The 57,671-nt window shown below is 52.7% G+C and carries 50 protein-coding genes, 1 tRNA gene and 1 other RNA gene (1 of these 52 running past the window's edge); 36 read left to right on the top strand and 16 right to left on the bottom strand.

Annotated features, from left to right (window positions below; translation table 11 throughout):
• Window positions 1–60: 60 nt before the first annotated feature.
• The 8 genes from CIK95_RS05120 (at window position 61) to CIK95_RS05155 (ending at window position 8,070) form a co-directional block, all read left to right on the top strand.
• Window positions 61–2,400: a BamA/TamA family outer membrane protein gene (locus tag CIK95_RS05120; RefSeq protein ID WP_094387779.1), complete on the top strand. Its 2,340-nt coding sequence runs from the start codon at window positions 61–63 to the stop codon at window positions 2,398–2,400.
• A 661-nt stretch (window positions 2,401–3,061) separates the two neighbouring features.
• The gene (locus tag CIK95_RS05125) at window positions 3,062–3,337 is read left to right on the top strand and encodes a hypothetical protein (RefSeq protein ID WP_371591379.1); all 276 of its coding nucleotides are present in this window, start codon (window positions 3,062–3,064) and stop codon (window positions 3,335–3,337) included.
• Between the two features lie 29 nt (window positions 3,338–3,366).
• The gene (locus CIK95_RS05130) at window positions 3,367–4,641 is read left to right on the top strand and encodes a serpin family protein (protein ID WP_094466452.1); all 1,275 of its coding nucleotides are present in this window, start codon (window positions 3,367–3,369) and stop codon (window positions 4,639–4,641) included.
• Between the two features lie 195 nt (window positions 4,642–4,836).
• The gene (locus tag CIK95_RS05135; protein ID WP_094423272.1) at window positions 4,837–6,042 is read left to right on the top strand and encodes a sigma-54-dependent Fis family transcriptional regulator; all 1,206 of its coding nucleotides are present in this window, start codon (window positions 4,837–4,839) and stop codon (window positions 6,040–6,042) included.
• A gap of 45 nt (window positions 6,043–6,087) precedes the next feature.
• Window positions 6,088–6,576 (top strand): LPS assembly lipoprotein LptE, encoded by a 489-nt coding sequence (gene lptE / locus CIK95_RS05140; protein ID WP_371327089.1) that lies wholly within the window; start codon window positions 6,088–6,090, stop codon window positions 6,574–6,576.
• A gap of 27 nt (window positions 6,577–6,603) precedes the next feature.
• The gene (locus CIK95_RS05145) at window positions 6,604–7,356 is read left to right on the top strand and encodes a hypothetical protein (protein WP_094466490.1); all 753 of its coding nucleotides are present in this window, start codon (window positions 6,604–6,606) and stop codon (window positions 7,354–7,356) included.
• 39 nt (window positions 7,357–7,395) lie between these two features.
• Window positions 7,396–7,770, top strand: coding sequence for a preprotein translocase subunit SecG (secG, locus tag CIK95_RS05150; protein WP_022310866.1), 375 nt, complete (start codon window positions 7,396–7,398; stop codon window positions 7,768–7,770).
• A gap of 226 nt (window positions 7,771–7,996) precedes the next feature.
• Window positions 7,997–8,070, top strand: a tRNA-His gene (locus tag CIK95_RS05155).
• A gap of 657 nt (window positions 8,071–8,727) precedes the next feature.
• On the opposite strand, the gene CIK95_RS05165 is transcribed toward CIK95_RS05155, so the two are convergent.
• From CIK95_RS05165 to CIK95_RS05185, 5 genes are all read right to left on the bottom strand, one after another.
• Window positions 8,728–9,075, bottom strand: coding sequence for a hypothetical protein (locus tag CIK95_RS05165; protein WP_094466454.1), 348 nt, complete (start codon window positions 9,073–9,075; stop codon window positions 8,728–8,730).
• 33 nt (window positions 9,076–9,108) lie between these two features.
• Window positions 9,109–10,464, bottom strand: a complete 1,356-nt coding sequence (locus CIK95_RS05170; protein ID WP_094466455.1) for a hypothetical protein — start codon at window positions 10,462–10,464, stop codon at window positions 9,109–9,111.
• Window positions 10,461–11,588, bottom strand: coding sequence for a hypothetical protein (locus tag CIK95_RS05175; protein WP_144007740.1), 1,128 nt, complete (start codon window positions 11,586–11,588; stop codon window positions 10,461–10,463). The genes CIK95_RS05170 and CIK95_RS05175 overlap by 4 nt, the downstream gene beginning before the upstream one ends.
• A gap of 154 nt (window positions 11,589–11,742) precedes the next feature.
• Window positions 11,743–12,143: a transfer-messenger RNA gene (ssrA, locus tag CIK95_RS05180) on the bottom strand.
• 397 nt (window positions 12,144–12,540) lie between these two features.
• The gene (locus CIK95_RS05185; RefSeq protein WP_094466457.1) at window positions 12,541–13,932 is read right to left on the bottom strand and encodes a hypothetical protein; all 1,392 of its coding nucleotides are present in this window, start codon (window positions 13,930–13,932) and stop codon (window positions 12,541–12,543) included.
• 134 nt (window positions 13,933–14,066) lie between these two features.
• On the opposite strand from CIK95_RS05185, the gene CIK95_RS13440 reads away from it, so the two are divergent.
• The 10 genes from CIK95_RS13440 to CIK95_RS05235 all read left to right on the top strand — a co-directional run bounded on the left by CIK95_RS13440 (window position 14,067) and on the right by CIK95_RS05235 (window position 26,252).
• A complete protein-coding gene (locus CIK95_RS13440; protein ID WP_158214752.1) occupies window positions 14,067–15,344 on the top strand; it encodes a leucine-rich repeat domain-containing protein in 1,278 nt (425 codons plus the stop codon).
• 194 nt (window positions 15,345–15,538) lie between these two features.
• Window positions 15,539–16,159 carry a sugar transferase gene (locus tag CIK95_RS05195; RefSeq protein WP_094466458.1) on the top strand — a complete coding sequence of 207 codons (621 nt, stop codon included), beginning with the start codon at window positions 15,539–15,541 and terminating at the stop codon, window positions 16,157–16,159.
• A 7-nt stretch (window positions 16,160–16,166) separates the two neighbouring features.
• Entirely contained in the window at window positions 16,167–18,674 is a 2,508-nt protein-coding gene (locus CIK95_RS05200) for a polysaccharide biosynthesis/export family protein (RefSeq protein ID WP_094466459.1), read from the top strand.
• A 13-nt stretch (window positions 18,675–18,687) separates the two neighbouring features.
• A complete protein-coding gene (locus tag CIK95_RS05205; protein WP_094388616.1) occupies window positions 18,688–19,743 on the top strand; it encodes a GNVR domain-containing protein in 1,056 nt (351 codons plus the stop codon).
• A 12-nt stretch (window positions 19,744–19,755) separates the two neighbouring features.
• Complete coding sequence (locus CIK95_RS05210; RefSeq protein WP_094388617.1) at window positions 19,756–21,075, top strand: oligosaccharide flippase family protein; 1,320 nt, start codon at window positions 19,756–19,758, stop codon at window positions 21,073–21,075.
• On the top strand, window positions 21,068–22,234 hold the full coding sequence (locus tag CIK95_RS05215; RefSeq protein ID WP_144007741.1) for an O-antigen ligase: 1,167 nt from the start codon (window positions 21,068–21,070) through the stop codon (window positions 22,232–22,234). The genes CIK95_RS05210 and CIK95_RS05215 overlap by 8 nt, the downstream gene beginning before the upstream one ends.
• A 7-nt stretch (window positions 22,235–22,241) precedes the next feature.
• The gene (locus CIK95_RS05220) at window positions 22,242–23,351 is read left to right on the top strand and encodes a glycosyltransferase family 4 protein (protein WP_094388619.1); all 1,110 of its coding nucleotides are present in this window, start codon (window positions 22,242–22,244) and stop codon (window positions 23,349–23,351) included.
• A gap of 7 nt (window positions 23,352–23,358) precedes the next feature.
• Window positions 23,359–24,141, top strand: coding sequence for a polysaccharide deacetylase family protein (locus CIK95_RS05225; RefSeq protein WP_094388663.1), 783 nt, complete (start codon window positions 23,359–23,361; stop codon window positions 24,139–24,141).
• Between the two features lie 4 nt (window positions 24,142–24,145).
• On the top strand, window positions 24,146–25,033 hold the full coding sequence (locus tag CIK95_RS05230; protein ID WP_158215096.1) for an ATP-grasp fold amidoligase family protein: 888 nt from the start codon (window positions 24,146–24,148) through the stop codon (window positions 25,031–25,033).
• Between the two features lies 1 nt (window position 25,034).
• Complete coding sequence (locus CIK95_RS05235; RefSeq protein WP_094423257.1) at window positions 25,035–26,252, top strand: glycosyltransferase; 1,218 nt, start codon at window positions 25,035–25,037, stop codon at window positions 26,250–26,252.
• A gap of 8 nt (window positions 26,253–26,260) precedes the next feature.
• Here the strand turns inward: CIK95_RS05235 and CIK95_RS05240 are convergent, their stop codons facing one another.
• A complete protein-coding gene (locus CIK95_RS05240) occupies window positions 26,261–27,019 on the bottom strand; it encodes a glycosyltransferase family 2 protein (protein WP_094388622.1) in 759 nt (252 codons plus the stop codon).
• 119 nt (window positions 27,020–27,138) lie between these two features.
• Here CIK95_RS05240 and CIK95_RS05245 point away from each other — a divergent pair, with 119 nt between their 5' ends.
• Window positions 27,139–28,227, top strand: a complete 1,089-nt coding sequence (locus tag CIK95_RS05245) for a glycosyltransferase family 4 protein (protein WP_094466462.1) — start codon at window positions 27,139–27,141, stop codon at window positions 28,225–28,227.
• Between the two features lie 135 nt (window positions 28,228–28,362).
• Here CIK95_RS05245 and CIK95_RS05250 read toward each other — a convergent pair whose 3' ends face one another.
• Both CIK95_RS05250 and CIK95_RS05255 read right to left on the bottom strand, forming a co-directional pair.
• Complete coding sequence (locus CIK95_RS05250) at window positions 28,363–28,824, bottom strand: lipocalin-like domain-containing protein (protein WP_094466463.1); 462 nt, start codon at window positions 28,822–28,824, stop codon at window positions 28,363–28,365.
• Window positions 28,821–30,401, bottom strand: a complete 1,581-nt coding sequence (locus CIK95_RS05255) for a capsule assembly Wzi family protein (protein WP_094466464.1) — start codon at window positions 30,399–30,401, stop codon at window positions 28,821–28,823. Before CIK95_RS05255 ends, CIK95_RS05250 begins: the two co-directional genes overlap by 4 nt.
• Before the next feature lie 251 nt (window positions 30,402–30,652).
• Between CIK95_RS05255 and CIK95_RS05260 the strand changes: the two genes are divergently transcribed.
• Complete coding sequence (locus tag CIK95_RS05260; RefSeq protein ID WP_022310885.1) at window positions 30,653–31,747, top strand: hypothetical protein; 1,095 nt, start codon at window positions 30,653–30,655, stop codon at window positions 31,745–31,747.
• Here the strand turns inward: CIK95_RS05260 and CIK95_RS12795 are convergent.
• Window positions 31,724–32,164, bottom strand: a complete 441-nt coding sequence (locus CIK95_RS12795; RefSeq protein ID WP_144007743.1) for a hypothetical protein — start codon at window positions 32,162–32,164, stop codon at window positions 31,724–31,726. The two genes, CIK95_RS05260 and CIK95_RS12795, sit on opposite strands and share 24 nt — an antisense overlap.
• A 139-nt stretch (window positions 32,165–32,303) precedes the next feature.
• Between CIK95_RS12795 and CIK95_RS05270 the strand changes: the two genes are divergently transcribed.
• The 3 genes from CIK95_RS05270 (at window position 32,304) to CIK95_RS05280 (ending at window position 39,347) form a co-directional block, all read left to right on the top strand.
• A complete protein-coding gene (locus CIK95_RS05270; RefSeq protein ID WP_094466466.1) occupies window positions 32,304–34,130 on the top strand; it encodes an SLC13 family permease in 1,827 nt (608 codons plus the stop codon).
• Window positions 34,131–34,249: 119 nt separating this feature from the next.
• Window positions 34,250–38,020 (top strand): DUF4922 domain-containing protein, encoded by a 3,771-nt coding sequence (locus tag CIK95_RS05275; RefSeq protein WP_094466491.1) that lies wholly within the window; start codon window positions 34,250–34,252, stop codon window positions 38,018–38,020.
• 10 nt (window positions 38,021–38,030) lie between these two features.
• Entirely contained in the window at window positions 38,031–39,347 is a 1,317-nt protein-coding gene (locus tag CIK95_RS05280) for an MFS transporter (protein WP_094466467.1), read from the top strand.
• A gap of 76 nt (window positions 39,348–39,423) precedes the next feature.
• On the opposite strand, the gene CIK95_RS05285 is transcribed toward CIK95_RS05280, so the two are convergent.
• Together CIK95_RS05285 and CIK95_RS05290 are read right to left on the bottom strand one after the other, a co-directional pair.
• Window positions 39,424–40,311 (bottom strand): carbon-nitrogen hydrolase, encoded by an 888-nt coding sequence (locus tag CIK95_RS05285; RefSeq protein WP_022309896.1) that lies wholly within the window; start codon window positions 40,309–40,311, stop codon window positions 39,424–39,426.
• A gap of 44 nt (window positions 40,312–40,355) precedes the next feature.
• Complete coding sequence (locus CIK95_RS05290; protein WP_094466468.1) at window positions 40,356–41,399, bottom strand: agmatine deiminase family protein; 1,044 nt, start codon at window positions 41,397–41,399, stop codon at window positions 40,356–40,358.
• Window positions 41,400–41,680: 281 nt separating this feature from the next.
• Between CIK95_RS05290 and CIK95_RS05295 the strand changes: the two genes are divergently transcribed.
• The 6 genes from CIK95_RS05295 to CIK95_RS05320 all read left to right on the top strand — a co-directional run bounded on the left by CIK95_RS05295 (window position 41,681) and on the right by CIK95_RS05320 (window position 45,808).
• The gene (locus CIK95_RS05295; protein WP_022309898.1) at window positions 41,681–42,262 is read left to right on the top strand and encodes an NUDIX hydrolase; all 582 of its coding nucleotides are present in this window, start codon (window positions 41,681–41,683) and stop codon (window positions 42,260–42,262) included.
• 42 nt (window positions 42,263–42,304) lie between these two features.
• Window positions 42,305–42,847, top strand: a complete 543-nt coding sequence (locus CIK95_RS05300) for a carbonic anhydrase (protein ID WP_094388665.1) — start codon at window positions 42,305–42,307, stop codon at window positions 42,845–42,847.
• A 19-nt stretch (window positions 42,848–42,866) separates the two neighbouring features.
• A complete protein-coding gene (locus CIK95_RS05305; protein WP_094466469.1) occupies window positions 42,867–43,478 on the top strand; it encodes an ABC transporter ATP-binding protein in 612 nt (203 codons plus the stop codon).
• Complete coding sequence (locus CIK95_RS05310) at window positions 43,475–44,254, top strand: ABC transporter permease (protein WP_094466470.1); 780 nt, start codon at window positions 43,475–43,477, stop codon at window positions 44,252–44,254. The genes CIK95_RS05305 and CIK95_RS05310 overlap by 4 nt, the downstream gene beginning before the upstream one ends.
• Window positions 44,251–45,075 carry a DNA/RNA non-specific endonuclease gene (locus CIK95_RS05315; RefSeq protein ID WP_094466471.1) on the top strand — a complete coding sequence of 275 codons (825 nt, stop codon included), beginning with the start codon at window positions 44,251–44,253 and terminating at the stop codon, window positions 45,073–45,075. Before CIK95_RS05310 ends, CIK95_RS05315 begins: the two co-directional genes overlap by 4 nt.
• A gap of 358 nt (window positions 45,076–45,433) precedes the next feature.
• A complete protein-coding gene (locus CIK95_RS05320) occupies window positions 45,434–45,808 on the top strand; it encodes a hypothetical protein (RefSeq protein ID WP_022309903.1) in 375 nt (124 codons plus the stop codon).
• Between the two features lie 246 nt (window positions 45,809–46,054).
• Here CIK95_RS05320 and CIK95_RS05325 read toward each other — a convergent pair whose 3' ends face one another.
• The gene (locus CIK95_RS05325; RefSeq protein ID WP_094388634.1) at window positions 46,055–46,561 is read right to left on the bottom strand and encodes a histidine phosphatase family protein; all 507 of its coding nucleotides are present in this window, start codon (window positions 46,559–46,561) and stop codon (window positions 46,055–46,057) included.
• 89 nt (window positions 46,562–46,650) lie between these two features.
• On the opposite strand from CIK95_RS05325, the gene CIK95_RS05330 reads away from it, so the two are divergent.
• Entirely contained in the window at window positions 46,651–47,280 is a 630-nt protein-coding gene (locus CIK95_RS05330) for an HdeD family acid-resistance protein (protein ID WP_254046426.1), read from the top strand.
• A gap of 48 nt (window positions 47,281–47,328) precedes the next feature.
• On the opposite strand, the gene udk is transcribed toward CIK95_RS05330, so the two are convergent.
• From udk to CIK95_RS05345, 3 genes are all read right to left on the bottom strand, one after another.
• Window positions 47,329–47,952 carry a uridine kinase gene (gene udk / locus CIK95_RS05335; RefSeq protein WP_094423245.1) on the bottom strand — a complete coding sequence of 208 codons (624 nt, stop codon included), beginning with the start codon at window positions 47,950–47,952 and terminating at the stop codon, window positions 47,329–47,331.
• Window positions 47,953–48,025: 73 nt separating this feature from the next.
• A complete protein-coding gene (locus CIK95_RS05340) occupies window positions 48,026–48,634 on the bottom strand; it encodes a uracil-DNA glycosylase family protein (RefSeq protein WP_094388635.1) in 609 nt (202 codons plus the stop codon).
• A 3-nt stretch (window positions 48,635–48,637) separates the two neighbouring features.
• Entirely contained in the window at window positions 48,638–49,684 is a 1,047-nt protein-coding gene (locus CIK95_RS05345) for an endonuclease/exonuclease/phosphatase family protein (protein WP_094466472.1), read from the bottom strand.
• Between the two features lie 147 nt (window positions 49,685–49,831).
• Between CIK95_RS05345 and CIK95_RS05350 the strand changes: the two genes are divergently transcribed.
• The 6 genes from CIK95_RS05350 to CIK95_RS05370 all read left to right on the top strand — a co-directional run bounded on the left by CIK95_RS05350 (window position 49,832) and on the right by CIK95_RS05370 (window position 57,003).
• The gene (locus CIK95_RS05350) at window positions 49,832–52,399 is read left to right on the top strand and encodes a TonB-dependent receptor (RefSeq protein ID WP_094387375.1); all 2,568 of its coding nucleotides are present in this window, start codon (window positions 49,832–49,834) and stop codon (window positions 52,397–52,399) included.
• A 23-nt stretch (window positions 52,400–52,422) separates the two neighbouring features.
• Window positions 52,423–53,637, top strand: coding sequence for a DUF5689 domain-containing protein (locus CIK95_RS05355; protein WP_254046224.1), 1,215 nt, complete (start codon window positions 52,423–52,425; stop codon window positions 53,635–53,637).
• A 31-nt stretch (window positions 53,638–53,668) separates the two neighbouring features.
• On the top strand, window positions 53,669–55,402 hold the full coding sequence (locus CIK95_RS05360; protein WP_144007744.1) for a hypothetical protein: 1,734 nt from the start codon (window positions 53,669–53,671) through the stop codon (window positions 55,400–55,402).
• Between the two features lie 46 nt (window positions 55,403–55,448).
• The gene (locus tag CIK95_RS12800) at window positions 55,449–55,670 is read left to right on the top strand and encodes a hypothetical protein (RefSeq protein ID WP_144007745.1); all 222 of its coding nucleotides are present in this window, start codon (window positions 55,449–55,451) and stop codon (window positions 55,668–55,670) included.
• A gap of 69 nt (window positions 55,671–55,739) precedes the next feature.
• Window positions 55,740–55,991: a type B 50S ribosomal protein L31 gene (locus tag CIK95_RS05365; RefSeq protein WP_022309912.1), complete on the top strand. Its 252-nt coding sequence runs from the start codon at window positions 55,740–55,742 to the stop codon at window positions 55,989–55,991.
• 109 nt (window positions 55,992–56,100) lie between these two features.
• Entirely contained in the window at window positions 56,101–57,003 is a 903-nt protein-coding gene (locus CIK95_RS05370; RefSeq protein ID WP_158215097.1) for a DNA/RNA non-specific endonuclease, read from the top strand.
• Between the two features lie 444 nt (window positions 57,004–57,447).
• Here CIK95_RS05370 and CIK95_RS05380 read toward each other — a convergent pair whose 3' ends face one another.
• Window positions 57,448–57,671, bottom strand: partial view of a hypothetical protein gene (locus CIK95_RS05380; protein ID WP_144007746.1) — the end only. It continues 541 nt past the right edge of the window; only the last 224 of its 765 coding nucleotides appear in the window; its start codon lies beyond the right edge, outside the window; it ends in the stop codon at window positions 57,448–57,450.

The following is a 57,671-nucleotide window of genomic DNA, read 5'->3' on the forward strand; positions in this document are numbered from 1 at the left end:
CCCCCAAGCAGACCGACGGCAAGCAACCCACACCCCCTCAACCCACTAATCAGGAAGACAATGAGAAAGACAAGAAATAAGATGACCGCCGGCATGGCGCTGGCTGTGGCGGCACTGATGGCGGCTGGCTGCTCCACCACCCGGGCGCTGCCCGAGGGCGAACAGCTCTTCACCGGGCTCAAGCCTATCGAGTATACCAACTACGAGCCGTGCCAGCATGCCGAAGACACCAAGATAGAGATGGAGTCGGTGCTTGCCTCTACGCCCAACGGCGCCCTCTTTGGCAGCAGCTACTACCGCTCGCCGTTCCAACCCAAGCTGTGGGTATGGAACGCCTTCTCGCAGAGCAGCTCGCCCTTGGCGCGGTGGATTACGCGCGCCTTCGGAACCAAGCCCAAGCTGATGAGCGAGGTCAACCCCGCCCTGCGCGTGTCGGTGGCCGAGAACCAACTGAAGAAGTACGGTTACTTCAACAGTCATGTCAGCGCCCAGGAGATTACCGGCTCCAACCCCAAGAAGGCCAAGGTGGCCTACACGGTGGATATGGGTCGTCTGTGGCGCTACGACTCTATCCAGTATGTGGGCTTCCCCACCCATGCCGACAGCCTGCTCCACAGCGCCGACGACCAGGCGCTCATAGGCAGGGGCAACCCCTTCAGCGTGGCTTCGCTCGACCAGGAACGCCAGCGGCTCAGCACCCTCTTCCGCACCCACGGCTACTATTACTATCAGCCCGGCTACGCCACCTATCTGGCTGACACCATCAACAAGCCGGGCCAGGTCGACGTAAGACTGCAGCTGGCTGACAGTCTGTCGCCGCAGGTGATGCAGCAATGGCACATCGGCAACATCGGCATCGACTTCCGCCGACAGTTTGGCGACGTGCTGCAAGACTCCATCCACTTCCGCCACCTCACCGCACGCTTCAACGGACGCCGCTCGCCCGTGCGTCTCGGTGCCATACTGCACGATGTCAAGCTGCGCCACGGCAGACTCTACAGCAGCGACGACGAGGCACAGACGATGAAGGCCATCCAGAACACGGGACTCTTCAGCTACAGCACCCTCAGATTTACGCCACGCGACAACGACACCCTCGACCTGCAGCTCGACCTGGTGATGGACAAGCCCTACGACTTCTACATCGAAGCCAACGCCAAGGGCAAGACCACCGGACGCATGGGACCCGAGCTGGTGGCTGGTCTCGTCAAGCGCAACGCCTTCCGCGGCGGCGAGCGCCTCGACATCAATATCCACGGCTCCTACGAGATGCAGACAGGACACAGCGCCGAGGGCAGCCAGAGCGGCATCAAGTCGTATGAATATGGCGGCGACGTGGCTCTGGTCTTCCCCCGCATGCTCACCCTGCGCAGCCTCTTCACTCCCAACAAGATGCGCATGCGCCGCATCGGACGCTGGTATCGCTACGGTGTGCCCACTACCACCATCAAGGCGTCCAAGAACGTGCTCCACCGTGGCGGGTACTTCAAGCGCCACGTGCTCTCGGGCGAACTTACCTACGCGTTCCAGTCGTCGCCACAGTCACGCCATCAGTTCAGCCCGCTCATACTGTCCTATGAGTACATGCAGCGTCAGACCCAGGCGTTTATCGACCTGCTGGAGCGCAACCCGTATCTCAGCGTGTCCATGCGCGACCAGTTTGTGCCCAAGATGTCCTATACCTATACCTACAACAGCCCTTCTACGATGCGCCACCCCATCAGCTGGGAGATAACTGCCAGCGAGGCGGGCAACCTGCTGGCTGCGGCGTATACCATGATGGGCGAACGATGGGCCGAGCGCAACAAGACGATGTTCAAAAACCCCTTCGCCCAGTTTGTCAAGCTCCAGACCGATTTTGTCAAGAAGTGGCGCGTCACCGACAAGTCGTCGCTGCTGGGCCACGTCAATGCCGGCGCCGTAATCAGTTATGGCAACGCGCAGAGTGCGCCCTATTATGAGCAGTTCTATATAGGCGGTGCCAACAGCGTGCGTGCCTTCAACGTGCGCAGCATCGGCCCAGGCCGTTACCATCCCAGCGACGCCAAGCTCTCGTACATCGAGCAGACGGGCGACCTGAAGATACTGGGCAACCTCGAATACCGCCCGCAGCTCTGGGGCTCGCTCTACGGCGCCCTCTTCCTCGACGCCGGCAACGTGTGGTCACTGCGCGACAGCAGCAATCGCCCCGGCAGCAAGTTTGAAGCCCGCAACCTCTTCTCGCAGATGGCTGTGGGCACCGGTGTGGGTCTGCGCTACGATGTGGGCATCTTCGTGCTGCGCGTAGACTGGGGTATAGGTCTCCACGTGCCCTACGACACTGGCAAGAGCGGTTTCTATAATGTCAGCAGCTTTGCCGATGCGCAGAGCCTCCATCTGGCGGTGGGTTATCCGTTCTAATGGTCACATTATTCACCTCACTCGTCAGCAACCCCACCACTCTACAGCCCGTCGCCATCAATCTGCCACCGCCAGAGGATAGAGATGGCATCCCAAGACAACCATAGGGCATACAGCCCCTACCTGCCACACGACGGCAGTTGCCACCTGAGGCGTCACCGACTTGCGCAATAATTGTGCAAACCAGTGACGCCTCATGGGTATGGCTGCATACGGGATATACTCTCAACTATATGACTATCAATCATCATCGCCAGCAACACCGCCATCAATATTTTTTTGAAAATAATCAGAGAAAAATTTGGCGGAATGAAAACCACTTCGTAAATTAGCACACAAGAACATCAATTAAAAACCCAAAGAAATGTATAAACAAGTATTTCTATTACTCCTTGCACCTTGGGAATGGTATATTAGCCTCCATGGAAACCCAAAGGGGGTGTACACCGCAAAGTTCTTAACGCATCTCGCACATTAAATAAATGTTATTTTCGAACCGGATAATTCTGGAGGAACTATAAGGGGCGTTGCAGCAGTCCTCAACAAAAATGGCATAAAGGGCAAATTCGTTTCTGGGACAGGCTATATAAAAGACGAGATTGACTTTGGATTACCCGTATTATTTGCCGCTGACAAAGAAAAATCAAACGAAGATGGTCACATGTGGTTAATTGATGGATATAAGTATGATATTGAGGAATACGATGACATTTGGCGCTTTTTTGAAGACACTATCTACATAGACCCAAATGTTCCACGCGAAGGTACTATCATACGCGAACGTCGGCAAGTATATTGCAACTATGGTTACCAAATGAATTGGGGATGGGATCTCAATGACTTTATCCATGCACGTGATGAGGATAACACTTATTATGCGATTGGTAATTTTAGACAATATACCAAAAACTACTATTATTTCAGACGTGAACAATGACAATTATTAACATATAAAACGATACGATTATGAAGAAGTGTTTTATTCTTGCGTGGTTGCTGTTGCCAGCCACATGGTTGCTCACAGGATGTACGGACAACATGGAGACAACTGCCCCCGAAGAGAAGACTACTGGTCTTGAGCCTATTCAGATGGAGTGCAGCAAGGTGCAGCAGACGCCATTTGCCAAGCAGAGCAACAAGTTTGCCAACAAGTTTTTCGCTACGGCAGCCAAGGAGGTCGAGGGCACAAACACCAACCTGTGTATATCGCCCATCAGTATGCAGTATATACTCTCTATCTACGCCAACGGCTTGGCTGACGAACAGGCGCAGAAGGTGGTGGACTTCCTGGATATGGGCACACTGGACCAAGTCAACGAGAGCAGCCGTCAACTGCTGGCCCTTTTCAATGAGGACGACGAATATGTCAAAGTGGCAATGGTCAATGGACTGTGGCAACAGGCCAACAGCAAAGAGATAATCCCATCATTCGCCGAGAAGATACAGACATACTATCTGGCTGACACCAAAGAGACCAACTTCAAAGACCCACAGGCTGCCAAGAGTATGATAAACGGTTGGGTTGCCGACAAGACCGATGGCAGGATAACCGATGCTCACCTGAAAGTGGGCGACTATACGTTTACACAGAATGCATGGGTCAATGCCACATCCTTTGACGCCAAGTGGACTTATCCGTTCAACGCCCTGCATACCAAGAAGGACAGTTTCACCAACATAGACGGCACCGTGTCAGAAGTAGATATGATGGAAGCCAATGTAGGTATGGCCTTTGACTATTCCAATGAAGATGTCTATATCATGGAACTGCCTTATGGCAAAGGATACTACACTATGATGTTGGGAATACCGCGTAAAGCAGAGAAGCTGGACTCTATATGCGCCAATACCGACTGGTGGGCAGTTCACGAGCAGGCCCATCTCGCTCAGTTGGAACTCTACATGCCCAGGTTCTCGATCTCTACAGACTTGACAACAATATTCAAGAATGAAGAGAATAGCGCTACTGGCATACTCAGTAAACTGGGATTGGACGAGTCTGTTGCCTACGCCGACATGGTAAAAGCCACAAAACCAGCACGCCAGATGTGGGGACTGTCACAAACTGCCATCATAGAGGTAGAGGAAAACGGAACCAAAGCCGTAACCTCCACATCTGGCAATGAAGGCATGTATATATCCCCTTACGTTCCGCGCAGGATAGACAAGCCCTTCTTTTTCGCTATCCGTGAGAATACAACTGGCACCATCCTGTTTATGGGAAAGGTAGTACATCTCTAAGACAACACGCGTGACAACACGCGACAACTCAAGCGGCCCGCAACCGAGAGCTATCACACTCACGGTTGTGGGCCGCTTAGCCTATACAAGGGAAACCACCACGGCCAAAGCGGGCATAAGTTTTTGGATGCCAACAATAAAAAAAACGGCGAAAACGACCATTATGTTGAATAAAATGAGTAATTTTGTACTCCAATGGACACTTCTGAACTGCAAAAGATAAAGCAACGGTATAATGTTGTCGGCAACAGCGACGGGCTCAACCGTGCACTCGACATCGCCCTGCAGGTAGCCCCAACCGACCTGTCGGTACTCATCGTGGGCGAAAGCGGTGTGGGTAAGGAGATTATACCCCGCATCATCCACGACAACTCCCCCCGACGCAAGGAGAAATACTTTGCCATCAACTGTGGCTCCATCCCCGAGGGAACGATAGACAGCGAGCTCTTCGGACATGAGAAGGGGTCGTTTACCGGCGCCATAGGCGAGAGCGAAGGCTATTTCGGCACCGCCGACGGCGGCACCATCTTCCTGGACGAGGTGGGCGAGCTGCCCATAGCCACCCAGGCACGATTGCTGCGTGTGCTCGAGACGGGCGAATATATCCGCGTGGGCGGTCAGAAAATCATGAAGACCAACGTGCGCATCGTGGCCGCCACCAATGTCAACATGCGCAAGGCCATCAGCGAAGGCAAGTTCCGCGAAGACCTCTACTATCGCCTCAACACCATCCCCATCCAGATGCCGCCACTGCGCGAGCGCGGCCAGGACATCCCCCTGCTCTTCCGCCTCTTCGCCCTGCAGACGGCAGAGAAGTACAAGCTGCCCAAAATAACGCTCACCGACAAGGCCAAGCTCCTGCTGATGCAATACAAGTGGCCCGGCAACGTGAGACAGCTCAAGAACATCACCGAGCAAATCTCTGTGCTCAGCGAGAAGCGCGAGATAGACGCCGAGACACTGTCGCAGTTTATCCCGCAAGACCCAGAGAGTACCGAGCTTGCCACTGTCGAAAAGGCAGGCAAGCACTCCTACGAGAGCGAGCGCGAACTATTATATAAGGTATTATACGAGCTGCGCGGCAATGTGACCGAGCTGAAGAAGGAGATAGACGCGCTCAAGAAGCAACTGGGAGAGCACGGCACGATGACCGCCCAGCAATACGGCCACTCGCTCCCACACATCGCCAACGGACAGATGGCGACAGTACAGGCAGAAGACGCGGTGGCAGAAGAGATAAAAAACGAACCCGCAGAGCCCATGACGCGCGAAGAGCACGACAAAAAGGAAATAATGGAAGCACTGGAAAAGGCCAACGGCCGACGACGCGAAGCTGCCATAGCCCTGGGCATCTCAGACCGTACACTCTACCGCAGACTCAAACAATACGGACTCGACTAAACGATGACAATGAAGAAAAAACTCATATACATACACCTCGCACTGATGGCATTCGTGCTGACCACCATCACCGCGTGCGCCTTCAAAGGCTACAAGTTCAACGGTGCCAGCATAGACTACACCAAGACCAAGACCATACAAATCAACGATTTTCCCATACGCAGCAGTTATGTATGGGGACCCATGGGCCCTCTGTTCAACAACGCCCTCAAAGACGAATTTGCCAACCATACCCGTCTGGTACAGGTCAAGCGCAACGGCGATCTCAAGATAGAGGGAGAAATCATACAATACACGCAACGCAACAAGTCGGTGTCGAGCGAAGGTTACTCAGCACAGGTAGAGCTCACCATGACCGTCAGCGTAAGGTTTACCAACAACGTGAACCACAAGGAAGACTTTGAACGTCAGTTCTCAGCCTCGCAGACATACGAGTCGACCCAAAACCTGAACTCGGTACAGGAAGAACTGGTCACCCAGATGACCAAGGACCTCGTAGAACAGATATTCAACGCCACCGTGGCCAACTGGTAAACCACCCCAACCACCACAGATATGCAACTGGACTTAGAGCAACTCATCAAGCATCCGCAGACTATGGACAAGGAGACCCTGTACGACCTCCGAAGCCTCATTGCGCTCTATCCCTACTTCCAGACCGCACGTCTGCTGATGCTGCAAAACCTCTACATCCTGCACGATCCCTCGTTTGATGAAGAACTGCGCAAGGCAGCCATATACATCACCGACCGCAAGATGATATTCAGGCTGATAGAGGCAGCACACTACAAGCTCAAAAGTGCCACCACCGACAACAGCCAGACAAAGAACGCCCCAGGCGCCGACCGCACCATCTCGCTCATTGACAACTTTCTGGACACCATCCCCGCCACCGATGAGGAAGAGCCGAAGAAGAAGAAACGCAAGCCAACGGCTGCCGACGCAGCGATAGACTACGTGAGCTTCCTGCTCGACACCGAGAGCGAAGACGAAGAGAGCCCCGAGGCTCCGCTGATGAAAGGACAGTCGCTCATAGACGACTTCATCAACAACGACAAGGGCAAGATAGAACTCAAGGAAGAACCTGAGTATGTGCCAGAAAGCAATGACACAAAAGACAGCGAAAATATGGTGGACGGAAGCTACTGCACCGAGACTTTGGCACGAATTTACATCCAACAAGGCCGTTTTGAGAAGGCTTTGGAAATAATTACGCGCTTAAATTTGATTTTTCCAAAAAAAAATGCTTACTTTGCAGACCAAATACGGTTCTTGGAGAAGCTGATACTGAACAGCAAGGCCAAAAAGCCATAAGATATAGAGCAAATAATAACAAAAAAAATAAACAACAAGATGATTTACACATTATTCGTAGTACTTATCGTACTGGTATCTATCCTGATGATTGGCATCGTGCTCATCCAGGAGTCTAAGGGAGGAGGTCTCTCTTCACAGTTCTCTTCTTCCAACCAATTCATGGGTGTTCGCAAGACTACCGACCTGGTAGAGAAAATCACATGGGGTCTGGCCGCCGTTATGGTTGTCATCAGCGTAATCTGCGCCCACACCGCTCCCAAGGCCATCACCGAGGAAAGCGTAATGGAGAAGGCAGCTACCCAGACAGAGACTACCAATCCTACCAACATGCCTGGCTTCGGCGCAACCCAGCCTACCAAGGGCAATACCCAGCAGGCTCCCGCTGCCCCCGCAGCCGAGAACAACAAGTAAGAGTTACCAAAGGTACGCAATATGAGCCCGTTCTGCCCGACGCAGAGCGGGCTTTATTGTAGCCGTCCACGCCGACGGGCGCAAGAGAAGGCTCAGCCTCCAGGCTGCGCAGCCCCCGTGGAAGCAGAAAATACAAGGCGGCGCGAAAAATAATGGGCAAAAAATTTGCAGGAAACAAATATTTCCATTACCTTTGCACTCGCTTAATGAGATTAAGCTCTAAATGGTGGCTGTAGTTCAGTTGGTTAGAGCGTCAGATTGTGGTTCTGAATGTCGTGGGTTCGAGTCCCATCTGCCACCCATAAGAAGCAGTTCTTCGGAACTGCTTTTTTTGTTTCCCCCAATCAGCCAAGCACGCAGCCAAGCCCATCCCACGCACTACCAACATCATCTCACGCATTGCCGAGCACATCCCACGCACAGCCAAGCACATCCCGCGCACAGCCGAGCCCATCTCACGCACTACCAACATCATCCCACGCATTGCCGAACCCATCCCGTTTACATCCAAGCCCCTACTCCGTCCCACCGCCATCGTCCCCGCAAGACGCGGAAGCACCCCACCCCGCCTGGAGCACATCCCAGCGAAGCTGGAGGGTACCTTGGCAAAGCTGGAGGGCGTCCCGGCAAAACTGGAGGGTACCTCCACGCAGCTGCTGACCACCTCGGGCGACGCGCATCGGACGATACGAGCTTCCGTATCGTCCGAAACTCGCATCCGTACCGTCCGATACGTACATCCGCGCCGTCCGACACGCGCCAGCAATGATGGCCACGGCATCGCCGAACCGGCTCACAGCCAATGCTTTGCTGACCGTTGACGACCACAGCACAACATCCGTGCAGCGCAGCCCTGACAACGGGCGCGATGACGCGGTCAGCGGCAGCCACATAACCACAATCCCCATCCATCCCGTTACGGGACAGATGGGGATTGCCGGCAATCGGAGAAGCAGACTACTTCATCTTCTTGTTCATAGCCTTCAATGTGACCGAGATATTGGCCAGAACCCGCATAAAGCTCCAGCTAATCAGCGAGGAGGCAAGCACCATGACCGTGGTCACAAATCCGCTGGGACTGAATATCTTGTCGTCGATGTATTGGTACTCGGGATTTTGTACCCAGACAATGTTGAATAAGCAGATAATCGAGGCGATGATGCCACATACCAATACGATGTTGGCGATAATTACAAGCGTCGTCTCTGCACCATTACCGGAATTCTCTTCTACGGGTGCTACAGCCTTGGCTGCCACTGGCTCTGCTACAGGCTGCACCTCAGGGTCTTTTTCATTTTCTTGCATGATTACTATTGTTTTTATTGTCGTTACTCTTGTTTATTCGTTGGGGCTGCGGTGCATGAACCTATTGTCGGCCCACAACAGCAGGACTATGACCGCCAGCGCCACAGCCACCTGAAGCAGGATGGCGCCCGGACGCTGGTCGAAGAAGCGGTCGATGTGGCGGTAGACGTGGGCGAAGAACGACTCTGCCGTATTGGCTTCACGGATGACATTGCGGTGGACGGTGATATTGAACAATATCTCGCCCAGATTGTCGGCAAACCACATCTCGGGCAGATACTTCCTGCCCAGTCCGGCACGCAACATGGCTATCTTCTGCCCATTGGTCATGGCGGGGCCGTAGCGCTCGAGCAGCGAGGTGACCACAGCCGTGTTGCGGCAGGAGTCCATAATGTCCAGCACGCGGCGGTCCAGATAGATGTCGTTGACCGAGACATAGAGGTCGCCCGAGTGGCGGGCCTCAAAGCTGAAGACACGACCGCGGTCGTGGTTGCCCTGTATCATGCGACGGTGGTCGGCATCGCGGTCGCTGTCGTAGAGCAACGGTTCGTTGGAGGCACGTATCTGGTAGAGCAGCGAGCCAAAGACTGGCTCGACCGCCGTCCACTCCATACCCAGCAGCCGCCGGGTTTCACCCTTGTACATGCACAGCCGCGTGAGTTGGGCTGAGCGCATGTCCTGCTTGTCCTTGCCGGCGACATCATAGGACAGTCCGGGCATCACCATGTCGAAAGGCAGCACACAGTTGTCCTTGGCACAATGGTAGAGGTCGGCCACGCGGCCATAGTAGGCACCCGACGCCGTGACCTCGACCCTGTCGCCCCGCACCACCTGTATGCCGGTGTTGGCCCAGCACTGCCCGGTGTTGTAGAGAAACACATTGCGCTCGCTGCCACAGGGTTGGGCCATGGTGATGGCTCCTTGCTCATTGATACGCTGCGAGGGGTCGAAGAAGAGCACGCCCCGGATGAAGAACGAGAGGATGACCAGCAGCAAGACGATGGCGAAGACCAGCGAGACAAAGAAGATGACAAAGTTGACGCGTGCCGACCTCACCTTGGACGGGCAGTCGGCGAGCCGCTTCACCCTCGCCCCAGACATGAGGGCTGCCGCCACGGCTGCGCCTCTATAGCAGAGCCACGGCAGGAGCATGAGCGTCTTCCACACCATGCGCACCACGAGCATGGTCACCGGCAGCCGGTCGGTGGGGCGATAGTCTATAAATGGCTTGATGCCCAACACCTCGGCATCGGTCTGCGGGCCCGACGGCGTGGGGCGCTTGTCTGACAGCAACTCGGCAAGAAACGACCTGTCATTGATCACGTATCGCGCCAAGCCCGTGGTGGTGATGGCACTCGTGATGGTCTCAATAAGCGATTTGACATTCATTTTTGCTGCGTATTACGTTCGATGACTACAAGAAACGAACCCACATTGTCGGCAAACCAGGGGTCGCGGAACTTCTTCTCCTTATAATAATAGAGTTCGTTGTTGACGGGATAATTGGTCTTGTCGACCTCCTTGCCATTGTAATAATATCCCATACCATACGACCGGGCCTTGAGGACAGCGGCATCGGCCACGGTGCCGTCCTTGAGCTTGAGCGGCAAGGCTATGGTGTGGGTCTCCTTCATCGTGGCGTCCAGTCCGTGCTGCTCTACCGCCGCGATGACCCGGTCGAGAGAGGCGTCGGGGGTGGCAAGCGAGTCTCTCAGCGTCTTCATGCTGGCAAGATACATGCTTCGGATGACCGTATCTGTCATCACCACATCGTTGACTGCAAAGTGAAGCACGCCGTCGCAGGGCACCACATAGTCGACACGCTCCTTAGAGATGACAGAGATGGTGGTGTGCAGGCTGCCACGCTCCAGACCATCGAGATAGACATCATTGTCGGGGTTCTTGTACCAGCCTATATCCTTCTTGCTGTGCTCGTAGGGGATGACCTGCATCAGCAGCACGCCGAAAGGCTCGTCGGGCGCCAGCTTGTACTTGTCTCTGAAGTCATTGTGGCCTCCCTTGCGCTCAAAGCCCTCAGTACCCACCCAGCCGAAGCCAGGCTGGCGGTCCTCGTTGGCTGCGTCGACCAGATAGTGTATGGCGGTATTGGCGGCACCCGATGCCCGGATGGATATACGCTCGTTCTTCTTGACCTCGATGCCCGAGTTGGCCCACAGTTCTGCCGTATTGAACAGCCAGTATATCACCTCCTTGTCTTCGGTCTGCATGATGGTGGCGCCATAGGTATTGGTCTTGATGACATTGTAGGGATAGAAACTCTTGACCACCAGCACCACAAAGGCCAGACCTACAAACAGCACGATGACTATCACAAAGAGCGAGGCTATCACCTTCCACAACGACCTCGGGCTCTCAAGGAGTTCGAAGAGGCGCTTGTGGCGCACGATGTCTATGGTTATGGTCTTCTGGGCGTCGTCTGGCTGAGCTACCGGGTCAGTCTGTGGCGTCACTCTCTCATCGGTATTCACCTCTTTTGGCATTTCTGGAGACATAGCAGTAATAGGTTATAATGTTAAGGATTAAGATAACATTGCAAAAATAAGCAAAAAAACGCTGCGAGTGGCCATTGTCGCCCACTTTTTTACTCCCAAGCATAAAAAAAGCATTACCCCGGCACACAATCCTGCCAACGTAATGCTATTGATGGAGTGGAGCTGGAGGGATTCGAACCCTCGTCCGCACAGTAAAACCATATGCTTTCTACACGCTTATTCCGGCCTTCGGTTTTCGTGCATTGGCAAGACCCGGACCACCAACCAATGCCTTATCCTCTAAGATTTCATCTCCGATGCGAGGCTTTCGAGAGACTATTTCCGACTGTACTGCACCGCTTGACCAAGGAGTTTCGGAAAAAGAGCCCTTGAGCGATGTCTCGTCCCGTCACCTGGTGGCGGGATAAAGCCAGTAATCTACTATGCTTCGATTAGGCAGCGAGAGCGTAATTGTTTTCGCCAATTAATTTGTCGATGACTCTGATTAAGGAGATAGCCAACGAGTCTCCGCGTGCTTACATACCATCTTAGCCGCCGTCAAATCCAGTCAACCCCAATGATATATGGTCTGCAAAGATAAGGGATATTTGCGAAACCAACAAGAAAAAAGCGGAAAAAATCCATTTTCACGCCCAAAATGCGCTACTATGCGCTCGTCGATAGGGTAATGGCAGAGGCTGTCATAAGAGAAATGATGCCGTAAACAAACGTTTCAGACAAACGTCTGGCTTGAAGCATCAAGGCACACTCCTTATATCTATAAAGGCGACTATAATGACAACTCCCATGCTGGCCATGAAAGACAACACATCATCCGCATGAGCGATGGTTGCGTCAAAAAAGGTCATAGTAAGATAAGAGGTCAAAGGAAATGGAGGCACAGGCGGCCTCCATTTCCTTTTTTATAACCAATTATATTATAGAATTTATGCAAATGACCGTTGTTCTCTGCTCAATAGATTCTAAAAGGCATTCCTTGCTCCGTCAACCAGCAACAATGCCATCCGTCTGGAAAATAAGCGATTGATGCTTTAAGCAGAAGTTTCTCCTTGCCTCCGCTGCCGTTATCAACAAGACAACACGCATTCATTCCAAAAGTTGCCCCTTCCGACACCCATCCTTCAGTAATTTCGGGTAGTTCTTCTAACGAATACATCTTCACCAGATTGGTCTCTATCTTGTTCGTGAAGCGATAATGTCCTCCATTATAAACCTTCCAATCAGTTTCAAGTTGCACCACATTATCGCGGGCGAACACATCTCCACAAGCGATAGTCAATGTGAATTTTGAATATTCATAATTGACAATGCTGTCTTTGATAAACAGGATTGTTTTCACCCAACTCTCAATTTTCATATTGGTTATGCTGATAATTCCAGTCTCTTTGGTATATGCAATACAGGAGGGCATTGCTGTACTAACAGTTTTGTCTTGATTATAAACCTTAAGAGATTGGTAACCTTCTAATTTTTCCGCATCAACTCCAGTTGCATTGTCCTCCCTGAATGTGTGATTGAATACATCACAATCACTCATAAATGTCATATCAGAGAATTGGGGCTCTTCAAAATAATAAAAATACTTGAACATTTGGTATTGGTTGCCTTGAGAAAGCGGGCCTGCAAATCCACATGGATGGGGAGCCTTGGGGTGGTAGATAGTACGGTAGTAGTCAATGAAATTATGGGTGATAGTCGCTGCATTGTAATAGCCAAACTCAAAGCACTCATTATCACACAATTCCTGACCGCCATTAATATAATTATTGGCAATGGTAGAATCGCACATTATCATCTCTTTGCTACCAAATTTGGCAAACCAATAACACGTCAAGAACATACTGTATGTAATATTGCAAATGCTATAAAGAGAACTATCGTACAAGAACGCCTCCATTCTGCAGAAATAGCAATCACGTATAGTAAGTGAGTGCAACGTACAGTTGTCAAAAAAATGGACGGTATTTTCCTTGTGTTTAGGCGCACCATTTCCTCCCCAGTTAAAATCCTTACAGTCTTCGCAATAGAAATACACACCCTTAATAAAGCCCGATATTTCGGTAGCATCTTGAAACAGATGGGTGCTGTTACCCAATCTTATACATCCTGTTTTTACCTCGTCTCCCGTTTTGATTTTAAGTCCATGGATACAATTTCCAACGATATATAGTCTAACTTCACGATTCTCGTTAATAGGCTCCGTAACATAGAATGTATAACCACTGGGGATAAGAATTGGAATTCCAGAAGAATGGGAAGCAGAAATGCTTTTTCTCAACGCTACGGTGTCATCTACCTTGCCATTACCGACGGCACCAAACATAAGGGGAGTAATATAATCCATAGATATATATATTTTAGTTAGTTTCGCAAAACTAACTAAAAAGGTTGATTCCAACAAGAAAAAAACGGAAAAAATTGTTGGCAATCAAAAAAATAACTATATTTGCATGCAGAACACTTTAAATGATTTCATCTATGAGTAACTTTTTTCTTACATTACGCACTTTTGCCTGCCTGTTCGCCATCACGCTGACATGCAATGCCCTGGCTGACGACAACTCCCCAAGCCAGCAATTCACTGTAGTCATGGAGCAACCCGGAACTCTGGAAGAGGTCTTGGGCGACAAACCTCTTAATATAACCAGCCTGAAGATTGTTGGCAACATATATTCCTCAGACTTGCTATATCTGGCTCCATTCATGTATTCCCAAAAATTTCTTTCCCATTATTTTCCAGGTAACGATGCTCCGGATAAAAAACTTGCATGGCACAAGGACAACAATACCAACACGCTGAATGAAATAGATTTGTCGGAAGCCACTCTCCTTATGAGCAACAATGAAGAGCAAAACCAATATCGGTATTATGAGAAACTCCCTCCTGTAAACAATCCTACGATGCTGGTACACTATGCAACAATTGACGACATAAACTCGCTTCCTCGGAATATATTCGAGAATTGCGAAAACTTGAAAAAAGTGCATTTACCCAACTACATGCACAGCACGGGGTATGGTTCTTTTGCAAATTCAGGTTTAACGGAAATACCCTTGACTGCATCTATTGACACCATAAGTAATTGGTCGTTTAAAGGAACCTATGCCACTCATATTACATTTCCTAATTCTGTCAAATACATAGGAGCAGGTGCTTTTTATCATTCACGTTTAGAGGAAATCCATCTTCCTAACTCTTTAAGTTATTTGGGAAGCTCTGCTTTCAGCTTTTCTATACACCTGAAAAGCATTAACATCCCCGAAAAAATAGACAGTATATATAAAGAAACATTTAGAGGATGCGATTCTCTTTCCACTATATATATTCCCAAAAACATAAAATATATTGGAGATGGAGCATTTAAGATAGATTACGGAAAGAGAGTGAACAGAACCATTCATGTATATGGATGTCCTGATTTAGAAGGTAGCCCTTTTTGTTCTTCGAGCTCGCATACAAATATCTATTTTTATTCTGCCACACCTTGTAAGTTGAAAAATGTGTATCTCAATGAAGAGCTATACATTCCTATCGATGCAAAGGATGCATATCTTAGCAATCCCGAATGGAAAAAACTTGAAAAAAGACTCCATTATTTCGATGCCACTGTAGGTGTGGCAACGCCATCGACACCCGGGAAAGCACACGAATGCGACATATATTCTATCAATGGGCAACGCTTAAAGAACAAACAGAAAGGTATCAACATCATCCGCATGAGCGATGGTAGTGTCAAAAAGGTCATAGTAAGATAAAAGGTCAATGGAAATGGAGGCACAGGCAGCCTCCATTTCCATTTTTATAACCGTCTATACCCTAACAAGATATACACAACGACGTGGTGGCAACCGCAACCGCCATGAAAGATGGCAAAAAAATAATTGGGCTATCATGCAACAAATCGGCAAAAAACGAGTTATTATATTATATAATGTAGGACAACCAACAAATGACTCAACAACAGGCTACAGACGGAATGGGCAAAATGGAACTCGCCATCAAGCGGACAGCCGACATCCTGTTCGCCATGGTGGGCATGGTGGTTCTCTCGCCCGTAATGCTGGCAGTGGCGCTGTCGATAAGACAACAACAGAATGGCCCCATCTTCTTTCGCCAGGTGCGCATAGGAAAAGGCGGCAAGCCCTTTGTGATATTCAAGTTTCGCACACTAAGCAGCGAAGCCGAGAACGAAGGGCCGCAGCTCATTGCCCAAGGCGACGAGCTGACATCGACAAGACTTGAGCGGTTTCTGCGCGGCCATCATCTCGACGAGCTGCCACAGTTGTGGAATGTGCTCAGAGGCGACATGTCGCTGGTAGGGCCACGCCCCGAGCGCAAATACTACATAGACAAGATTATGAAGCAGGATGCGCGTTACAGCCTCATCTACCAGATGCAGCCCGGACTCACGTCGGAAGCTACGCTCTACAATGGTTACACCGACACAATGGAGAAGATGCTACGCCGGCTGGACATGGACATCAGCTATCTGGAGCACCGCTCGCTCTGGCTCGACACCAAGATTATCATCAAGACAGCCCTGAGCATCGTGATAGGGAGGAAATTCTAAAAGAAATATGAAAAGATACGTTATATTACTCATCGCACTCATGGCCTTTGCGGCCACCACATCGGCACAGTCGTCAATGACCGACGACCAGATAATGCAGTTTGTGGTAAAAGAGCACAATGCCGGCACATCGCAGGCACAGATAGTGACCAAGTTGATGCAGCGCGGCGTGAACATCACGCAGATACGCCGCGTGAGAGACAAGTATGAACGCCAGATACAGAATAAAGGTATGGGCGTAGTGGCCGACCAGGCAGTGGAAAAGGCAAAAAGCCGTATGCGCACAGCCAACGGCGAGAAGAGGAAGGCTGCCCAGGCCAAGAGCCAGACCAGCACGCTGATACAGCAGGAAAACAATCTGCGCACAGAGATAGAAGACGACGAGCAGACGGCTGAGTTCCAGCGCGAACTGTCGGCCATACTGCCCACAGATACCATTGCCCTCTACCGGCAGCTGATGGCCGAGCGGAAGACGAAGAAAGTGTTCGGCCGCGACATCTTCAACAACAAGAAGCTCACCTTCGAGCCCAATATGAACATCGCCACCCCCAGCGACTACCGTCTGGGTCCGGGCGACGCCGTTATCATAGACATCTATGGTGCCTCGCAGAAGAGCAACCAATACACCGTATCGCCCGACGGCGATGTGACCATCGAAGGTTTCGGCCCCGTACAGGTAAGCGGTCTCACCGTGACACAAGCCAATGCCCGACTGCGCCAGACGCTGGGCAGCCGCTACCAGAGCTCGAAGGTGCGTCTCACCGTGGGACAGACCAAGACCATCATGGTCAACGTGATGGGCGAGGTGCGCATGCCGGGCACCTACATCCTGTCGGCCTTCTCCACCGTGTTCAATGCACTCTACATGGCGGGCGGCCCCAACGACATAGGTACGCTGCGCGACATCAAGATATTCCGTGCCAACCGCCTCATCGCCCATGTCGATGTCTATGACTACATACTCAACGGCAAGGCCAGCAACATCCACCTCACCGACAACGACGTCATCGTGGTGGGGCCCTACGACTGTCTGGTCAACATCACCGGCAAGGTGAAACGCCCCATGTACTATGAGATGAAGAAGAGCGAGAGCGTGGGCACCCTGCTCAAATATGCCGGCTCGTTTACCGGCGACGCCTATACCCGCTCGGTGCGTCTGATACGCAAGACCGGCCGCGAATACTCGGTCTACAACGTGGGTGAGTTTGACATGAACTCCTTCCACATCGCCGATGGCGACTCTATCACCGTCGACTCTATCCTGAACCGCTATGAAAACATGGTCGAGGTCAAGGGAGCCGTATTCCGTCCCGGCAAATACCAGGTGGGCGGCGAGATTACCAGCGTGCGCTCGCTGCTCGAGCATGCCGAGGGAGTGACCGAACAATCCTTCACCGCCCATGCCGTGATGCACCGCATGCGCGCCGACCGCAGTCTCGAGGTCATCCCCGTTGACATAGACGGCATCATGGAAGGACGCGTAGCCGACATAGCCCTGCAGAAGAACGACATACTCTTTGTGCCCACACGCCAGGAGCTGATGCAGGAACAGACCCTCACCCTGCACGGCGAGGTACACTATCCAGGCATCTACCGCTATGCCGCCAACATGACCATCGAAGACCTGATACTCCAGGCGGGCGGACTCAACGACCAGGCCTCGACGGTCAAGGTAGACGTGGCACGCCGCATACGCGACCCCAAAGCCACCCAGACCGACAGCATCATCGCCCGCACCTACAGTCTGGCACTGCGCGACGGGTTCGTCATCGACGGACAGGCCGGCTTCCACCTCATGCCCTACGACGAAATCTATGTACGCCGCAGTCCTGGCTACGCCACTCCACAGAACGTGACCATCGAAGGCGAGGTGATGTTTGCCGGCACCTACACCCTGTCGCACAAGAACGAGCGAATGAGCGACGTGCTGCGCAAGGCGGGCGGAGTGACCGACCTGGCCTATATCAACGGTGCGCGGCTGATGCGCCGCACCACCGAATCGGAGCGCATCAAGATGCAGGCCGTGACCCGTCTGCTGGCAGGACAGGGCGCCAACAGCGACTCCATCAATGTGGCGCTGCTGCTGCTCTCAGACACCTATCCCGTGGGTATCGAACTGGCTGAAGCGCTGGCCAACCCCGGAAGCGATGCCGACCTGGTGCTGCGCGAGGGCGACCAGATCATCATCCCCCAATACAACGGAACGGTGAAGATAAGCGGCGACGTGATGTTCCCCAACACCGTGGCCTACGAGAAGGGGCGCCGCTACTCATACTACATCGACCAGGCGGGCGGATTCGGCCAGCGCGCCAAGAAGAGCCGTACCATTATTATATATATGAACGGCACCGTAGGTCGTGTGGCCCACAACGCCAAGGTACGCCCCGGATGCGAAATCGTGGTGCCCAGCAAGCCCAAGCGCAATGCCTCGGCCGTAGGCCAGTGGCTCGGAATAGGCACATCGGTAGCCTCGCTCGCCACCATGATAGCCTCGCTCGCCAATCTGTTGAAGTAAGACAATAACCATTATGAACGAAAGAGATAATCAGATAGACATCATAGTAGTCGCCAAACGAGTAACCAGCAGGAAGAAGCTGTTTCTCAAGGTGTCGCTTGCTACCTTTGCCGTAGCCTGTATCATCATATTCCCCGTGCCACGTTACTATACCAGCAGCGTGGTGCTGGCTCCCGAGATAGGAGACATCATGGGCAAGAACAGCCTGTCGTCGCTGGCCTCGTCATTCGGTTTCAACCTCGGCAACAGTTCTACGGGCGATGCCATATACCCCGACCTGTATCCCGCGCTAATCAACACCAACGACTTTGCCATCAATCTTACACAATGCAAGGTCAAGAGCAAGGACGGTAGCGTCAATACCACTTACTACGACTATCTGCTCAAACATCAGAAGCCATATCTGCTGGCTGTGCCATTCAACTGGTTGAAAAACCTACCCAAAAAGCTGTTCGGCAAGAAGGCCAAAGACTCTACAAAAGACATGAACCTGTTCTGGCTCACAGAGGAGCAGGACGACATATTGGGTGCGATACGTAAGAATGTAACCTGTGGTATAGACCCCAAGACAGGTGTCATCAACATCACCGTGGAAGACCAGGACCCACTGATTGCGGCCACGATAGCAGACAAGGCAATGGCCGAGTTGCAGAATGCCATCACACGCTACCGCACCAACAAGGCAAAGGTTGACTATGAATACTACAAGAAGCTCACCACCGAGGCCAAGCACCAGTATGAGAAGGCACGGCAGATATACGGTAGCTATTCCGATGCCAACATGGACGTGATACTGGAGAGTTACAAGGCCAAGCAGAGCGACTTGGAAAACGACATGCAGCTGAAGTACAACACCTACAGCACGCTGAACACCCAGTTGCAGCAAGCCCAGGCCAAGGTACAGGAGAACACACCGGCATTCACCATCATCAAGGAAGCCTCCGTTCCCCAGCTCCCCGCCGGCCCCAAGCGCATGATATTTGTGGCATTGATGATGATCCTGAGTTGGATTGTCACCACCGTCGTGATATGCAAGGACTTGTTTGTCGGACTGTTTACCAGAAAGTAACCACATCCAATTATGGCTTCTCATATTAAATCCACAATCCATTCCATCTTCAAAAGCAACTTCTTCAAAGACTCGTCATGGGCCGTCTTTGGAAATGGCATTGGCTATGGCCTTATGCTTCTTTCTGGCATCATCATAGCCAGAATGCTTGGAAAGGACTTGTATGGAGAATATGGATTTGTCAAGACAACGATGTTCCAATTCGCGGCTTTTGCCACATTGGGATTAGGATATTCATCGACAAAGTTTGTCGCAGAAAGCAAGGAAAAGCAAAAGGCAGATATAGACAGCATTGTCAAAGCATCGATAGACATCACAACGGTAGCCAGTGCATCAATCGCCCTGCTGCTGATAGTCTTTGCCACTCCCCTATCCACATTTCTCAATGCCCCATCATTGGCCTCGACATTTCAGGCGTTAGGACTGCTCATCATTGTCCGTGCTATCAGCACAACCCAATATGGCATCCTTGCCGGATTCGGCGACTTCAAGCGTATAGCCTATAGCAATACGCTTTCCGGAGTAGTCATGATTGTTGGATGCATCCCTCTTACCTATTATTTGGGAATCACGGGGGCATTGACAACGCTGGTCTGTTCACAGGTGATTGCCGCTGTCTACAACGCCTACTGCATCAACTGTCATGCACACTATTCGTTGTTCAAGACCCGAAGTCGGCATTCATGGACTATTGCCAAGTTCTCCCTTCCTATAGCTTTACAAGAGTTTACATTCGCGCTGAGCAAATGGCTTGGCATATTAATCATCACCAAATACGCTACCTTAGGCGAGGTAGGCATTTATACTGCAAGCGAATTATGGTATGCTGTCATACTGACCGTACCTACATTCCTATCCAATGTAATATTATCCCATCTCAGCGCCTTAGGAGACGACTACAACAAACACAAGAAGAGCGTAAATGTCATGATAGGAGTCAACATCTGCTGCACTATCGTTCCTCTTATCGCTGTCTATATAGCGACTCCATTGATACTGAACATATACGGCCCCTCGTTTACTGGCATGGAACCCGTGCTGAAGATTTCGGTCATGACAACCCTCTTTACATGCTGTTCAAACGTATTGACCTCGGAACTTATAGCACTGGGAAAGACCTGGACCCTCTTTACCATCAGATTTATCCGCGACCTGTCAATGGTCGTCACCGGCTTCATCGTTATAAGAGGGAATGACGGCCAATACGCAGCAAGGGATTATGCCACGATAACATTGACATACACAGCTATATTCTTTATCGTCATTTACATAATAACCCAATATTACATCAATAAGAAAAGCAAGATAACCCAATCATCAAAGAATGCGTAACTGGAATTTCCATATAGCTACTCTGCTGTTTGTCATGTCTATAACATTCAGCCTTCTGTCCCAATCGCCATTTATGCTGGAGACTGGTGCAGACAGGATACTGAAGCTCGTATGGATTTTGCCCTTCTCATTCCTGATGCTGACAACCCCTCAATCATTTTTGAGCAACAGATTGTTTCCCTTCTACGCTTTTATTATTATGATGGTGCTTTATGCCGGCTTTTGCCAAGTGCTGACGGGAAACCAACATTTTACCCCAGACATATACAACATATTCATATCTCTCATTATAACCATGGCGTCATACAACTATTGGCTGCATTACGGCAATTACACCGTAATGCGGAACATCTGCATCATCATGATAGTATGCGGTATTCTGCTCTCAGCCGAGTTGTATCTGAACTTTCTTCAAAGCGCCGACTTGTCCAGCAAGTCATACGCCTACGAAGACAAGAACTCTATAGGCCAGATACTCTTGTGCTGCATATTCCTGCCGTTTATGTTTTACAAGCCCAACAACAAAAACATACAAAGAGTCATCTGGATAAGTAGCATTTTCATCTTTATAGTGATTGTCATGCTGAGGTCGCGCGCCACATTTATAAGCGCCCTTTTCATTATCTATTATCTGTTCGCTCACCTGAGCAGCAAGAAAACCAAAAGATGGATGGTGGCATTGTTTCTTCTTGCATCCATAATCATCCTTGTCAATGCCAATCTGTATGAATTAATCATCAACGGCATCATCCTTGGTGGACGAGATACAACAGACATCAACTCATTAAGTTCAAACCGACTTTTGGCATTTTCAATCGCATTCAAGCTCATTCCACAAAATCTATGGATAGGTTCGGGTAATTATTATGTTGATTGTCTGCCACTAAACATTCTGACTGAGTTCGGTGTCATTGGTCTGACCCTGTTTGCTGTTTTTGTGATACACCTCATCTATCAGGTAAGAAAGCACAAAGACGAAAGCAAATTGGCATTGACCTCTTATATACTTCTAATCGCTTTTCTGCTTAATGGACTCTTTGAAGCCTATCCCCCATTTGGCCCAGGCGTCAAATGCTTCAGCCTATGGATGTTATATGGTTTTCTACTCTCAAGATACAACGAAAAAGGAGAAATAGCCAACAACTCTACAACCAAGTGATTTCATTATGAAGCAATCCAATATCTGTATGATTACCAATATCGGCCCTCATTACCGATATCCGATATTCAACCTCTTAGGAGAAGCGTTGAATACAGACTTCTATATAGGCGACCGCCTGCAGTTTGAAATCAAGACTTTCGATTATCATGCGCTTACGGGATATAAGAAGACGCTGCACAATATCTTTATCAACAAGTTTTATTGGCAAAAAGGCTCTCTCCGCCCATTATTTGGACACTACAAATATTTCATTCTTGATGGTGAGCCTTTCTGCCTTTCGTCCTGGGTCATCATTTTGCTTGCTCGGCTGATGGGAAAAAAGGCCATAGCCTGGACACATGGATGGTATGGCAGAGAGGGGGCAGTGAAGAGAGTTGTCAAGAAGTTATATTATGCCCTTCACTCCAAACTGATGGTATATAATGAATACTCCATCAACCTGATGGAGCAGGAAGGTATAGACCGAAATAAGATGGTGTGTATAGCCAACTCGCTGGACTCTGACAAAGATATGGAAATCAGGCGGCAACTTGGCCCAACAGATATATACTCAAAACATTTCAACAACTCTGACCCCACCATTATATATTGTGGGCGATTACAGAAAATCAAGAAGTTGGATATGCTTATCGATGCTCTTGTCGAGCTAAAGGCAGAAGGCATAAATGCCAACATCATCTTCGTGGGCAAAGATACAGAACAAGTGGATGTAGACCGCTATGCCTTGCAGCGTGGTGTCAGCCAACAGATTTGGATGTATGGTCCCTGTTACGATGACACCGTTTTAGGCCAGTTGTTCTACGATGCAGCCATTTGTGTTTCGCCTGGCCACGTAGGGCTCACAGCCATTCATGCACTCAGTTTTGGCTGCCCTGTCATCACTCATGACAACTTTGCTTACCAAGCCCCTGAATTTGAAGCCATCAAACCAGGCATAACAGGTGATTTCTTTCACCACAACGACACCCATGACCTGGTACGCGTATTAAAGAAATGGCTCGGACAAAATGATTGCCAACGTAACCAGACACGCAGCGCCGCTTTCGATGAAATCGACAGCAAATGGAATATCCATTATCAATTGGATATTATACGGAAAATAACCAACGATTAACAAAACTATGAATTCATCACTAACTGCAAATATCAGAAGCCTGCTTCGTTCTTGCGTTTTAAGCACATTGGGCTGCATAGCCACTCCTGCTCCAGGAATACATATTCTCAATGGCCATCGCATTGAAAAAGAAATAGAACCCGACACCTTCAGACGGTTGCTAACCCAACTGTCTGGACAAGCCAGATTCGTACGTATAGAAGAGGCCGTCAAGATGATTGTCAACAGAGAGCATCCTGATAAGCCAGTTGTCGCCTTTACATTTGATGATGGATTTATGGAATGCTATACTCTCTTTGCACCTCTCTTGCAAGAATTTGGCACCAACGCCATGTTCTTCATCAATCCCAACTATGTGGATGGTGACGAGCAATATATACGCAACTTCAATGATAATATTGTCATGACTCCTGGCAAGAATCCCATGCGTTGGCATCATATCAAAGACCTCTCACAGCGAGGGCATATCATCGGAGCCCATACTTTGGACCACTTTATGATTAACAGCGAAGACCGCGATATTCTACATCACCAGATATGCGATTGCAAACATATCATCGAAAATCAGCTGGGTACCGAGTGCGAATACTTTGCGTTTCCCTATGGCAAGCTGTCACAGGCCAACAATCAGGCGATAGATATTGCCTGCAACTGCTACAAGTATGTTTTTTCGCAGTCAGACCACAAGCATTATTTCTCTTTCGAAGGCAGAGTTATCAACCGACGCCACTTCGAACCATTCTGGCCCATCAGCCATGTGCGTTATTTCCTCAGTTGTAATAAAAGATAGAAAGATGAAAGAACTCAAAGACAAACTCAATCATTTGATTTCAAAGATATCCCCCCGATTATTCTTTATCATTGCATATATACATAATCGCCATCGCCTTCCACACTTCAGTCATCCTAAAGACCTGTCTGAGATATGGATAAAATATGTATTAGAGGGTAACTCTTTGAAGTTATACAAATTGGCAGACAAGTTTCTTGTAAGAGAATTCGTAAGAGAGAGAGGACATTCCGACATTCTTCCCAATCTGTTAGGAGTTTGGGATAAACCCATAACGAAGACTGAATTCGATAAATTTCCCGATTCATTTGCTCTGAAGATGAATTATGGAGCAGGAATGAACATCATTTGTCAACACAAAGACACACTTACTTATCAGACAGTGTCTTCGCTATTGCATAAATGGTTTTATAATCGTAAAGGTTATCCTTGTTCAGAGAATCATTATAATCTGATTACACGTAAGGTCATCTGTGAAGAATATATAGGCGACAGCAACCAAACTTCCCCAACAGACTACAAATTCATATGTATTAACGGGGAACCATTCTGCGTATTAGTCTGCTTTGACAGAATTGATGGAGAAGCTAACTACATGCCTCTTACTTTGGATTGGAAGCCACTGCCCAACTATAACAAGAACGGATGTTCGTATACTATCGCCAGACCAAAGAATCTTGATAGAATGGTTCGTATTGCCTCTGATTTGGCAAAAGGCATTGAACTGGTGCGTATAGATTTGTATGATACCGGAGAACATATCTATTTTGGAGAGATGACTCTCACTCCTGCCGGTTGCATATTCCATACCTGGTCACAAGAATCGCTTGACGAAATGGGAGATTATTATTGGAAGACCAAAGCCACATTTGTACCACAAGCCAACTTCTAATATGCCCACACTCTTACAAATAAATATTACAGCCAACTGGGGCTCTCATGGCAAAATTGCCGAGGGAATAGGAAAGATAGCATTATCCAATGGATGGCGCAGCATCATCGCCTATGGACGATGGTATAACCCAAGCCAGTCAGAGCTCTATCAGATTGGCAGCATACGCGACGAACAGATACATGGGGTTACCTCACGCATCATGGATAACCATGGCCTGATGTCACGCGGAGCCACTCGACGGCTCATCGACTATATAGAAACTGTCAATCCGGATATTATCCATCTTCACAACATTCATGGTTATTATCTCAACTATCCCATCCTTTTCGATTATTTGGCCAAGACAGGCAAACCCATAGTCTGGACACTGCACGACTGTTGGGCATATACAGGACATTGCGCACATTACATGTTTGCCAGATGCGACAAGTGGAAAACCCTATGCCAACATTGCCCACAGAAGGATACTTATCCTAAAAGCATCATCTTAGACCGCTCAAAACGAAACTATCTTTTGAAGAAACATTATTTTTGTTCTGTTCCCAACCTTACGCTCATAGCAGTAAGCCAATGGCTGCAAAACGATGTCAAGCAGTCTTTTCTCAAAGACCTGCCCTTGTATCATATCCACAACGGCATTGACACCAATACATTTTACATAGACAGAGATACAGACGGTATATATACTAAATACAACATTCCCCACGATAAGAAAATTGTTTTGGGTGTAGCCTCTAACTGGTTCCGCAAAGGATTTGAAGACTTCATCCAGCTGAGACACATGCTCGATGACGAATACACCATCGTGTTGGTGGGACTTACGGATAAGATGCTCAAGCAGTTGCCCACTGGTATCATCGGCATCAAGCGCACTCAGAATGTAGACGATATGCGTAAGTTGTATTCCATCGCCGATGTATATATGAACCTCACCTGGGAAGACAATTTCCCGACCACCAACTTAGAGGCTTTGGCATGTGGAACGCCAGTAATAACCTACGACACCGGTGGCAGCTCAGAATCCCTGACTCAACAGATTGGTAAGGTCATTGACCAAGGCGACATCTCCGCAGCACTGGATAGTATCCGATTATATAGCCACAATCCTGTTCCCGGAGAACTATGCAGACAACACATCGTAGATAATTTCAATTCCGAACAGAAATTTCATGATTATTTCAAACTCTACTGCAGTTTGTTGTCACATCACAAGTAAGCGAGAAATCACCACCTGCGATATTCAAATATTTTATACAACACCTTCAAGGACACCATAAAGATATTGGTGTAGACTCCATTTTCACGACAAGCCCTTACATCTTCGTTCAATAGCACTATCTTGCTATGAATATTACGGGTGCTTACACCTCCCGTACACATTGTGACGCAATCTACGGGGATATATTTTGCCCGAATATGCCATTTATGAAAAAGACGTACCATCATTTCATAGTCTGCGGCGATTCTATAATCCGTACTGTATCCTCCAGCCTGTTCATACCTCTTTCGCCGTAGATAAAATGATGGATGGGCTGGCATAAAGCCGAAACGCAACCAGACTGGGCTGAACTTACTTGAAGAATAATAGCGTATTATCTTGTCTGGATTAGAACGGCGTATGAAGTGAATATCACCATAGACAGCATCAGTGCTTTCAGAATCAAAAGCATCGCATATCCGTTCAACTACAGTTGACGACGTGTAGTAATCGTCCGAATTGAGAAAGCCGACAACATCACCCGTCGCCATGCTGATACCTTTATTCATGGCATCATAGATACCCTTGTCTGCTTCAGATTTCCACTTCATACGGCCGTCAAAAAGCGGTTCGTAATGTGAGATAATATCGAGAGTCATATCGGTAGAACCTCCATCAACTATAATGTATTCTATATCATTATAGCTTTGCTCCAATACCGATGTTATCGTTTTCTGTATAGTTTTCGCACTGTTGTATGCTACAGTGACAATACTTATTCTCATTGTTTTTATTGTCTCTTCATTTTATTGATAACTCAATAATCTGTTTTTTATTGCTTTTTTTTAGAGTTTACACAATAATTGTTGCCATTATGCGGTTATTCTTATAAAAAGACTATTAAATGGCTATTGATAGACTACTCGATATAGGTACATTTATTATCAGCATACTCTGCGGTTTCCTGTTTATACCGCTTACTCTCAACTTCTGCAAAGCTAAAGGGCTCTATGACATTCCCAACGGCCGCAAGTTGCACCACAACCTCATCCCCCGGCTTGGAGGAATTACCTTCATTCCAAGCATGGTGATAGCCGCCCTCGTGGCTATATCCACCTTGGACAGCGACCCTGCATTGGAGCAGCGCATACCGCTCAACCTGTGGACGATAATCTTCTTCAGCCTGCTCATCATCTATGTCGTGGGCATCATCGACGACCTATTTGGCCTCAGTGCCCGCATTAAGTTTGTCGCCCAGATTGTCGCCGCCGCCTTGATGCCCCTTGCCGGTCTTACCATCAACAATCTGCATGGTTTCTGCGGCATCTACGAGATACCGGCTTTTATCGGCGCCCTGCTTACGGTCTTTGTCATCGTGTTTATCAGCAACGCCATCAATCTGATAGATGGTATCGACGGACTGGCTGCCAGCCTTTCGCTTATTGCGCTGTTAGGACTCCTGTATGGCTATGACCAGCAGGGACTCAACTCCTACTGCATCATCATAGCCGGCATGGCTGGAGTACTCATTCCCTATCTGTACTTCAACCTGTTTGGCAAGGCCGAGAAGAACCGCAAGATATTCATGGGCGACAGCGGCAGCCTTACCCTGGGCTTCCTGCTCAGTTTCCTGGTCATCAAGTTTGTGATGGTCAATGGCCATGCCATGCCCGTCGATGCCCATCGTCTGCTGTTGGCTTATACACTACTTATTATCCCTGTATTCGATGTCGTCAGAGTTATCCTGCACCGCCTGCATCATCATTCTCCCCTATTTTCGGCTGACAAGAGCCACATCCATCACAAATTGATGCGCGCGGGATGCACCATGCACCAGGCTTTATGTGCTATACTGGCACTGGCACTGTTCTACATTCCGCTCAATCTATGGCTATTCCCCCTAATGGGCATCACGGGAGTGGTATTGATAGACATCACACTCTATACGGCGTATAATCTGGCACTCAATTACAGGATAAGCAAAAGGGAATAATATCTGTCGACGCTTATACTCAGGGAGCCTGTCCAAGTCATTATCGCACATGGGGTCATGACAACATTAAAAGCAAAGAGGCGACACACTGTACTTAACGAGTGTGTCGCCTCTTTGCTGTAATAGAGCCACGTATCAGAACTTCTTGAAATGCAGCCTTAGCCTGTCCGTCGCCAGCGTCATGCGCGAGGCAGTGAGCTGCTCGGCATTATACTTCTCTTCCAGTGCATTGATGCCAAAGCGGGAAAGCCAACGGGCTTCGGTTACGGGATGGTCACCGCCATCTTCCGTATCTTGATGCCAGCCATAGTAGTAGGGCTGGGAAAGGGTGAGATAGCCGTCGCTGTGGACAAAACGCATAAAGTAGCAACTGTCGGGATGGTCGGCATCGCGCAGATAGAGCAACTTGCCTTGCACTGCCCAGAACACACGGTCTCTGCTCATATCCTTCACGCCGCCCGTCTGCAACGTATCTACTCGTTCCAGGTGCCAATAGCCGGCGAGGTCGCCGTTGTGGTCGCGCTCCAGTTCACACGAGGCAACACCCATAGCCAGGGCCATTGCCATCATTATGGATAGTATATGTCTTCTCATCATCTTCTTTTCTTAGTATTCTTTTCCAGCAGACCGCCCTTGCTCAGGGTAAACTGCACGCCAGCATTGTGGCCCAGTATCGAACCGAAGTCCATGGCGTAGCCACCACGCAGCTGCCAGTTGTGCTTCAGCCGGCAACCAGCCTCAACGAGAAAACTCACGTTGTGGCGCTTCTTGAGGTATGGCTGGTCATAGGTGCCCAGTCCGTCTTGCCAGGTGGCAAGCAGACGATAGTCTATCGTCCGCGTCACATTGCCATCGACGCCCAGGTGAAAAGCCATAAACCGATTGTTGGCTACATGGATGCGCCCGTTGTCATTGTAGATGGGCGAGCGATAGAGCGGATTGCCCATTACCTGACCCCAGTGCTGCCAACCGGGATAGGTGCCGTGGTTGTAGTAGTCGTCGTTGCCGGCGATATGGTCGGGAATGTTCATGGTATGGTCGTGATAGAGAGGGCCACTCTGATACTTGGTATAGAGATACTCTACCACCACATTGTGAAGCCAGCTGCAGTACTTGAGATTGAGTTCAGCACCGAGCATGATGTCCTTGAGGTCATACATATAGAAACGGCGGTCCTTCTTCACCATATACTCGTCGCCCTCGCCATAGCCGTCGTAGTCGAGCATGAACATGCCCGAATGGTCTTCAAAGAAGTGGTCGGCGTAAAGCCCCAGCCGCCAGGTATCGGCGTTGTAGTTGATACGCATGAGCCAGCTGCCCAGCTGGTTGCCCTCGACATTGGCATACTCACCCTCGCCCACGTCGCCACCACCAGGGACAAAGGCATTCCAGAACGAGCGCAGTCCCGTCTTGCCCTTGATCAGTTTGATGTCATCGCTCCCTTCGGGCTTGTGGGTAGTACCGCCAAACTGGGCGCCCATCTCCAACCCCAGTTCCAATGACAGGGGATAGAGGTCTTCGTCCTTGCCTATACGCAGATACCCCGCCTTGCTGTGATAGAGCAGATGGTCGGTATAGTCGGTCTTACAATGAGTGAAATCATGCTGCCAGTTGTCATCGGTCATCATGCCATAGGCGATATGACCCTTGAGCTGCAGCCAGCCACCACCGAAGGGCAGCGTCCAATACTCGGGAATAGCCACTCTCACCTGGGGAACGGGACGCGCATTGATGCCCAGCGTCTGCGAACCACTGCTGAGCCGGTTGTTCTTGAGTTCCATGCCATACTCTTTGCTGCCCACGGTGAGCACACCATGCAGCCAGCGCACCTCGGCGTAAGCCTGCTGCACGATGGGGTTGGTGCCATAATTGACACCACCCACGAGGTCGAGGCCATAGCCCACACCCCAGCGGCGGGCAGAGTCTGCCTGCAACGGGCGCACCACGCTGGCACGCAGATAGCCATTGCCGCGGTCCAGCGTGCTCAGACCATAACGGTTGGCATTGAGCCATAGCGGAGTCTTGCCCTTGGCATAGCCGCCCTGCATTTCCACCTGCCATGAGGCATCGCGAGAGAGGTCAAGACGACCTGCCTCGGCGCCGTCCTGCCAGACATACTGGGCATGGGCAGCCACAGGCAGCATCAGCGCCACTATAAGTCTTAGTATCTTCATCTGTGGATATTTTTTCACCTTATTATATATATAACGCACAGACCCGACATTTATTATAACCAACCCGAAAAAAGCCCATCTCCTCTCCCGCCCTGCTCCAGTCATCCCTGCGCCAGCCGCAGCCACCTCGGGGATAACGATACGGCATTGTAGGGATTTTCCTCCCCCTCTTTAGGGAAAAACCCTTTGTCACCTTGCTTTTTCTTTGTTTCTTTGCACCAGATAAAGTAAACAACTAAATCCTTACGATTATGAAAAAGTATATATTCACCCTGATGGCAATGATGACAATGGTCGTTTCAGCCAGCGCAATGAGTTACAGTCAGGCACGCGAGCAGGCTCTGTTCCTGACAGACAAGATGGCTTACGAGCTCAATCTCAACGACGCTCAGTATGAGGCTGCCTACGAGATAAACCTTGACTATCTGATGGGTATCAATACTTATGACGACCTCTACGGAGTCTATTGGACCCGTCGCAATATGGACCTGAGTTACATACTCCTCGACTGGCAGTACCGGGCTTTCTGCGCCGCCCACTACTTCTACCGCCCGCTCAGCTGGGACGGTTACTACTGGCACTTCGGCATCTACGCCCGCTACCCCCACCGTGACTATTACTACTTCGGTTGTCCCCACTTTGTCACCGTATATCGCGGCGGACACAGCTGGCACAACAACGGCAACCGCAGCTGGTATCGCGGACGCAGTTTTGCCGGACACATCAATCGTGACAACGGCAGGAGCTTCGGTATGCGCGACAGATTTGACCGCGGCGAATTCGGCAACGGCACTCGCTCCTTTGGCGGACGCAACAACAATTCATCCAACATAAATCGTGAGAATGCCAACCGCAGCTTTGGCGGACGTGCCAATCAGCAGTCTGCCGGCGCTTCCAGCAGCAACCGCTCGTTTGGCAGCCGTGCCTCGCAGCAGAGCGACCCGATGTACAACCGCAACAGCAGCAGCTCTTCGTTTGGCGGACGAGCCAACCGGCAGTCTTCGGGCGTGAGCGGCAGCAACCGTACATTCGGCAGCCGAGCCGACGGAGGCGTGCGCAGCTCGACCCGCACCACCGTAGAGCGCCGCTCCAGCGACTACAACTCGCCCTCGTTCGGCGGACGCGCCAATAGCCAGCCCAGCCGCACTTTCTCTCCATCCACCTCGCAGCCCTCTCGCTCTTCGGGCAGCAGCTTCGGCGGACGCTCGGGTGGCAGCAGCAACAGCAGCTCCTTCGGCGGTGGCAACCGCGGTGGCGGCAGCAGTCGTGCAGGAGGCTCCTTTGGCGGCAGCCACTCTTCAAGCAGCCGTTCTGGCGGTGGTTCATTCGGCGGTGGCCACAGATAAAGACATAGCGTTATTAGTAAAATAAGTCACTCTCTCCCCTGGGGTCAACACGGCACACGATGCCAGCCCCAGCGGGAGAGAGTTTTTATTGGTGCCCACGCCGACCATCCGCAAGTTCGGGGAAAGGCCCTTCAGGACAATTGCAAGGCATGAAATGGTGATTTCAGTGTCTGCAACGATAATATCCAAGCGTGAAATCACCGTTTCAAACCCTGAAATCATCTTTAACGGCATCACTGGCGAGATGACATCCGACGCAGAAGGGATGAAATTCACCACCGAAAAGATGACATCCGACGCAGAAGGGATGACATTCACCACCGGAAAGATGACATCTGAAATGAGCGAGATGATGTCCGTCACCAGAGAGATAAAAACAGACGCAGAAGAGACAACGCCAACCTTCGCCGCCGTCACGACCGTCACCGCAAGCCAAACAATAATAATTGCTAAAACTTATTAAGGTTTTATTAAATCAGACGCCATCGCCCTGGCGGCGTTCGTGATTGTGGCGGGATTATTGTATATTTGTATTCCACTAATCTGTGTTTGATTCATGACCATAACTATAATTGTTCTGATTGTAACTATAGCCATGTTTGTCTGGGGACGCGTACGTGGCGATGTCGTAGCCCTGTCGGCCCTGATGGTACTTACCGCTACCGGAGTTCTTAACACCAGCGAAGCATTAAGCGGTTTTTCTTCTCCCATAGTCATTATGATGGCCGGCCTCTTCGTCGTGGGCGGCGCCATCCTGCAGACGGGTCTTGCCCAGTCGGCAGGCAACAGCATATCGCGCATGGCCAAGGGCAACGAGACGCGCGCCTTCATCTATGTGGTCCTCGCCACCTCGTTCATCGGCGCCTTTGTGAGCAACACCGGCACCGTGGCCATCATGATGCCCATCATCATGAGCATGGCAGCCAGTTCGGGCATACGCTCTTCGCGTCTGCTCATGCCGGTGGCCTTTGCGGGCAGCCTCGGCGGCATGCTCACCCTGATAGGTACGCCCCCCAACCTTGTAATCAGCGAGACCCTCGAAGAGCATGGCTTCGCACCGCTCGGATTCTTCACCTTCCTCCCCATCGGTCTGATAGTGATAGCCTTGGGCATAGCCGTGCTGCTGCCCATGAGTCTGCTGCTCATCAAGAAGAAGGGCAAGCACCACAAGGGAACTGCCGGCAAGACGCTCAACGACCTGGCCGAGCAGTACCAGCTGCACGACAATCTGTACAAGTTGCGTGTGGGCTACAAGAACAACGGGCTCGCAGGCATGTGTGTGCAGCAGCTCGACCTGCAGAACAGGTATGGACTCACCATACTCGAGATACGCAACGAGAAGAAGAAGGCCCTCGGCATGGACATACGCCAGAGTATGGCGTGGGCAGACACCATCATCGCCCAGGGCGACATACTCTACCTCTATGGCGACAAGGATGCCATGGAGCGGTTTGCCAGCGACTATCACCTGATAAGGATGAAGACCACCCGACTGGACTTCTACGACATCGGCATCTCCGAAATCATCGTTCTGCCCACCTCGCGGCTCACCGGAGTGCGCATACGCGACTCCCGACTGCGCGAAGACTATTCGGTAAACATCCTCAGCATACGCCGCGACGAAAACTATATCAAGGAAGAGCTGAGCGACCACCGTCTGCGCAATGGCGACATACTGCTCGTGCAAGGCCAGTGGGACAAGATTATGCAGATGAACCACGAGAACGAGAACTGGGTGGTGCTGGGACGCCCCGACAAGCAGATGGAGAAGGTGTCGCTCGACTTCAAGGCACCCGTGGCGGCAGCCATCATGCTGCTGATGATACTGGTCATGGTGTTCGACTTCATCCCCGTGAGCCCCGTCATCGCCGTGGTCATGGCTGGACTGCTCATGGTCTTCTCGGGCTGTTTCCGCAGCGTCGACGCCGCCTACAAGACCATCAACTGGGAGAGCATCATCCTGATAGCCGCCATGATGCCCATGTCGATAGCACTGGAGAAGACGGGCGTGTCGAGTATCGTGTCAGAAAATCTGGTGAGCAGCCTGGGCGCCATCGGGCCTTACGCCCTGCTGGCAGGCATCTACTTCACCACATCGCTCATGACCATGTTTATCAGCAATACCGCCACGGCGGTGCTCATGGCACCCATAGCCATGGCTGCCGCTACCCAGACCGGCGTGAGCCCCTACTCCTTCATGTTTGCCGTGACGCTGGGCGCGAGCATGTGCTTTGCCTCGCCGTTCTCCACACCGCCCAACGCGCTGGTGATGAAGGCGGGCCGCTACACCTTCATGGACTACGTGTGGGTGGGTCTGCCTCTGCAGATTATCATAGGCATCGTGATGACCTTCATACTGCCCCTGCTCTTCCCCTTTGCTTGACGCTGTGCTCATCAGAGCCACAATATTGACCGAGGTCGTATTTTTTAGCCGCGAAAATTTGCTTAATTCGGCGAAAAATACGACCTTTACATATTGTTAATATATAAGAAACAGAAATGATGAGAAACCAGATAGACTGTTTTGTAGCCATTGCTTCGGCTGGCGACGCCGAGGCGACGATAGAGACCCTCTCACGGAGCGTCTCGGTAAGAGACATCACCCTGATGATAGAGCCGCAGACAGCACAGGCATATCCCCAAGCACAAGTAATCGAAACAGAGTCGCTCACGTCGACAGCCACGCTGGCAGAGATAGCTCGCCGTGCCACGGCACCCTACGTGCTGCTCACGCTCAAGGCCCAGCCCATCCTATGGGGCGACCACGCCATAGAGCGCATGGTGGAGACGGCAGCCGACACCGGCGCGGGCATGGTCTATGCCGACAGCCGCATGGCTACCGCCGACGGCAAACTGGTGGCACACCCCGCGATAGACTATCAGAAGGGTGCGCTGCGCGACGACTTCGACTTCGGACCGGCTGTGCTCGTGAGCACGGCGCTGCTCAAGGGCTATATGGCCCAGCAGCCCGCCGCCCCCGACTACCGATGGGCTGCGTGGTACGACCTGCGCCTCTACATCTCGCGCCAAGCCGCCATCACCCACCTCAACGAGTATCTCTACACCCAGCAGCAGACCGACAGCCGCGCCAGCGGTGTGCGCCAGTTTGACTATGTAGACCCGCGCAACCGCGACCGCCAGATAGAGATGGAGGATGCAGCCACCCGGCATCTCGAAGCTGTGGGCGCGATAGTAGACACCCATCGCTACGAGCCTGTAGACCTGGACGAGCAGGACTTCGACGTCGAAGCCTCGGTGGTCATCCCCGTCTACAACCGCTGTCGCACCATTGCCGACGCCGTGGGGTCGGCTCTGGCCCAGCAGACACGGTTTGACTACAACGTCATCGTGGTCGACAACCACTCTACCGACGGCACCACCGAGATACTGAATGACCTGGCGCGCAGCGACCACAGACTGATACACCTCATCCCCGAACGCGACGACCTGGGCATCGGCGGATGCTGGAACGCCGCCGTCAATGACAGCCGCTGCGGCCGCTTCGCCGTACAGCTGGACAGCGACGATCTCTATGCCTCGCCCTCCACGCTGCAGCGCGTGGTCGATGAGTTCCGCCAGCAGCCTGCCGCCATGGTCATCGGCGCCTACCGCATGTGCGACTTTGCCCTCAACACCCTGCCACCGGGCATCATAGACCACCGGGAATGGACAGACCACAACGGGCCCAACAATACGCTGCGCATCAATGGGCTCGGGGCGCCTCGCGCCTTCTTCACCCCCGTGGTCAGAGAGATACGCTTCCCCAATACCAGTTATGGCGAGGACTATGCTATGGGTCTGGCCATCAGCCGCCGCTACCGCATAGGCCGCATCTACGACGAACTCTATCTCTGCCGCCGTTGGGAGGGCAACTCAGACGCCGCCCTCAGCATAGAACGCCAGAATGCCAACAATCTCTATAAAGACCGGCTGCGCACCATCGAGCTCGAAGCCCGCCAGCAGCTGAACAGCCAGCCCGAGGGCAACTGCCGCGAGCTCAACCGCTTCATTGACCGCCAGCTGGAGCTCTGGAGCGACGCCCGCCAGCGTTTCCGCGACCTCAACCATGTAGAGCAGCACAGCCTCTGTAGCGGCGACACGCTGCTGCAGGTGCAGTTCAACCCTGCCCGCATGGTCTCTACCGGTGCGCGCATCGATGCCCGCAGCATAGCCCATCGGCCCTGCTTCCTCTGCGCCGACAACCGTCCGCAGGAGCAGATGGCCAAGCGCCTGGACAACGACTTCACGCTGCTGGTCAACCCCTTCCCCATTCTGCCCGTCCACTTTACCATTCCCCTCAACCGCCACAACCCGCAGCGCATACGCACGTGTTATGGCGAGATATTCCGCATGGTAGAGCGTTATCCCGAACTCACCGTATTCTACAACGGTCCCCACTGTGGAGCTTCTGCCCCCGACCACGCTCATCTGCAAGCCGTATGCTCTGGCCTTCTGCCGCTGCAGAACGACTGGGCAAGGCTGGCCAACAGCAGAGAGATGGTGTATGAATACGACAACGACAACCATATCTATGCCGTGGGCGGATATGTGGTGCCGCTGCTGGCCATCGTCAGCACCGACGCCACCGCCGACAAGGCTCTCTTTGACCGTATCTACAAGGCTATGCCTCTCCACAAGGATAGCGGCGAGCCCATGATGAACGTCATCTCATGGCAGCAGGACGAGAGCCACGTCACTGTCGTCATTCCTCGCGCCAAGCATCGTCCCGACTGCTACACGGCCGAGGGCGACGCCCAGTATCTGGTCAGCCCGGGAGCTATAGACATGGCCGGCCTCATCATCACCCCACGCCAGACAGACTTTGACCGTATCGACGCCGACAGAGCAGCAGCCATCCTCCGCGAGTGTGGTGTCGGGGCTGAGCAATTCGGACGCATCACCGCCCGCCTCACTGCCGCCGCCGAGGCAGTTGCCGAGCCCGAAGCCACAGCCGAACCCATGGTGTCGGTAGGCATCGTGAGCGCCAAGCGCATCTGCTTCGACCTCAACCGCCCTTATATGGCCAAGGGCCAGCAGATTGAGGGCAGACAGGAAGTGGAGTTCGCCGAGGGCGGCATCAGTTGGAACGGCAACCTGTACAGCCAACTTACCTTCCATCCACAGCATGAGGATGCGTCGTTTGCCCTCAGCGACGTGACCATCGGCGTCAACTTCCACTGGGAGCGCACCGAGACGCAAGTGTTTGCCGGCACGCTGAGACTGGTGGTCGAGGAAGACAAGATATGTGCCATCAACGAACTGCCCGTGGAACGCTACTTGGAGAGCGTCATATCGAGCGAGATGAGCGCCACATCCAATATCGAACTGCTGAAAGCCCACGCGGTGATATCGCGCTCTTGGCTGCTCGCGCAGATGCACAAGCGCCAGCAGATGGACGGCAAGAGCGGTTCGGGATTCTTCTCCTTCACCAAGACCGATGATGAACTCACCCGCTGGTATGACCGCGAAGACCACACCATCTTTGACGTGTGTGCCGACGACCACTGCCAGCGCTACCAGGGCATCACCCGCGAGACCAGCGACAAGGCCCGACAAGCTGTGGCTGCCACCGGCGGACAGATACTGCAACACGACGGCGAGATATGCGATGCCCGCTTCTCCAAGTGTTGTGGCGGCATCACCGAACGCTACCGTTACTGCTGGGAGGATATAGACAAACCTTATCTCATGGCGGTACGCGACAATGCCGAGGGCGTGGAGACCGGCGCTGTAGAGCCAGACCTGACCATAGAGGCCAACGCCGAGGCATGGATAAGGCAAAGCCCAGCCGCATTCTGCAACACCACCGACGCCACCATACTCTCTCAAGTGCTCAACGACTATGACCAGGAGACCAAAGACTTCTACCGCTGGCGCGTGAGCTACTCTCAACAGGAGCTGAAGAAACTGATAGCCAACCGTCTGAAGATGGATATGGGCGACATCGTGGCGCTCGAGCCTCTGGAGCGTGGCGCCAGCGGACGCATCTCGCGTCTGCGCATCGTGGGCACCAAGCGCCAGTACATCATCGGCAAGGAACTCGAGATACGCCGTACGCTCAGCGAGAGCCACCTCTACAGTTCGGCCTTTGTGGTTGAACCCCACGGCGACATCGATGGTGTGCCCGAGCGCTTCGACATCCTCGGCGCAGGCTGGGGTCATGGCGTCGGCCTCTGCCAGATAGGCGCCGCCGTCATGAGCGAACAGGGCTACAGCTATGACAAGATACTGCTCCACTACTATCGTGGTGCCGAAATCAAGAAGATATACTAAAACACTGGATATGAACAATAGCAAATCGCCATGGAGCTGGGTTCCTTCGCTGTACTTTGCCGAAGGACTGCCCAATGTGGCCGTGATGGCCATCTCTGTCATCATGTACAAGCAGATGGGGTTGAGCAATGCCGAGATAACCTTCTACACCAGTTGGCTGTATCTCCCGTGGATGCTCAAACCTCTATGGAGCCCGTTTGTAGACCTGGTAAAAACCAAACGATGGTGGATAATCACCATGCAGTTGCTGGTGGGCGCAGCCTTTGGCGGCGTGGCATTCACCATCCCTACCGACTTCTGGCTGCAGGGCACCCTGTTCTTCTTCTGGGTGATGGCCTTCACGAGCGCCACCCACGACATCGCCGCCGACGGATTCTACATGCTCGAACTGACGCCCAACGACCAGGCATTCTATGTGGGCATACGCTCCACGTTCTACCGCCTGGCCACCATCTTCGGCCAGGGTGTGCTGGTGATGGTAGCCGGCAATCTGCAGGTAATCTACCGCAACAGCATCCCCTTCTCGTGGAGTCTGATGTTCTATGGCGTCACCGGCTTGTTTATCGGCCTGTGGCTGTGGCATGGCTATGTGCTGCCCAGGCCCAAGGCGGACAAGGCACACACCGCCAATACGCCGCAGCAGATTATGGGCGAGTTGGCGCACACCATCAGGACATTCTTCTGCAAGAAGCAGGTGGTGACAGGCATACTCTTCATGCTCTTCTATCGCATGCCCGAAGGTCTGCTGGCCAAGGTGGCTGCACTCTTCCTGGTAGACAACGAGAGCAATGGCGGCTTGGGACTCTCGCCGCAGGAGTATGGACTGGTGCAGGGCACGGTGGGCGTGATAGGACTCACCCTGGGAGGCATACTCGGCGGATTGTGCGTGAGCCGGGACGGCTTGAAGCGCTGGTTGTGGCCCATGGTACTCGCCATCACGCTGCCCGACCTGGTATATATCTACATGAGCTACGTGCTGCCCAACCTTGCCATCGTCAACGTATGCGTGTTTGTCGAGCAGTTTGGTTATGGATTTGGCTTCACGGCCTACATGATGTACCTCATCTACTACAGCCGCGGCGAGTTCAAGACCAGCCACTACGCGCTGTGCACCGCCTTCATGTCGCTGTCGATGATGCTTCCCGGCTTCTTCGCCGGAGCCTTGCAGGAGGCTGTGGGCTACCGCATGTTCTTCATCATCGTGGTGATAAGCTGCGTGGTGACCTATATCGTCACCGCCATGCTCAAGATAGACCCCAACTTCGGCATCAAGGGCTATAACGACGAAGCCGAAGCCACCGACGAGCAAGACGACTATCAGGAATAGACCCATCACCACCACCAATGGCAAAGGCGCCGACCCTCGCAAGAGAGTCGGCGCCTTTGTTATGGGACAGCTGGTGTCAACGGTCGATATATCTACGGGTGATGTCGCCATACTCGTCGATGCGGCGGTCGCGCAGGAAGGGCCACCAGCGACGCACCTGCTCGCTATGACCGAGGTCGAGGTCTACGATGCGGCGCTCTTCACCGTCGGCAGAAGCGCGATAGAGCAGCTCGCCCTGGGGGCCAGCCACGAAGGTAGAGCCCCAGAACTCTATGCCCGGAGTCTGTCCGCTGGGGTCGGGCTCGAAGCCCACGCGGTTGACCGCCACCACAGGCAGTCCGTTGGCCACTGCATGGCCGCGCTGTACGGTGGTCCACGCCTCGCGCTGACGTTGCTGCTCGTCGGCAGAGTCGCTGGCTGCATAGCCTATAGCCGTAGGATAGATGAGCAGCTCGGCACCCTGGAGCGCCATAAGCCGTGCTCCCTCCGGATACCACTGGTCCCAGCACACCATAACGCCCAACCGGCCCACCGAGGTGTCAATGGGGCGGAAGCCCAGGTCGCCGGGGGTGAAATAGAACTTCTCATAATAAGCCGGGTCGTCGGGGATATGCATCTTGCGATAGGTTCCGGCTATCGAGCCGTCGCGCTCTATCACCACGGCGGTGTTGTGATAGAGTCCAGGGGCACGGCGCTCAAAGAGCGAGGTGACGATGACCACGCCGAGTTCGCGTGCCAGCTGGCCGAAATACTCGGTAGACGGGCCGGGGATGGGTTCGGCCAGGTCGAAGTTGTCTACATCCTCTACCTGACAGAAGTAGAGTGAGTTGTGGAGTTCCTGAAGTACCACGAGTTGGGCACCGTCGGCAGCCAGAGCCCTGACGCCCTCGGCCAGACGGCGTTTGTTGTCGGCTATGTCACTGGTGTTGTGCTGTTGCAGCACTCCTACTTTCAGTTCTTTCATATCTATCTGTGTTATATTTCTTCTGGGATGATGGGTGATGACGCTTATCGGCAGAGCACGCCCGCGGGCAGTTGCATGGTGAGGCAGTGGATGGAGCCGTGCTGGCGGATGATGACACGGCTGTCGATGCCGATGAGCTCGTGGTCGGGGAAAGCCTGCTGCAGAGCCTCGGCAGCCGCCTGGTCATTGTGGGGCTGGTCATAGGTGGGATAAATCACGGCGCCGTTGACGATGAGGAAGTTGGCATAGGTAGCCGGAAGCCGCTCGTCGTCGTATCTGATTTCGTCGACCATAGGCAGGGCGATGAGGCGGTAAGGGCGCCCGTCGTCGGTGCGCAGTGCCTGGAGCTCGCGTTCCATGGCGCAGAAGTCGGCATAATGCTCGTCGGCCTGGTCGCTACACTTAATATATAATAAGGTATCGTGGGGAGCCACGCGCACCGTGGTGTCGATGTGGCCGTCGGTATCGTCGCCCACCAGATTGCCGTGGTTAATCCACACTACGCGTCGGGCGCGAAGTCTACGCCGCAGCTCGGCGTCTATCTCCTCGCGGGAGAGGGGCTGGTTGCGGTGGGGAGCCAGCAGACAATGGCTGGTGGTAAACACGGTGCCCCGGCCGTCGCTCTCGATGCTGCCGCCCTCGAGCACCATGTCGTCATGGTCTTCACGGCTGCCGTGGAGCAGGCCCTGCTCGCAGAGGTGGCGGGTGATGGCATTGTCGTGCTGCCAGCCGAACTTCTCGCCCCAGCCGTTGAAGCGGAAGTCGAGCAGCACGGGCTCGTCGCCGCCCATGAGGGTGATGGCGCCATGGTCGCGCGCCCAGGTGTCGTCGGTGTCGCAGCAGGCAAAGACCACGCGGGCCATGCGGGCACGGCCGAGACGAGCCTCAAGCAGAGAGCGCACATGTTCAACCTCGGGCGAGACCACCAGCAGCGCCTCGTGGCGGGTGATGGCGTCGGCAAGTTGGAGATAGGTCTCGGTAATCTCGTCGAGATAGGGAGCCCAGTCGGTACCGGCGTGGGGCCAGGTAAGCTGCACCCCGCTCTGCACTGCCCATTCGGCAGGCAAGTATAGTCTGTCGTCGTTCATCGGTGTACGTAGAATTATGTCTGTCAGGGCAGTCTGCCTGCACCTCGCCCTCGCCGACTTGCCCGTCGGTCATGGCGCGGTGGACGCTACCCTATGCAAAGGTACTGCAAACCATAGACAATACAAAGAAAGCGCGATGGTTTTTTAGGTCGAAATGGCAACCACCGCATCTGGCGACAGCAAAAAAATGTCGGCACAGACACAATTTCCCTGCAAAATGATTGGCAGTTCGATGGTTTATATCTACCTTTGTCTCACCAATATACAAAGAAAGGACAGACATGGACAACGACAACAAGCCGACAAAATTCTGCTATCCATATCCGCATGCGGCAATCACTGCCGACTGCATCGTCTTCGGCTACGACCCCAACAAGACGCTACGCGTGCTGCTCGTCAAGCGGCGCAACGAACCCTACAAGGACTGCTGGGCGTTTCCCGGCGGCTTTATGGAGATAGACGAAGACCTGAAGACCTGCGCCCGGCGCGAGGTGATGGAAGAGACGGGCATGGCGTTGGGCGAGGTGTTCCAATTCCGCAGCTACAGTGCCGTAGACCGCGACCCACGAGAGCGCGTCATCACCGTAGTGCACTTCGCCTTTGAGGCCCTCGCCGAGGTCAAGGGCAGCGACGATGCCGCAGAGGCACAGTGGTTTGACATTGACAACCTGCCAGTGCTCGCCTTCGACCACAGGACCATCATCCACGAGCTCTTTGAGTTCCTGGAGGATGTGATATACAACGACCTGTTCTTCAAGTATTCGCCCGAAGGCATACCGATGGACGCACTAAGCAAACTGACCACAGACATACTGCAACTGAAGGAACTGGAGCGTCCGCCCATTGACGATGACACGTTGTAGGACAGCCCCGGCATCCCATAGACCCAACAGAAGACAACCATGATTATCGAAGAAATCGTAAAATATAATGAAGAGTTTGTAGCCCGACGCGGTTACGAACAGTATGTTACCAGCAAATACCCCGACAAGAAGCTGGCAATACTCTCGTGTATGGATACACGACTCACCGAACTGCTCCCGGCAGCGCTGGGACTGAAAAACGGTGACGCAAAAATCATCAAGAACGCCGGCGGACTGGTCATCAGCCCCTTCGACTCTGCCATGCGCAGTCTGCTGGTGGCCATCTACGAACTGGGGGTAAAGGAAATCATGGTGGTGGCCCACTCCAACTGCGGCGCCTGCCACATGAACGGTGCCGAGATGAAGCGGCTGATGCTGGAGCGCGGCATACACCAGGACGTGATAGACACCATCGCGCTCTGCGGCATAGACCTCGACCACTGGCTTGAGGGCTTTCACGACACCGAGGACTCGGTGAGAAATACCATCAACACCATAAGCCACCACCCGCTGGTGCCGCGCGACGTCAATCTCCATGGATATATCATCGACTCGGTGACGGGCAAGCTCACCGAGGTCAAATGACAGAAAGACAGCCCACAAGATGATAGAACTCAAGAATGTAGACATACACTGCGACGACGGCACAGACATCAGGCAGGCGTCGGCAGTGGTGGCCAACGGACGCTCGCTGCTGGTCTATGGCCGCGATGCCGCCACGCGCCACTGTCTGGCGGAGGCGCTGCTGGGGCTCAGGCCCGTGGCTGGGGGCTATCTCACCTACGACGGCGAGGTGCTCACTCCGGCTGCCTCGCGCTATATGCGACGACAGATAGGCTACATACCCGCACTGCCGCCACAGCCCCAATACTCGCTGCGACAGATGGCCGACTCGCTGCTGCAGCTCGACATCCATCGCGAATACCGGAAGGACAGCAACCAGCTGATAGACATCTGGATGGCGGCAGGAATAAGCGAGCAGCACATCGACGCGCCCTGCGAGACAATCGCCGCAACAGAGGTGACGACGGGCATGCTCTGCCTGGCCCACTGGCTGCGCAAGCAGGTGGTGATAGCCGAAGAGGTGGCCGACGAGGCGACGGCTGAGCGGCTGAGGGAGATGGCTGCCGAAGACTCGGTCGTCATAGCCACGACAGCCAACAGCGCGTTGGCAGATTATTTTGACAACCATATCAATCTGGAGGAACTACAATGATAGAGACCATACATCTCTCTTTTGGCAACCTGATTATAGGTGCCCTGTTTTTCATCATACCTCTATATGCGCTCTACGCCTTCAAGGTAGAGATATGGGGGCGCACGCTCAAGGCGCTGGCCACGATGGCTGTGGCGCTGACCCTCGGCGCACTGCTCACGGTGCTGGCCGTCCGGGCTGGCCACATCGGCGTGACGCTGCTGTGCGCGCTGGTGTTGCTGGCTGCCACCGCCTGGTACATGCGCATCAAGGCACGCATACGACAAGCCAACTACATAGTGCCCATCATGCTGGGGCTGACGCTCACCATACTGCCTCTCTCGCTGATATTCGTCTATCTGGTGCTGGGCATGAACCCGCTGGCACCGCATCTGCTGCTGCCCGTCGTGGCCATCACCACGGGAGCGGTGGCTGAGTCGAACGTCAAGGCGATGGGCGCATACTATGACGGACTGCACCACCATGCCCAACTCTACTACTATCTCACCGCCAATGGTGCCACCCATCGCGAAGCCACCAACTATCTGGCCCGACGCTCGATGAAGCGGTCGCTCATACCGCTGTTGCAGCGCATGGGTATCATGGGGATGGGCACCGCGCCGGTGATGATGTGGGCCATGACCATGAGCGGCACAGACATCTTGAGCGCGCTCGTGATACAGCTACTGTTTACGGGACTGCTCATCTCGGCAGCCACAGGCCAGCTGGCGCTCACCCTCGTGCTGGCGCGCAGATACGCTTTTGACGCATACGACAAAATCAACGCCAGAGGATGAACAGGATATTCTGCCCACTGATAGCGCTGCTGTTACTGTCTGGATGCAATCTGCCCAGAGACCACAAGCGACTGACAGGACGGCTGATGGACGACGCGCCACAGCAACAGACCGAGGTTGAAGACACGGGCGCACTGCTGCCGGCGCCACTCACAGACAGGCCCGAGCAGATACTGCACCGTGCGGGGTACACTGCCTCGTACAATCATGAACTTAGGCTGTCCAACTGGGTGGCTTGGCATCTCACAACCGACCACACCAACGGCCCCTTCAAGCGCAAGGGACGCGCCTTCACCGAAGATGAAGAGGTGGAAGAGCCGCGTGCCAACACCTATGACTACCAGCGCTCGGGATATGACCGCGGACACATGTGTCCCTCGGCTGACAACCGATGGAGCGAGCAAGCCCAGGCCGACTGTTTCCTGCTGACCAACATCTGCCCACAGCTCCATGCGCTCAACGACGGCGACTGGCGCATACTGGAGGAGCAATGCCGCGACTGGGCTGATGACTGGGGCGACCTGTACATCGTGTGCGGACCCGTACTGACCAGACAGCACCACAAGCGGATAGGCAAAAACAAGGTGACGGTGCCCGAAGCATTCTTCAAGGTCATCGTATGTCTGCAGGGAGAGCCACGCGGCATAGGCTTCATCTATCGCAACGACGCCCGCCGACGGCTCCAGACGCAGTATGTCAACTCGATAGACGAGGTGGAACGCATCACGGGCATAAACTTCTTTGCCTCGCTGCCCGACCAGATAGAGGACAAGGTGGAAAGCCAGGCTCGGCTGGAAGACTGGACCCAACGCGCCAACTGACACCACCGTCTCTGGCAGCAGAAAGGGGGAAAAGAGGACCGGCGAGGGCATAAATGCCGGAAAGGCAAGGGCGAAAGCAATCGCAGAGGAATATGATAAAAATGTCAAGCATGCACATTTTTATCATATTCCTGCTTTTTATATAGCTAAAAAATGATAGATAGGTTCACGCGCATGAAGGTTTTCTTGCTGAAAAGCGACTTTATGAGTAAATTTGTAATCATCAAACAATGAAAGCCGACATCCATGCGATGGCGGAACAAAGACTGACTCCGCGCCGTACTGACTACTGCGGGCGGAGATTAAGGGAAAGAACCAGAGACTGACATTGACAAACACTAAAAAACAACTCAAAAGTATGTACGACCAACTGGATAATCTGAATATCACGATTGACAAGTCTGTCAAGAGCATTACAAGAGCGGCATGTATGTATCTGTCGCTGGCCATCGAATATGGCATATTGCTCACCGAGAACCCAACGGCACGCATCGTAATCTACGACGACCACATCGACTTCGGCGTGAGCATGAACCCCATGATGGATATGATAAACGGCGCCCTGCTGCCCCACTTCTACAAGGAGAACAACCGGGTGGTGTACCGCTTCATCGGCGATGCCAAATGCGAGGTGAATGACCAGATCATCGACTACGTGGGCAACGACTGCATCGAAGCCAATGAAGAAAGCCACGTGTTTCAGCAGATGTACACCAAATACGGCATAAACTAATCGGAACGGAGGACATCTCCAGGAATCCGGAAACCACTTACACACAGATTATTACCATCACTGCCGGCTCGTATCATAAGAAACGCGAGCTCGTATCAAATGTCACGAGGGCTCGTATCTTACGACACGAGCCCTCGTGATTATTGTTACGAACCAGCCAACACGGCAAGCAGACCGGCAGAAGCAGCTGACAACGGCACTGCAGGCCATCAGGGCGACCGGCAGAGCGGCATGGCGCCGCCGCGGTCAGAGCATCAGCACCCGCATCTCGGCATTGGTCATCTTCATGATCTGGCTCATGGGGCGCTGATGATACACGCTCTGTATGGCCTTGTTGATGATACCGTGACCCACAGCCACCACCACCTGGTCGGGATAAGTGACCCGCACCCAGGTGAGGAAGTTGCGGGCACGGGCGAGCAACCGCTCAGCCGACTCGACATTGGCGGGCCACTCGCGGTCGGCAAGCGAGGGGATGTACTCGCCGGTGAAGTCGCCCCAGTCGCGCTCGCGCAGCAGCGGGGTCTCCACCATAGGCACCTGGCGCCCCTGGGCGAGGATGCGGCAGGTCTGGATGGAGCGGTAGAGGTCGCTGGAGACGAAGGCGTCGATGTGGATGTCGCTGAGCTTGTCGCGCAGCGCCTCAGCCTGGCTGATGCCGGTGGCATTGAGTTCGCCCTGGGTCTGCCCCTGCATGATTTGGCGGGCATTGTCGACGGTTTCGCCGTGGCGTACAAGATATAATGTTGTCATAGTCATAATATAATTTGTGGTCAAAATAATTGCATGACCCAATGATTGTTTGTACTTTTGCAGCAGAAAATGATAATTGCTACAAATTAATGAAAAATCTGCTAAGTTCGCAGTTCCGCGCGCTCGTCGCCATCATCGTGGGTCTGCTGCTCATCACGTTTCACGAAGAGACGGTAAGATGGATAACCATACTGATAGGCGTGATGTTCTTCCTGTCTGGCGTGTTCTCGGTGACAACCTACTACGCCTACCGCAAACCCGAAAAGGGCATGATTATGTATGACACCGACGGCAACCGACTCAACCTCTACCGCCCCGTATTCCCCGTCGTAGGGTTGGGCAGCATGGCGCTGGGAGTGATACTGGCGCTGATGCCCACCACATTCATTACAAGCATCACCTATATCTTCGCCCTCATCCTGATTATGGCTGCAGCCAACCAGTTTATCGGTCTGGCCCACATACGGCAAATTGTGCGCATAGGGCTGTTCTACTGGGTGGTGCCCTCGGTGGTGATGCTCATAGGTCTGACCGCACTGATACGGCCCGAATGGATAGCCTCGGCTCCGCTCATCATCATAGGTTGGGCGATGGTGGTCTACGGCGTGAGCGAGTCGGTCAACACGCTCAAGGCCCACGCCGCCCGGCGCGCCTACAAGCAGATGATGGACCGCAGAAACTCCGACAGCGCCGACGCGCCAGCCGATAACGCTGAGTGACACGCCGACGCTGTCGTAAGCAAGCGTCATCGCAGGGAGTGGAACGCATCAGCGCTCTACGATACCCTGGATATAGTCGCAGATGATGCCGATGCCCTTGGCGTTCTCTCCACCCTGTGGGATGATGATGTCGGCAAAGCGCTTGGTAGGCTCGATAAACTGCTCGTGCATGGGCTTGAGCACCGAGAGATAGCGGTCGACAACCATGGACACGGTACGGCCGCGGTCGATGGTGTCGCGCTGGATGTTGCGGATGAGTCGCTCGTCGGGGTCGGCATCGACAAATATCTTGAGGTCCATCATGTCGCGCAACTTCTTGTTGATGAGCGTCATGATACCCTCGATGATGATTACCTTCTTGGGCTCGACATGGATGGTCTCTGGCAGACGGTTGCAGATGATGTAGGAGTAGGTGGGCTGCTCTACGGCACGGCCATGGCGCAGCTCGTTGACATGGTTGATGAGCAGCTTCCAGTCGAAAGCATCGGGGTGGTCAAAGTTGATGGCATGGCGCTCTTCATCGGTCATGCCTTTGTTTTCATTATAATACGAATCGAGCGGCACCACAGCCACATAATGGGGCGGCAGAGCCTCAACGATTTTCTTCACTACAGTGGTCTTGCCCGAGCCTGTTCCGCCGGCAATACCGATAATGGTTACTTCGCTATTCATTATTGTTTGTTTTACAAGGGGTAAGACCATCGCCCGCCCAAAGGTCGCGGCAACGCCCCACCCCATCATTTTCTTATTCTGTATCAGCACGGGCCGCTGCGACGTCATCGCCAAACAGCTCGTCGAACATGCGGCTGTAATACTCGGTCTTCAGCTCCACCTTCATGGGATAGGCCCTACTGCTGCTGGGCTGCCGGTAGAGCATCAGTTCGCGCCCGGCATAGCTGAAGGGCACCGACTGGCCCATGGCGGGCTGGGCGGTGATGTGGAAGTGGGAGGAAAAAACCTGAGTGGCAAGCTGCCCTGCCGTGAGCACAGCCCGACACTGGGGCAGAGCGTCGAGGAGCGCATCGAGGTCGGCTGGCTCTACGATGTCAAGGTCCTTGTCGGAAGCAGTGCCCTTGGTGCGTCTCACCCGGACAGCCGTATCGTAGATGGCCACACCGAGGGAGGACAGGAAGGTCTGCAACTCGGTCAGGCGGAAGGTGTGCCTGGCCTCATCGACAAAGTGCATCTTGTCGCCAAAGAAATGGAGACCGAAAATGCGCCACATATCGTTGGTGTAATTGGGATAATACCAATCCATACACCAACGACGGGGCGCAGGGGGGAATGTGCCAAGCATCAGCAAGCGTGCATTGGCAGGGAGAAAAGGTTGAAAAGGATGTGTCTCGACATCCATAATTTACTTCTGCTTGGAGAGATACACCACAACGGGCAAGTGGTCTGAATAGCCGTCAAGCCATACGCCTCCAGCGGTGGTTCGCTTGGGAGCGCCCTTATACTTACCGGTGCTCTGGAAGAGATAGTCGCGGCGGAAGATTTGGGCCTTGCGATACTTGAGCATGCCGGCGTCGGGGTCGTTGGCATCCTTGGGCATGAGCAGATTGGGGGTCATGATAATCTGGTCGAAGAGATTCCACGAGCCACCATAGAAGAGGGTGCCTTTACCCTGCTTGTGGATATTAATCCATGGGCTGTACATCTCGCCAGGTCCCACCTTGTCCTTGTCGGCTCGGGCACCCAGACCGTCGACCATACTCTTGTCGGAGGGGTCGTCGTTCATATCGCCCATGATAAAGAACTTGTAGGCGGGATTCTCGCGGAGCAGCGAGTCCTTGATGACGCGCATCTGGCGGGCTCCGAGCTCACGATAGTAAGAGGTAGAGAAGCGGCTGGGCAAGTGGGCCACGATAACCACCACCGGCTCGTCGGCAAGTTCACCCTTGACGGTGAGGAAGCCACGGGTAATGAATCTTTTGTCCTTCTCCTGTTCGGTTACATAGGGATGGAGCTTCACATCATTGACCTTGAAGAGTGCGGGATTGTAGAGCAGCGCACAGTCTACACCTCGCTTGTCGGGGCCCTCGATGTGGCAGAACTGCATATTACGCGCCTTGAGCGGCTCCTGGGCACAGAGGTCTGTAAGCACACGGGCATTCTCGACCTCGCTCACTCCGATAATGGCGCAACCCACATTGGGGAGCATGTCGGTACCCATATCGGCAAGCGCCTTGGACATATTCTTCAGTTTATGCGAATATTTCAAGCCGTCCCAACGGTAACTTCCATTGGGAAGAAATTCAAAATCGCGTTTGCCTTCATCATGGATGGTGTCAAAGAGGTTCTCCTGATTGTAGAAGCCAACTCCGTAAACCAACAGCTTCTTCTGAGCTGAAGTCATGAGGCAAATCATACATGCCATCACGGCCAAAAACAAGTATCTTTTCATCTTTTTTTAGTTATTTTCTGCAAATATCGGAATTATTATTGACATAATGCCCATTTTCATAGATTTTTATTTGAAAAAACTTTTCCATTACAAATATATTTAGTTACTTTGCAAACATATAACACATAATTATAAATATATTCAACTATGCAAAGAAAGCTTAAATTGGCAGTGATTGCCCTGTGCTATGCTCCGTTGGCCTTCGCCCAAACGCCCTCAGGCGAGAAGCAGACCACCAAGCCCATAGACGAATCGGCATTCACATTCACAGAGGCACAGTTGGGAGACGATGATGATATGACACAGAATATCAGCATCCTCAACTCCAACTCCAACCTCTATGCCAGCGGCGTGGGATATCTGTTCTCACCCGTAAGATTCCGTTACCGTGCGTTAAACCAGAGCTACAATGAGATTTACATCAATGGCGCTCCTGTCAACGACATGGAATCGGGACAGTTCCGTTACTCTCAGATTGGCGGTCTCAACCAGCAGACCAAGAACGTAGATTTTGCTCTTCCCTTTGAGGACTGCCAGTTTGGCATGCCTTCAATGGCCGGCAGCAACAACTACGACTTCCGTTCGGGCAACATGGCAGCAGGCCATAGAGCAACCGTATCGGCAGCCAACCGCAACTACAACTTCCGCGGAATGTACAATTACAACTCAGGCTTCAACAAGAACGGTTGGGCTGTATCTGCAAGCCTCACCTATCGTTGGGCCAAGCGCGGATATGTAGAGGGTACATTCTACAATGCCCTGTCTTACTTCTTCGGCGTCCAAAAGCTCTTAGGCGACAACCACTCTCTGTCGTTTGCCACATGGGGTAACCCCACTGAACGTGGCGCACAGGGTTGTGCTACTGATGAGGTATACTGGCTCACTGACAACCGCTACTATAACTCCTATTGGGGTTATCAGAACGGCCATGTGCGCAACTCACGCGTGGTGACAGAATACTCTCCCTCGGCAGTACTCACCTGGGACTGGGACATCAACAAGGACATGAAGCTCACCACGACCGTATTTGGACGCTACGGTATGTACAAGAGTACCCGTCTGAACTACAATAATGCTGACAACCCCCATCCTGACTACTGGAAGAATCTGCCCAGCTCATACTTCTATGTATGGGGCGACGACCCTCTGTACAGCGCTTATCGCACAGAGTCGGCTGCCAACAACTGGAAGCAGGCTTATGACAGCTGGCAGAACCCCATCAACCAGCAAATCAACTGGAACCAGCTCTACTATGCCAACAGCCAGGTATCAAAGAACGGCGCCGACGCCCTCTACTTCATCCAGGCCAAGAACATAGACAACGCCACACTCACACTGGCTTCTACTCTGGCTGCCAAGCAGAGCAAGAACGCTTCGTGGAACGTGGGACTGGTACTCTCGACCAACAACGGTCACCACTACCAGACCATGGAAGACCTGCTGGGTGCCAAGTCATACCATAACATCAACACCTATGCTGTGGGCAAGTATGCTCCCGGCTCTGACGAGACTCAGTACGACCTCAACAGCGCCGGTCCCAACAACCTGGGCCGTCTGGTGTACAATGGCGACATCTTCGGTTACAACTACAACATCTTCGTACACAAGGCCAACGTCTGGGCCAACTACCAGAAGTCTGTAGGCCGTCTGCACATGATGGTAGCAGGCCGCCTGGGTGGTGTCATGATGCGCCGCGAAGGCCACATGCGCAATGGTCTCTTTGCCAACAACTCTTACGGCAAGGGAGAATATGCACGCTTCGGCGAAGGTGGCGTCAAGGGTAGCCTGACCTACAATGCCGGCAACGGCCACACATTCCTCGTAGGTATGGGATACCAGTGGAACGCCCCCAAGGCCAACGCTGCATTCGCTTCACCTGAGATGAACAACGACTTCGTGCTCAACCTCAAGGACGAGCATGTGCTGACAAGCGAAATCGGCTACCAGTTCAACAACAGCTGGTTGCACGCCAACATCAACGCCTACTACAACCGTATGGACCACGTCAGCGAGTGGCAGAACTTCTACTTCGACGATATCAACTCATTCTCTTACGTGTCTATGACCGGTATCAAGAAAGAATTCTATGGCGTCGAGGCTGGACTGAAGTTCAAGCTCTCTTCGGCTTTCGACATCAACATGCTCGGAACCGTAAGCGAGGCCAAGAACATCAACAACGCACAGGCTCGCTACCTCATCTCTACCGAGGGTGCATACAGCGAGACCGAGACCGTATATAATAAAGATATGCACGAGGCCAGCACACCTCTCACCGCTCTCAGCCTCGGTCTGAGCTACCACCAGAAAGGTTGGTTTATCGACCTCAACGGTAACTACTATGACCGCATCTACCTCTCTTACTCTCCCTGCTACCGCTACGAGTCTTCGCTCAAGAAGCGTCAGAACATCTATGGTGACGTGTATGACAACGAAGGCAATCTGCGCAAGTCGGCCATCAGCCAGGAAGAAGGCAAGGGTGGTTTCATGCTCGATGGTAGCGTGGGCCGTCTCATCCGTCTGAAGAAGGGTCAGATTTCAATCAACTTCTCTATAACCAACATCCTGAACAACCGCGATATCGTTACCGGTGGTTTCGAGCAGAGCCGAAGCGACTACTCTAACGAGAAGGTAAGAGCTTACCGATTCTCCAAGAACCCCAAGAAGTTCTATGCCTTTGGTCCTAACGGATTGCTGAACATCGCATACAAATTCTAAAACTCACCAGCGATATGAAATATATGAACAAGATATTGGCCGCCTGCTTCTGCGCCCTGCTCGCTTCGTGTATGGGCAGCGACTATGCAGACCCCAACATGACAGAAAACCCCTTCGGCAACAGCCAGATTGCCGAAACCAATGTGATGAATATCGGTGACTTGAAGGAAAGCAAAGACTTCAAGTTCATCATCGCCAATGGTGCTTACAAGAAGGTGGAGAAGAGCATCCAGATTAAGGGCCGCGTGACCGGAAACGATGCTCAGAGCAACCTCTACAACACCATCTCTATCGAAGACGCCACTGGAGCCATCGAGGTTTCCGTAGGCCAGGGTGGAACCAGTGGTTTCATGCCCGTAGGTCAGGAAGTGCTCGTAGAGCTCAAGGGTCTCTACATCGGCGGTTACCGCAAGAAGGCTCAGATAGGTACTGTATATACCAGCGCCAACGGTACTCTCGGCATCGGGCGCATGAATCGTCAGGAGTGGGCCCAGCACTACAAGATTATCGGCACCGCCGACCCCTCTCAGGTGGTTCCCACCGAGTTTGATGTGACCAAGATTGCCGACGCAAGCTACATCAACGCCAACGCCAGCCGACTGATGACCATCAGTGGCGTGGAGTTCTCAGCCGCCGACGGCAAGGCTGTCTATGCTCCCGATGACGGCAGCGTGACTCTGACCAGCAACTGCGCCAACCGCGGCCTCAAGGGCCTCGATGAGAAGAACATCGTAGTGCGTACCAGCACTTATGCCAAGTTTGCCAAGGCCGTTCTGCCCACTGGCAAGGTTAAGATTACTGGTATCTTCTCTCGCTTCAACGACACCTGGCAGATCCAGATACGTTCGCTCGACGATGTCGTTGCCGACGACCCATTTGCAGGTATCGACGGCACTGGTCTGGGCACAGCCGAGTCACCTATCGACGTGACACGCGCACTGAGCCTCATCGCCAAGAGCGCCTACGAAGCCACCAAGGAGTACTATGTGACAGGCATCATCTCAAAAATCAAGGAGGTCGATACCGGCAACTATGGCAATGCCACATATTATATATCTGTTGATGGCAAGGACGCCAACAACCTCACCGTCTTCCGTGGTTACAACATCGGTGGAGAGAAATTCACCGCCGAGGACCAGATCAAGGTAGGCCAGAAGGTTGTCGTTGCCGGTACGCTCACCCTCTACGGCACCGAGCCAGAGATGAACGCTGGCAACAAGATTATATCCATAAAGTAACACATCATTAAGAAATAAAAGAAACAAAGATATGAAAAAACTTATTTATTCAATGCTTGCCTTGGCCACTATCGCCTTTGGCTTCTGTAGCTGCGAAGACGTTCCTATGCCTTACGGCTATCCACAGGGATCTACCGACCCCACCAATCCTGACCTCCCCGCAGAGGGTGAGGGTACACTCGAGTCTCCCTACAATGTGGCTGCTGCCAACGCAGTAATCGCCGGCGGCGACTTCGACCCCGAGAAGCAGTTCTACATCAAGGGTATCGTTACCTCTATCGATGAGACCGACGGTTTCCCCAACTCTTTTGGCAATGTCACCTACAACATCTCTGACAAGGCCGACGCTTCCAACAAGCTCTTGGTTTACCGTGGCATGGGCTTCGGTGGCGCCAAGGTTAATTCTACCGACGACCTCAAGGTAGGCGACGAAGTTGTAGTTATGGGTAAGCTCATCAACTACAGCGGCAAGTACGAGGTGACACAGGGCAGCAAGATTGTAGTACGCAATGGCCAGTCATCTGTCACCACCGGCACTCCCGAAGGTGAGGGTACCCTGCAGAGCCCCTACAACGTGGCTGCAGCCCTCAAGCTGGTCAGCGCTCTGCCTGCCGACGTTCCCACAGAGAACGCCCTCTATGTAAAGGGTAAGATTTCCAAGATCAACAGCGTAGAGACTGCCACATTCGGCAACGCCAACTACTATATCTCTGACGACGGCACCGAGAACGGACAGATTCTTATCTTCCAGAGCTACTATCTGGGCAATGTGAAGTTTACTTCTGCCGACCAGATCAAGGTGGGCGACGAGGTTATCATCTATGGTAAGTTTGTCAACTTCAAGGGCAATACCCCCGAGACCGTAGGCAAGGGTACATCTTACATCTACTCTCTCAACGGCAAGACCCAAGGCGGCGGCGAAACCGGTGGCACCACTACTGGCGAAGCCAAGGGCGACGGTACCAAGAACAACCCCTACAACGCTTTGGGCGCTAAGGCATTTGCCAGCAAGCTGGAGTCTGGCCAGACTTCTACCGAAGAGGTATACATCAAGGGTAAGATTTCAAGCATCAAGTACAACTTCTCTGCAGAGTTCGGTACAGCCACCTTCAATATCTCTGACGATGGCAAGGCTGCCAACGAGTTTATCATCTACAGCACCCTCTACCTCAACAACGAGAAGTACACTACCGGCGACCTGCTGAGCGTAGGCGACGATGTAGTCATCCTGGGTAAGGTGACCAACTACAACGGTACTCTCGAGACTGCCTCAAGAGCCAGCTACATCTACTCATGGACCAAGAATGGCGGAAGCACCGGCGGTGAAGGCGGTGGCGGCGAAGCTACTGGCAGCGACGTGACCATCAAGGCTGGCGACATCTCCAGCACCAATGCTGCCGACGTGACCGAGGTGACCGTCAACGGCATCGGCTTCTCCTTCAGCAAGGGCTCAGGCGCCAACGCTCCTAAGTACTATACAGCTGGTGGCGGTACCATCCGTATGTATCCCAGCAACTCTGTTACCATCAACGCCGGCAGCAAGAAGATTGCCAAGATCGTGGTAGAGTGCGACGCTTACAACGGTGTCAACTACACCGCAGAGGGCAAGGCCACCTGTTCTCCTGGCAAGGCTACTCTCAACAACCTCACCTACACCTTCAGCGAAATCAATGCAGCCAAGGTGACCATCACCGACGCTGCCGAGGGTACAGGTCAGCCCAAGCAGCTGCGCATCAAGTCTATGCAAATCACATTTGCCAAGTAAGGACACAGCATCCTGAATCATACTATATCCCGTATCATCCTCAGCGATGATACGGGATATTTTGTTTACACCTTATTATATATATAGGGGCCATGCCGAATCAGTGGAGACCACCGGTGCCTCTGCCAGAGCCGTCCTGCACCAGGAGCCCACGCCCATAGCGCCCGCTGCGACAGTCTGCGCCACCCTCTTCGACGCCCGCGCACCCATAGCCACGCCAATTATCACCCTCGGAGACAAAAAATATTTCGAAACATTTGGCAGTTAAGCGAAAAAGCAGTAATTTTGCACTCCGTAACGTATTCGGACAATTTATAAACAAATAACAATAAACGAAATGAAACAAGGTATTCACCCAGAAAACTATCGCCCCGTCGTATTCAAGGATATGTCCAACGGCGATATGTTCCTTACAAAGTCTACATGCAAGACTAATGATACAGTAGAGTTTGAAGGCGAGACTTATCCAGTGGTAAAGATTGAAATCTCAAGCACCTCTCACCCCTTCTACACAGGTAAGAGCAAGCTTGTTGACACCGCAGGTCGCGTTGACCGCTTCATGAACCGCTACGGTAAGCTGAAGAAGTAATATATCTTTCGAATATATTCATTCCATGCTAAAGTGCGTTCTAACGTAGTTGCATATGCGTTAGACAGCACTTTTTTTCATGCCATTTCTATCTATTAACTTTATAACAATGAACAAATTCCTTTCCTTTCTTTCTGCGGCTGTCATCATGCTGACGCTTGTCGCATGTGGCGGAGATGACGGACCGTCTGACCCAGGTCAGGGACAGAATAAGGTGGTCAACACCAACCGCAACATCCCCACATCGATGACCCCCAAAGAGATTACCCACCTGGAGTTTCCCAAGCTGGCAAGCGAAAACAGCATTGTTCTCGTCCATCACACATCGGGTGCGCAGGACGTGAGCTACTCTTGCGAGTGGGACTACAAGAAGAAGTCCAACCGCTGGTCGTGTTGCGCCATGACCAACAAGACCATCAAGGGCGGCGCAGGTCGCGTGGGAGATTTCGAGGAAGACCCCAACCTGCCCACAGCCATGCGCTTCAGCGACACCAATGCGATGTACACCCGCTCGGGCTACACCCGTGGCCACCTGATTGCCTCTGCCGACATCCAATACTCGCGCGAAGCCAACCACTCTACATTCTACTACAGCAACATCCAACCTCAGCACTACGACTTCAATGCCGGACAGAATTATGAGGGCATTTGGGTGCGTATGGAGAGCTGGGTGCGCAAGAAGGCCGAATCGCTCAAGGACGGTGACACCCTCTTCGTGTGCAAAGGCGGAACCATCGACAAGGAAAGCCAGATTATGGAGCGCGTCAAGGGCCAACTCATCGTGCCCAAGTACTTCTACATGGCGCTGCTCATGAAGACGGGCTCCGAATACAAGGCTATTGCGCTCTGGGTAGAGCACCAGAAGAAGGTGGACACATCGGCCGTCAAGGACCATGCCATCACCGTCAAGGAACTCCAGAACCTTACCGGCATCGACTTCTTCTGCAATCTGCCCGACGATATCGAAAACCGCGTAGAGGGCAAGATTAGCCCCATCAGCTGGGGACTCTGACACTCCCCTGCCCTTACGGACAGACATAACCATAAGCGCTCCTTCGCCCAGGCACCATGCTGGCGAAGGAGCGCTTGCCGTTTTCTTCCCCGCCATCATTCCCGCCCGGTCGGCCTACGAGCCATTCTGCATGGCGACCGCAAACGACCTCGTTGCGTGGCTTGATTTCATCATTTCATAGCTTGACAGGATTATTGCGCACCGCGATTTCACCATTTCACGGTTTGCATCCACTTTCAGCACCACCATCCCAGTGTTTTCCTCTTCCGCCGGCTGATAGTCCACAGCCCCGACCGCTATCAGCGTAGCGGCTGTTGCTCTGCCCGTGACAGCTGTCACTGTCGGTATGGCGGCTGCGTTTCTGCCCGCAGTCCCTAACAACAGACAGGGCGGCTATCCCTCATCATCGGGATGGCCGCCCTGGTCGTCGTGGTCTGCAGTGTTCTATCTGTGTCCGTTCTTTATCGTGATGTTGCGCTCCACGGGAGCGGTCTTGTCATCGGCCTTCTTGCCACCGAAAGTCTTGCCGGCGACCACTGCTGTGGTCTCGACCTTGACGCGCTGGGGCAGACGCTTGGTCAGATTGAAGTCGTCTTCCTCTTCGATGTTCACGCCCACGCTCGTACCCTTGAAGTGGGTGGTGCTCAGCTTGTCCAGGTTGTTGTAGG

Origin of the sequence: Prevotella sp. P5-108 (assembly GCF_002251385.1) — a bacterium.
GTDB lineage: Bacteria > Bacteroidota > Bacteroidia > Bacteroidales > Bacteroidaceae > Prevotella.

Excerpts from the sequence above, each read along its gene's own strand:
- CIK95_RS05120 (WP_094387779.1), top strand. The coding sequence starts at position 61 with ATGAGAAAGACAAGAAATAAGATGACCGCCGGCATGGCGCTGGCTGTG.
- CIK95_RS05125 (WP_371591379.1), top strand. The coding sequence starts at position 3,062 with ATGTGGTTAATTGATGGATATAAGTATGATATTGAGGAATACGATGAC.
- CIK95_RS05130 (WP_094466452.1), top strand. The coding sequence starts at position 3,367 with ATGAAGAAGTGTTTTATTCTTGCGTGGTTGCTGTTGCCAGCCACATGG.
- CIK95_RS05135 (WP_094423272.1), top strand. The coding sequence starts at position 4,837 with ATGGACACTTCTGAACTGCAAAAGATAAAGCAACGGTATAATGTTGTC.
- lptE (WP_371327089.1), top strand. The coding sequence starts at position 6,088 with ATGGCATTCGTGCTGACCACCATCACCGCGTGCGCCTTCAAAGGCTAC.
- secG (WP_022310866.1), top strand. The coding sequence starts at position 7,396 with ATGATTTACACATTATTCGTAGTACTTATCGTACTGGTATCTATCCTG.
- CIK95_RS05165 (WP_094466454.1), bottom strand. The coding sequence starts at position 9,075 with ATGCAAGAAAATGAAAAAGACCCTGAGGTGCAGCCTGTAGCAGAGCCA.
- CIK95_RS05170 (WP_094466455.1), bottom strand. The coding sequence starts at position 10,464 with ATGAATGTCAAATCGCTTATTGAGACCATCACGAGTGCCATCACCACC.
- CIK95_RS05175 (WP_144007740.1), bottom strand. The coding sequence starts at position 11,588 with ATGTCTCCAGAAATGCCAAAAGAGGTGAATACCGATGAGAGAGTGACG.
- CIK95_RS05185 (WP_094466457.1), bottom strand. The coding sequence starts at position 13,932 with ATGGATTATATTACTCCCCTTATGTTTGGTGCCGTCGGTAATGGCAAG.
- CIK95_RS13440 (WP_158214752.1), top strand. The coding sequence starts at position 14,067 with ATGAGTAACTTTTTTCTTACATTACGCACTTTTGCCTGCCTGTTCGCC.
- CIK95_RS05195 (WP_094466458.1), top strand. The coding sequence starts at position 15,539 with ATGACTCAACAACAGGCTACAGACGGAATGGGCAAAATGGAACTCGCC.
- CIK95_RS05200 (WP_094466459.1), top strand. The coding sequence starts at position 16,167 with ATGAAAAGATACGTTATATTACTCATCGCACTCATGGCCTTTGCGGCC.
- CIK95_RS05205 (WP_094388616.1), top strand. The coding sequence starts at position 18,688 with ATGAACGAAAGAGATAATCAGATAGACATCATAGTAGTCGCCAAACGA.
- CIK95_RS05210 (WP_094388617.1), top strand. The coding sequence starts at position 19,756 with ATGGCTTCTCATATTAAATCCACAATCCATTCCATCTTCAAAAGCAAC.
- CIK95_RS05215 (WP_144007741.1), top strand. The coding sequence starts at position 21,068 with ATGCGTAACTGGAATTTCCATATAGCTACTCTGCTGTTTGTCATGTCT.
- CIK95_RS05220 (WP_094388619.1), top strand. The coding sequence starts at position 22,242 with ATGAAGCAATCCAATATCTGTATGATTACCAATATCGGCCCTCATTAC.
- CIK95_RS05225 (WP_094388663.1), top strand. The coding sequence starts at position 23,359 with ATGAATTCATCACTAACTGCAAATATCAGAAGCCTGCTTCGTTCTTGC.
- CIK95_RS05230 (WP_158215096.1), top strand. The coding sequence starts at position 24,146 with ATGAAAGAACTCAAAGACAAACTCAATCATTTGATTTCAAAGATATCC.
- CIK95_RS05235 (WP_094423257.1), top strand. The coding sequence starts at position 25,035 with ATGCCCACACTCTTACAAATAAATATTACAGCCAACTGGGGCTCTCAT.
- CIK95_RS05240 (WP_094388622.1), bottom strand. The coding sequence starts at position 27,019 with ATGAGAATAAGTATTGTCACTGTAGCATACAACAGTGCGAAAACTATA.
- CIK95_RS05245 (WP_094466462.1), top strand. The coding sequence starts at position 27,139 with ATGGCTATTGATAGACTACTCGATATAGGTACATTTATTATCAGCATA.
- CIK95_RS05250 (WP_094466463.1), bottom strand. The coding sequence starts at position 28,824 with ATGATGAGAAGACATATACTATCCATAATGATGGCAATGGCCCTGGCT.
- CIK95_RS05255 (WP_094466464.1), bottom strand. The coding sequence starts at position 30,401 with ATGAAGATACTAAGACTTATAGTGGCGCTGATGCTGCCTGTGGCTGCC.
- CIK95_RS05260 (WP_022310885.1), top strand. The coding sequence starts at position 30,653 with ATGAAAAAGTATATATTCACCCTGATGGCAATGATGACAATGGTCGTT.
- CIK95_RS05270 (WP_094466466.1), top strand. The coding sequence starts at position 32,304 with ATGACCATAACTATAATTGTTCTGATTGTAACTATAGCCATGTTTGTC.
- CIK95_RS05275 (WP_094466491.1), top strand. The coding sequence starts at position 34,250 with ATGAGAAACCAGATAGACTGTTTTGTAGCCATTGCTTCGGCTGGCGAC.
- CIK95_RS05280 (WP_094466467.1), top strand. The coding sequence starts at position 38,031 with ATGAACAATAGCAAATCGCCATGGAGCTGGGTTCCTTCGCTGTACTTT.
- CIK95_RS05285 (WP_022309896.1), bottom strand. The coding sequence starts at position 40,311 with ATGAAAGAACTGAAAGTAGGAGTGCTGCAACAGCACAACACCAGTGAC.
- CIK95_RS05290 (WP_094466468.1), bottom strand. The coding sequence starts at position 41,399 with ATGAACGACGACAGACTATACTTGCCTGCCGAATGGGCAGTGCAGAGC.
- CIK95_RS05295 (WP_022309898.1), top strand. The coding sequence starts at position 41,681 with ATGGACAACGACAACAAGCCGACAAAATTCTGCTATCCATATCCGCAT.
- CIK95_RS05305 (WP_094466469.1), top strand. The coding sequence starts at position 42,867 with ATGATAGAACTCAAGAATGTAGACATACACTGCGACGACGGCACAGAC.
- CIK95_RS05310 (WP_094466470.1), top strand. The coding sequence starts at position 43,475 with ATGATAGAGACCATACATCTCTCTTTTGGCAACCTGATTATAGGTGCC.
- CIK95_RS05315 (WP_094466471.1), top strand. The coding sequence starts at position 44,251 with ATGAACAGGATATTCTGCCCACTGATAGCGCTGCTGTTACTGTCTGGA.
- CIK95_RS05320 (WP_022309903.1), top strand. The coding sequence starts at position 45,434 with ATGTACGACCAACTGGATAATCTGAATATCACGATTGACAAGTCTGTC.
- CIK95_RS05325 (WP_094388634.1), bottom strand. The coding sequence starts at position 46,561 with ATGACAACATTATATCTTGTACGCCACGGCGAAACCGTCGACAATGCC.
- CIK95_RS05330 (WP_254046426.1), top strand. The coding sequence starts at position 46,651 with ATGAAAAATCTGCTAAGTTCGCAGTTCCGCGCGCTCGTCGCCATCATC.
- udk (WP_094423245.1), bottom strand. The coding sequence starts at position 47,952 with ATGAATAGCGAAGTAACCATTATCGGTATTGCCGGCGGAACAGGCTCG.
- CIK95_RS05340 (WP_094388635.1), bottom strand. The coding sequence starts at position 48,634 with ATGGATGTCGAGACACATCCTTTTCAACCTTTTCTCCCTGCCAATGCA.
- CIK95_RS05345 (WP_094466472.1), bottom strand. The coding sequence starts at position 49,684 with ATGAAAAGATACTTGTTTTTGGCCGTGATGGCATGTATGATTTGCCTC.
- CIK95_RS05350 (WP_094387375.1), top strand. The coding sequence starts at position 49,832 with ATGCAAAGAAAGCTTAAATTGGCAGTGATTGCCCTGTGCTATGCTCCG.
- CIK95_RS05355 (WP_254046224.1), top strand. The coding sequence starts at position 52,423 with ATGAACAAGATATTGGCCGCCTGCTTCTGCGCCCTGCTCGCTTCGTGT.
- CIK95_RS05360 (WP_144007744.1), top strand. The coding sequence starts at position 53,669 with ATGAAAAAACTTATTTATTCAATGCTTGCCTTGGCCACTATCGCCTTT.
- CIK95_RS12800 (WP_144007745.1), top strand. The coding sequence starts at position 55,449 with ATGATACGGGATATTTTGTTTACACCTTATTATATATATAGGGGCCAT.
- CIK95_RS05365 (WP_022309912.1), top strand. The coding sequence starts at position 55,740 with ATGAAACAAGGTATTCACCCAGAAAACTATCGCCCCGTCGTATTCAAG.
- CIK95_RS05370 (WP_158215097.1), top strand. The coding sequence starts at position 56,101 with ATGAACAAATTCCTTTCCTTTCTTTCTGCGGCTGTCATCATGCTGACG.